The organism is Facklamia hominis CCUG 36813, from assembly GCF_000301035.1.
GTDB lineage: Bacteria > Bacillota > Bacilli > Lactobacillales > Aerococcaceae > Facklamia > Facklamia hominis.
Genome location: NZ_JH932292.1, coordinates 586,339 through 644,009, shown reverse-complemented (window position 1 = coordinate 644,009; position 57,671 = coordinate 586,339). Strand labels below are relative to the sequence as shown.

General features: G+C 40.3%; 50 protein-coding genes and 1 tRNA gene (1 of these 51 running past the window's edge). 36 read left to right on the top strand and 15 right to left on the bottom strand.

Annotation, left to right across the window (positions count from 1 at the left end; translation table 11 throughout):
• The 7 genes from HMPREF9706_RS02840 to HMPREF9706_RS02810 form a co-directional block, all read left to right on the top strand.
• A protein-coding gene (locus HMPREF9706_RS02840; protein ID WP_006907864.1) for a TVP38/TMEM64 family protein crosses the window boundary here: on the top strand, positions 1-178 show its 3' end. Its footprint begins 530 nt before the window's first position; 178 of the gene's 708 nt are visible here — the last part of the coding sequence; its start codon lies beyond the left edge, outside the window; the stop codon is at positions 176-178.
• Complete coding sequence (locus HMPREF9706_RS02835) at positions 162-1,091, top strand: nucleoside hydrolase (protein ID WP_006907863.1); 930 nt, start codon at positions 162-164, stop codon at positions 1,089-1,091. Before HMPREF9706_RS02840 ends, HMPREF9706_RS02835 begins: the two co-directional genes overlap by 17 nt.
• Entirely contained in the window at positions 1,078-1,452 is a 375-nt protein-coding gene (locus HMPREF9706_RS02830) for a hypothetical protein (RefSeq protein ID WP_006907861.1), read from the top strand. Before HMPREF9706_RS02835 ends, HMPREF9706_RS02830 begins: the two co-directional genes overlap by 14 nt.
• Positions 1,453-1,471: 19 nt before the next feature.
• Positions 1,472-2,146 (top strand): YdjY domain-containing protein, encoded by a 675-nt coding sequence (locus tag HMPREF9706_RS02825; protein WP_006907860.1) that lies wholly within the window; start codon positions 1,472-1,474, stop codon positions 2,144-2,146.
• A gap of 401 nt (positions 2,147-2,547) precedes the next feature.
• Entirely contained in the window at positions 2,548-4,404 is a 1,857-nt protein-coding gene (locus HMPREF9706_RS02820; RefSeq protein ID WP_006907858.1) for an alkaline phosphatase, read from the top strand.
• 77 nt (positions 4,405-4,481) lie between these two features.
• On the top strand, positions 4,482-5,093 hold the full coding sequence (locus HMPREF9706_RS02815) for a hypothetical protein (protein ID WP_006907857.1): 612 nt from the start codon (positions 4,482-4,484) through the stop codon (positions 5,091-5,093).
• 11 nt (positions 5,094-5,104) lie between these two features.
• The gene (locus HMPREF9706_RS02810; RefSeq protein ID WP_006907856.1) at positions 5,105-6,304 is read left to right on the top strand and encodes a hypothetical protein; all 1,200 of its coding nucleotides are present in this window, start codon (positions 5,105-5,107) and stop codon (positions 6,302-6,304) included.
• A 200-nt stretch (positions 6,305-6,504) separates the two neighbouring features.
• On the opposite strand, the gene HMPREF9706_RS02805 is transcribed toward HMPREF9706_RS02810, so the two are convergent.
• Positions 6,505-7,458 carry a radical SAM protein gene (locus HMPREF9706_RS02805; RefSeq protein WP_006907855.1) on the bottom strand — a complete coding sequence of 318 codons (954 nt, stop codon included), beginning with the start codon at positions 7,456-7,458 and terminating at the stop codon, positions 6,505-6,507.
• Positions 7,459-8,081: 623 nt separating this feature from the next.
• On the opposite strand from HMPREF9706_RS02805, the gene HMPREF9706_RS09030 reads away from it, so the two are divergent.
• From HMPREF9706_RS09030 to HMPREF9706_RS02770, 8 genes are all read left to right on the top strand, one after another.
• A tRNA-Sec gene (locus tag HMPREF9706_RS09030) sits at positions 8,082-8,178 on the top strand.
• Between the two features lie 247 nt (positions 8,179-8,425).
• Positions 8,426-8,932, top strand: a complete 507-nt coding sequence (locus tag HMPREF9706_RS02800) for a hypothetical protein (protein WP_006907854.1) — start codon at positions 8,426-8,428, stop codon at positions 8,930-8,932.
• Positions 8,933-9,194: 262 nt separating this feature from the next.
• Positions 9,195-10,172 (top strand): selenide, water dikinase SelD, encoded by a 978-nt coding sequence (gene selD, locus HMPREF9706_RS02795; RefSeq protein ID WP_269208131.1) that lies wholly within the window; start codon positions 9,195-9,197, stop codon positions 10,170-10,172.
• A gap of 15 nt (positions 10,173-10,187) precedes the next feature.
• Positions 10,188-10,529, top strand: a complete 342-nt coding sequence (gene yedF, locus HMPREF9706_RS02790; RefSeq protein ID WP_006907851.1) for a sulfurtransferase-like selenium metabolism protein YedF — start codon at positions 10,188-10,190, stop codon at positions 10,527-10,529.
• Positions 10,530-10,550: 21 nt separating this feature from the next.
• Positions 10,551-12,467, top strand: a complete 1,917-nt coding sequence (selB, locus tag HMPREF9706_RS02785; RefSeq protein WP_006907850.1) for a selenocysteine-specific translation elongation factor — start codon at positions 10,551-10,553, stop codon at positions 12,465-12,467.
• Positions 12,464-13,849: an L-seryl-tRNA(Sec) selenium transferase gene (gene selA / locus HMPREF9706_RS02780; RefSeq protein WP_006907848.1), complete on the top strand. Its 1,386-nt coding sequence runs from the start codon at positions 12,464-12,466 to the stop codon at positions 13,847-13,849. Before selB ends, selA begins: the two co-directional genes overlap by 4 nt.
• Before the next feature lie 254 nt (positions 13,850-14,103).
• Complete coding sequence (pepV, locus tag HMPREF9706_RS02775; RefSeq protein WP_006907847.1) at positions 14,104-15,522, top strand: dipeptidase PepV; 1,419 nt, start codon at positions 14,104-14,106, stop codon at positions 15,520-15,522.
• Positions 15,523-15,602: 80 nt separating this feature from the next.
• Positions 15,603-16,370, top strand: a complete 768-nt coding sequence (locus tag HMPREF9706_RS02770; RefSeq protein WP_006907846.1) for a TrmH family RNA methyltransferase — start codon at positions 15,603-15,605, stop codon at positions 16,368-16,370.
• 108 nt (positions 16,371-16,478) lie between these two features.
• Here HMPREF9706_RS02770 and HMPREF9706_RS02765 read toward each other — a convergent pair whose 3' ends face one another.
• Positions 16,479-17,051, bottom strand: coding sequence for a hypothetical protein (locus tag HMPREF9706_RS02765; protein WP_006907845.1), 573 nt, complete (start codon positions 17,049-17,051; stop codon positions 16,479-16,481).
• Between the two features lie 104 nt (positions 17,052-17,155).
• On the bottom strand, positions 17,156-17,677 hold the full coding sequence (locus HMPREF9706_RS02760; RefSeq protein ID WP_006907844.1) for a transcription repressor NadR: 522 nt from the start codon (positions 17,675-17,677) through the stop codon (positions 17,156-17,158).
• 160 nt (positions 17,678-17,837) lie between these two features.
• On the opposite strand from HMPREF9706_RS02760, the gene HMPREF9706_RS02755 reads away from it, so the two are divergent.
• From HMPREF9706_RS02755 to pheT, 3 genes are all read left to right on the top strand, one after another.
• A complete protein-coding gene (locus HMPREF9706_RS02755) occupies positions 17,838-18,341 on the top strand; it encodes an HD domain-containing protein (RefSeq protein ID WP_006907843.1) in 504 nt (167 codons plus the stop codon).
• A 337-nt stretch (positions 18,342-18,678) separates the two neighbouring features.
• Positions 18,679-19,752, top strand: coding sequence for a phenylalanine--tRNA ligase subunit alpha (gene pheS, locus HMPREF9706_RS02745; RefSeq protein WP_006907842.1), 1,074 nt, complete (start codon positions 18,679-18,681; stop codon positions 19,750-19,752).
• On the top strand, positions 19,746-22,175 hold the full coding sequence (pheT, locus tag HMPREF9706_RS02740) for a phenylalanine--tRNA ligase subunit beta (protein WP_006907840.1): 2,430 nt from the start codon (positions 19,746-19,748) through the stop codon (positions 22,173-22,175). Before pheS ends, pheT begins: the two co-directional genes overlap by 7 nt.
• A gap of 87 nt (positions 22,176-22,262) precedes the next feature.
• On the opposite strand, the gene HMPREF9706_RS02735 is transcribed toward pheT, so the two are convergent.
• The 4 genes from HMPREF9706_RS02735 to HMPREF9706_RS02720 form a co-directional block, all read right to left on the bottom strand.
• Positions 22,263-23,132, bottom strand: coding sequence for an RDD family protein (locus HMPREF9706_RS02735; RefSeq protein WP_006907839.1), 870 nt, complete (start codon positions 23,130-23,132; stop codon positions 22,263-22,265).
• Between the two features lies 1 nt (position 23,133).
• Positions 23,134-24,138: a signal peptide peptidase SppA gene (gene sppA, locus HMPREF9706_RS02730; RefSeq protein ID WP_006907838.1), complete on the bottom strand. Its 1,005-nt coding sequence runs from the start codon at positions 24,136-24,138 to the stop codon at positions 23,134-23,136.
• Positions 24,139-24,199: 61 nt separating this feature from the next.
• A complete protein-coding gene (locus HMPREF9706_RS02725) occupies positions 24,200-25,156 on the bottom strand; it encodes a tRNA dihydrouridine synthase (RefSeq protein ID WP_006907837.1) in 957 nt (318 codons plus the stop codon).
• Positions 25,157-25,346: 190 nt separating this feature from the next.
• Positions 25,347-26,018 carry a DUF3841 domain-containing protein gene (locus HMPREF9706_RS02720; protein WP_006907836.1) on the bottom strand — a complete coding sequence of 224 codons (672 nt, stop codon included), beginning with the start codon at positions 26,016-26,018 and terminating at the stop codon, positions 25,347-25,349.
• 125 nt (positions 26,019-26,143) lie between these two features.
• Here HMPREF9706_RS02720 and HMPREF9706_RS02715 point away from each other — a divergent pair, with 125 nt between their 5' ends.
• Positions 26,144-26,848 (top strand): hypothetical protein, encoded by a 705-nt coding sequence (locus HMPREF9706_RS02715; protein ID WP_006907835.1) that lies wholly within the window; start codon positions 26,144-26,146, stop codon positions 26,846-26,848.
• A 114-nt stretch (positions 26,849-26,962) separates the two neighbouring features.
• On the opposite strand, the gene HMPREF9706_RS02710 is transcribed toward HMPREF9706_RS02715, so the two are convergent.
• A complete protein-coding gene (locus tag HMPREF9706_RS02710; protein ID WP_006907834.1) occupies positions 26,963-28,261 on the bottom strand; it encodes an MATE family efflux transporter in 1,299 nt (432 codons plus the stop codon).
• Positions 28,262-28,435: 174 nt separating this feature from the next.
• Between HMPREF9706_RS02710 and HMPREF9706_RS02705 the strand changes: the two genes are divergently transcribed.
• The 5 genes from HMPREF9706_RS02705 to HMPREF9706_RS02685 all read left to right on the top strand — a co-directional run bounded on the left by HMPREF9706_RS02705 (position 28,436) and on the right by HMPREF9706_RS02685 (position 32,432).
• Positions 28,436-28,807 (top strand): GntR family transcriptional regulator, encoded by a 372-nt coding sequence (locus HMPREF9706_RS02705; RefSeq protein WP_006907833.1) that lies wholly within the window; start codon positions 28,436-28,438, stop codon positions 28,805-28,807.
• Positions 28,800-29,492, top strand: a complete 693-nt coding sequence (locus HMPREF9706_RS02700) for an ATP-binding cassette domain-containing protein (RefSeq protein WP_006907832.1) — start codon at positions 28,800-28,802, stop codon at positions 29,490-29,492. Before HMPREF9706_RS02705 ends, HMPREF9706_RS02700 begins: the two co-directional genes overlap by 8 nt.
• Positions 29,485-30,282, top strand: a complete 798-nt coding sequence (locus HMPREF9706_RS02695) for a hypothetical protein (protein ID WP_006907831.1) — start codon at positions 29,485-29,487, stop codon at positions 30,280-30,282. Before HMPREF9706_RS02700 ends, HMPREF9706_RS02695 begins: the two co-directional genes overlap by 8 nt.
• Positions 30,283-30,292: 10 nt before the next feature.
• Positions 30,293-31,330: a hypothetical protein gene (locus tag HMPREF9706_RS02690; protein WP_006907830.1), complete on the top strand. Its 1,038-nt coding sequence runs from the start codon at positions 30,293-30,295 to the stop codon at positions 31,328-31,330.
• A gap of 115 nt (positions 31,331-31,445) precedes the next feature.
• Positions 31,446-32,432 (top strand): YdcF family protein, encoded by a 987-nt coding sequence (locus tag HMPREF9706_RS02685; RefSeq protein WP_006907829.1) that lies wholly within the window; start codon positions 31,446-31,448, stop codon positions 32,430-32,432.
• A gap of 694 nt (positions 32,433-33,126) precedes the next feature.
• On the opposite strand, the gene HMPREF9706_RS02680 is transcribed toward HMPREF9706_RS02685, so the two are convergent.
• Positions 33,127-33,798 (bottom strand): potassium channel family protein, encoded by a 672-nt coding sequence (locus HMPREF9706_RS02680; protein WP_006907828.1) that lies wholly within the window; start codon positions 33,796-33,798, stop codon positions 33,127-33,129.
• 10 nt (positions 33,799-33,808) lie between these two features.
• Entirely contained in the window at positions 33,809-35,188 is a 1,380-nt protein-coding gene (locus tag HMPREF9706_RS02675) for a TrkH family potassium uptake protein (protein ID WP_006907827.1), read from the bottom strand.
• Positions 35,189-35,427: 239 nt separating this feature from the next.
• Here HMPREF9706_RS02675 and HMPREF9706_RS02670 point away from each other — a divergent pair, with 239 nt between their 5' ends.
• From HMPREF9706_RS02670 to HMPREF9706_RS02660, 3 genes are all read left to right on the top strand, one after another.
• Positions 35,428-36,498: a uroporphyrinogen decarboxylase family protein gene (locus HMPREF9706_RS02670; RefSeq protein WP_006907826.1), complete on the top strand. Its 1,071-nt coding sequence runs from the start codon at positions 35,428-35,430 to the stop codon at positions 36,496-36,498.
• A gap of 122 nt (positions 36,499-36,620) precedes the next feature.
• The gene (locus HMPREF9706_RS02665; protein WP_006907825.1) at positions 36,621-37,877 is read left to right on the top strand and encodes an MFS transporter; all 1,257 of its coding nucleotides are present in this window, start codon (positions 36,621-36,623) and stop codon (positions 37,875-37,877) included.
• Positions 37,878-38,891, top strand: coding sequence for a helix-turn-helix domain-containing protein (locus HMPREF9706_RS02660; RefSeq protein WP_006907824.1), 1,014 nt, complete (start codon positions 37,878-37,880; stop codon positions 38,889-38,891).
• Positions 38,892-38,940: 49 nt separating this feature from the next.
• Here HMPREF9706_RS02660 and HMPREF9706_RS02655 read toward each other — a convergent pair whose 3' ends face one another.
• Genes HMPREF9706_RS02655 through HMPREF9706_RS02640 form a run of 4 tightly spaced genes read right to left on the bottom strand, consistent with a single transcriptional unit; the run spans position 38,941 to position 41,765 of the window.
• Positions 38,941-39,654, bottom strand: coding sequence for a transaldolase (locus HMPREF9706_RS02655; RefSeq protein WP_006907823.1), 714 nt, complete (start codon positions 39,652-39,654; stop codon positions 38,941-38,943).
• Positions 39,651-41,027 carry a PTS ascorbate transporter subunit IIC gene (locus HMPREF9706_RS02650; RefSeq protein ID WP_006907822.1) on the bottom strand — a complete coding sequence of 459 codons (1,377 nt, stop codon included), beginning with the start codon at positions 41,025-41,027 and terminating at the stop codon, positions 39,651-39,653. Before HMPREF9706_RS02650 ends, HMPREF9706_RS02655 begins: the two co-directional genes overlap by 4 nt.
• Entirely contained in the window at positions 41,024-41,320 is a 297-nt protein-coding gene (locus HMPREF9706_RS02645; protein ID WP_006907821.1) for a PTS sugar transporter subunit IIB, read from the bottom strand. Before HMPREF9706_RS02645 ends, HMPREF9706_RS02650 begins: the two co-directional genes overlap by 4 nt.
• Before the next feature lies 1 nt (position 41,321).
• The gene (locus HMPREF9706_RS02640) at positions 41,322-41,765 is read right to left on the bottom strand and encodes a PTS sugar transporter subunit IIA (protein WP_006907820.1); all 444 of its coding nucleotides are present in this window, start codon (positions 41,763-41,765) and stop codon (positions 41,322-41,324) included.
• 377 nt (positions 41,766-42,142) lie between these two features.
• Between HMPREF9706_RS02640 and HMPREF9706_RS02635 the strand changes: the two genes are divergently transcribed.
• From HMPREF9706_RS02635 to HMPREF9706_RS02615, 5 genes are all read left to right on the top strand, one after another.
• The gene (locus HMPREF9706_RS02635) at positions 42,143-43,666 is read left to right on the top strand and encodes an ABC transporter substrate-binding protein (RefSeq protein ID WP_006907819.1); all 1,524 of its coding nucleotides are present in this window, start codon (positions 42,143-42,145) and stop codon (positions 43,664-43,666) included.
• A gap of 90 nt (positions 43,667-43,756) precedes the next feature.
• Positions 43,757-44,686, top strand: a complete 930-nt coding sequence (locus HMPREF9706_RS02630; protein WP_006907818.1) for an ABC transporter permease — start codon at positions 43,757-43,759, stop codon at positions 44,684-44,686.
• Between the two features lie 11 nt (positions 44,687-44,697).
• Positions 44,698-45,585, top strand: a complete 888-nt coding sequence (gene nikC, locus HMPREF9706_RS02625; RefSeq protein WP_006907817.1) for a nickel transporter permease — start codon at positions 44,698-44,700, stop codon at positions 45,583-45,585.
• A gap of 9 nt (positions 45,586-45,594) precedes the next feature.
• Entirely contained in the window at positions 45,595-46,524 is a 930-nt protein-coding gene (locus tag HMPREF9706_RS02620; RefSeq protein ID WP_006907816.1) for an ABC transporter ATP-binding protein, read from the top strand.
• Positions 46,511-47,491, top strand: a complete 981-nt coding sequence (locus HMPREF9706_RS02615; protein ID WP_006907815.1) for an ABC transporter ATP-binding protein — start codon at positions 46,511-46,513, stop codon at positions 47,489-47,491. The genes HMPREF9706_RS02620 and HMPREF9706_RS02615 overlap by 14 nt, the downstream gene beginning before the upstream one ends.
• A gap of 174 nt (positions 47,492-47,665) precedes the next feature.
• Here HMPREF9706_RS02615 and HMPREF9706_RS02610 read toward each other — a convergent pair whose 3' ends face one another.
• Positions 47,666-50,773 (bottom strand): transglycosylase domain-containing protein, encoded by a 3,108-nt coding sequence (locus HMPREF9706_RS02610; RefSeq protein WP_006907814.1) that lies wholly within the window; start codon positions 50,771-50,773, stop codon positions 47,666-47,668.
• Between the two features lie 231 nt (positions 50,774-51,004).
• Between HMPREF9706_RS02610 and HMPREF9706_RS02605 the strand changes: the two genes are divergently transcribed.
• From HMPREF9706_RS02605 to HMPREF9706_RS02590, 4 genes are all read left to right on the top strand, one after another.
• Complete coding sequence (locus HMPREF9706_RS02605; RefSeq protein ID WP_006907813.1) at positions 51,005-51,922, top strand: diacylglycerol/lipid kinase family protein; 918 nt, start codon at positions 51,005-51,007, stop codon at positions 51,920-51,922.
• 78 nt (positions 51,923-52,000) lie between these two features.
• Positions 52,001-52,420 carry a DUF2187 family protein gene (locus tag HMPREF9706_RS02600; RefSeq protein ID WP_006907812.1) on the top strand — a complete coding sequence of 140 codons (420 nt, stop codon included), beginning with the start codon at positions 52,001-52,003 and terminating at the stop codon, positions 52,418-52,420.
• Positions 52,421-52,551: 131 nt separating this feature from the next.
• Entirely contained in the window at positions 52,552-52,854 is a 303-nt protein-coding gene (locus HMPREF9706_RS02595; RefSeq protein ID WP_006907811.1) for a cupin domain-containing protein, read from the top strand.
• 462 nt (positions 52,855-53,316) lie between these two features.
• Positions 53,317-57,671: Cna B-type domain-containing protein (locus HMPREF9706_RS02590; RefSeq protein ID WP_006907810.1), on the top strand; the 4,355-nt coding region annotated here is incomplete at its 3' end.

The window sequence follows — 57,671 nt, the reverse complement described above, 5'->3', positions numbered from 1 at the left end:
GACTTTCATCTATGTCAATGTAGGGGATAAGGCACTGGAGCCGGGAGATTCGTCATTCGTTATTTCATTGGTCTTATTGGCGGTCTTAGTGGTGGGAACGACTTTTCTTGGAAAATACTTAAAACAGCCTAAAAAAGACTCGGTTAAAAAGGAGGAAAATCATGAAGGTCGCGATTGATTTTGATAATACCTTTTATACACCCAATCGAGACGTGGATGATGGTTTGGCCTTGATGTATCTTTTAGGCTCTTCTCAGGTAGAACTAGTAGGGATTACCTCTTGTTTTGGAAATGCCCCGATTGAAGAAGTCGACCAGTCCACTCAGCGCTTAATTGAAGAGTTAGACCTTGAATCGATTCCTTATGCCAAGGGGGCAGTAGAAGTAGGGGATTATTTAACCCCGGCTAGCCAGCTATTAGTGGATCTGGCAGATCGCTATGCGGGAGACCTTTGTTTGTTAGCGACGGGATCGTTGGCTAACCTCCAAGGGGCTTATTTAAGAGATCCGCTGTTTTTTGATAAAGTTAAGCAAATTGTCTTAATGGGAGGCACTGTGGCGCCTTTGATCTTTGCTAAGTCAGAGATGTTGGAGTTGAATTTTTCTTGTGATCCACAAGCCACACTAACGGTTCTTTCCAAAGGAAAGAATGTCTCGGTCTTGACGGGGAATGCCTGTTTAGATGTTTTGTTTACTCGTGAGGATTATAATCAGGCATTTGCAGGACAAGAGGGTTGTGTGACTCGCTTGATTAAGACTTATTCGGATCCTTGGTTTGTTGATAATGATTTGGAATATGGAATCAAAGGCTTTTATAATTGGGATAGTTTGGCGGCTGCCTATTTGGTAGATCCTCAACTCTTCCAAGATAATTTAGCCAGCTACCGAGTATCAATTCAGAGTTTATCGAAGGGATCGCTCTTGGCTGATCAGGAAGATCCCACTTCCTATGCCGTCACTAAGCCAATTCGTCAAGTATCATTGAATTTGCCACGGGTAAAATCGGCGCAGGCGGTCAAGCAAGCACTCTTTGACCGCTGGTTGGCGGTAGATTATCAACTTGAAAGGAGGCGAATTGATGGCAAGTGTTAAGCAGATCCTAAGTGGGTTATCAACGGGATTTATGGCAGCTTTATTAGCCGGTGCCTTGATGTCTTACTGGGTTTGGCTGGAGATGCGTATCCATACTTGGGTCTTGTGTTGGCTCATATTGGCTTTATTCATCATGATCAGTGTCTTTTTTAAGATCAAGCCGTTACTTTTCTTTATATTAGAAGCGGTTATAGTCGTTTTAGTCTTTGTGAAATCTCCCAATATATTTATATATAATGTGCGAGATATGTTCTTCTTGAATATGCCATTTGATCAGATCAAATGGTTGACTTTAGCGATTGTTGCGATCTTAAATATAATAATGTTGTATTTACTTTCCGATCAAAGAAAAAAAGGATAAAAGAAAAGGAGTTTATCTAATGAAAAAAATTATGAAAAAAATTGCAGCCTTTGCGGCTGTCTTTACCTTAGCCGTATCTTCAATGACACCCGTTTTTGCGGATGAAGCACTTCCTACTAAGGAAAATCCAATGGTAGTGGATAAAGAAGCAGGAACGATCAAGATCTTGGCTCATGTTAATGGAAAATATTTAGAAACATCTACTCGTCATGCGGTTGTATTTGACGATGGTAACTTCGGTGGAAAATCGATCTATGGAACGACTGCTAATCAAAATGACTTTTACGAAGCTTTGTTAGAGATCGGTGCAGAACCTGGTAACAATATGACGGGTGAAAATGCCACAGAAACCCACGTTGAAGGAGATATCATTGATATCAAAGTAACTTGGGAAGGTGCCGATAAGGAATACGACATTGCGGATACAATTGTCGATTCGAATGGTAATGATATTGAGTTCCATTTTGGAGGCAACAAAGATAATGCTAAAGAAAAACATACGGGTTGTATCACTTGCTTAGATTCTTGTCCAGTTGGCTTGATTTCTAATACAACCTATACTTATGGTGCTGTAGAAAAACGAGGCGAAGTGAAATTTACTGGGAACCCAGATGTATTACCTGAAGATGGAACGGAAGTTATCTTGACTTATTCCATTCGTAAAGCACCTGTAGCAAGTAGTTGCTGCGGATAAAAAAGGTTTACATATAGAGAACCCCAAGAGTTTGATTTTTAATCTAACTCTTGGGGTCTTTTTTGCTATTTATTATTGAATTTGTAGGCTTCAATTGATCACTGATGATGAGAGGGTAAAGGTGTTTATAGAATGTTAGTGAAGAATAGGACATCTAGAAGAGGATGATCTCTACCGAGAGTATCACCCGATTATGAACTAATTGTCATAAAAGAGCGATATAAAGTCCTAAAACTGATAAGGAGCAGGTTTTACTAGAGTTTTTGAATTTTGAAAATGTGTGAAAGAAACAATTTACATGATCTTTACAGTAGTTTTACTTAAAAAATATATTGGATTGATAAGATAGGTGTGAAATTCAGAAGGATTTCAAAAAATAAGAAAAGAGGAGTATTGAGAGCATGAAAAAATCAATCTTGATGACCTTGTCAACGGCCTTAGTCTTATCAGCATTGAGTCCTGTTGCGGCCTTAGCCAAGCAAGAAGAAGGGCAATTTTCAGAATTGCCAGTTGTGGCATTAGAAGAAGGTAGAGCACTCACAGAAGACCTAAGTTTAATTAGCGAAAACCAAGCGAAATATGTCTTCTTATTTATTGGGGATGGAATGGGAAATATTCCAGTATCTGCGGCTGAATACTTTTTAGGACCTGATAATGGGGATGAAGGCAAAGGGCAAGCCCAAGCTCAACCTTTAAATTTCTCTCAATTTCCAGTGATTGGTTTACAAAATCCAACGGATGCTGATCACTATGTTCCCGATTCTGCAGCAACTGCTACTGCTTTTGGAAATGGTGTTAAGATTGATTCAAATGTCATTGGTTTAACACCAGGTTATACAGAACAAACAGAATCTGTTGCTGAAAAAGCAAAAAATGATGGTAAGGCAGTAGGGATTTTATCTACCGTTACTTTAAATCATGCAACGCCAGCAGCCTTTTATGCCAATGTAGAACACCGTAATAACTACTACGAAATTGGCGAACAAATGGCTTTATCAAACTTTGACTATTTTGCGGGTGGTTCTTTAGGACGTCGTACTGGCGATAATGAAGATCAAAAAGACCTCTACGAAGTATTGAAAGAAAATGGCTATACTGTGGTAGAAAGCAAAGAAGAGTTCGAGGCCATTACTGCTGAAACAGGTAAAGTATATGCCCCTTCTGAAGTAATGTCAGATGCGGATGGCTCTTCTATGAAATATGCTATTGACCAAGAAGAAGGCGAACAAACCTTAGCAGATATGGTAGCAAAAGGTATTGAAGTATTATCTACTAATGAAAATGGCTTCTTCATGATGACTGAATCTGGTAAGATTGACTGGGCAGAACATGCTAACGATGCAGCAACAACTGTGAAGGAAGTGATCGACTTCCAAAATGCTATCCAAAAAGCGGTTGATTTCTACTATGAACACCCAGAAGAAACTTTGATCGTCGTAACTGCTGACCACCCAACCGGTGGATTTACTATTGGTAACTCTGAAACAGGTTATAATTCCTATTTCCACTTATTAAATAACCAAAAAGTTTCTCAAGAAAAATTTGATACTATTTTTGCTGAAGCTTTAGAAGCTAACCCAGAAATGACCTTTGAAGATTTTCTACCAACGCTTGAAGAGAACTTCGGTTTTGTTTTTGACCTTGAAGCAAGTGAAGATGTAAAGACTTTTGGTGAAGTCGAAGCGGCTGAAGAAGCGGGCGAAGTGGAAGAAAAAGACTTAATGTTAGTTACTCCTTATGAATTAGAAGAATTAAAATATGCCTTCGAACAATCTAAATTACCATTCGAAGAACGTAATGCTGGTCAAACAGACATCATTAAGGGCTATCACTCATACCTACCAATCTCTATTGCTTCCACACGTTTACTGGCTCGTAAGGCTGGCCTAGCCTTTACAACTGTTGACCACTCTCCAGAGCGTGTACCTGTGTATGCAATTGGGGCCGGTGCTGCCATGTTTGAAGGGAATTACGAAAATATCGACATTGCTTACAAGTTACTCGCAGCCATGGGTCTTTATGAAGGCGGGGACACAAAGGTCGACAAGATTTCTGTAACGATTAAGGCTGGTGCAGGTCAAGAAACGGTTTCTAAAGAGACTAGCCAAGAATCTGTTTCTTCCGAGAATACCCAAGAAAATTCAGAATCGAGTGAAGCATCCGAAGAATCAAGTGCAGACAGTTCCGAAGCGGAAAGCTCTGAAGTAGAAACCGCACAAGAAAGCTCAGAGGAATCTTCTGAAGAAGCAGCTGAATAACTAAGCCTTCTGACAAAGTGATGACTTTAAGCGCGGGGGGTTAGACCCCTGTGCTTTTTTAGTTTAAAGGAGTAATTATGTACAAAAGATTTATCAAGAGTTTGATATGCCTTCTCGTTCTATCGATGACGGGCTTAACTCATAAAATTCAGGCCACGGAGTTAAAGGATTTGCCCTTTGAAGGTTATTATCTCAATCAAGAAGATAACGCCATTGAGGGATTGGTATTTAAAGGGAATGAATTGTATGTTTATGTCAAGGTCCTCGAAGCAATAGACGAAGACCTAGCAGGTTACGAGGATTTAGCCCAGCTAACGGAATTTCATTCCTTTCCTTATCCAGACTTAAATGCTTATAGTCAGTCGGTGAAGCAGGTCTATCTGGAAGAATTTAATTTACCTTTTGATCTGCAGAAAACTTACCAAAATCTTCTAGATCAAATTGAGCCTAAGATGTCCCAAGAAGATGTACTCCACTTACTTAACCAGAGAATCCCAGGTATTTATTATGACCAAAAAGCTGGATATCATTATTTTATCATTGCAAGCCCGCTTGTCACTGAAGTGGATGATGGCTGGCGTGTATTTCTATTCGGTCAAGAGCTTTTCACTTTTAAACAAGTAGGCCAAAAGCTACTTGATCAAGCTGGTCGAGAGTTCGAGTACGTGGATGGCATTATGCCCCATTAGAAGGAGGAATCATGAAGCATAAAATAGTCATTTATCCACTGCTTCTTAGTTTATTGGCGGGAGCTTTTCAAAGTTTAACGCCGATTCAAGCGAGTGAGTCTTCAACGGCGGATTCAACAGAAGAGGTCGTCCAACATTCCAAAGCGGGGACAAAATCAAAGGACGAACATGCCAATAATGGCCATCATCACGATCATGATCATGATGAAGAGAATGAATACTTGCCTGATCATATTCAATCCATCAAGTCTTCCTTTGTCGATAACCATCATCACGGGCATCGTTTTAAACGGGCTAATTTTATCCCAGAGGAGATTTTGAACCCCGATGATTCGACCTACCAAGCTCCTAAAGAAGTAGCAGATTATCAAGGATTTTATCAAGGAGCTCTCCCTATAGAGGATCTCGATGTTGATTTAAAGATTATCTTATCCATCGAAGAGGATGGTCTTTTTAACCTGGCTTATTACTTTGTCCAGGATGAAGCCAACCAGGGCCAACGCTTTTATGAAGATGGTCAAGGAAAGGTGCAGTCACGTCCAGCAATCTATCAAGACCTGGTCATTATGACTGGTGGTTTGAAGAAAGGAGAAGGTGGATTCTACGGCGGCCTGATCCGTAAGACCCTTTCGCCGGTTGTCTTATTAGGTCAAAGAGGCCAGCCAGTTGCTCTTTATCCTTATACGAATATGGCTTATGACTTAAGAGAGACTTATAGCAAGTATCGTATCTACCAAAATATGGGTCTTTACTTGGCTGAGGGCAATGTTTATGTCGATGTGAATCATCTGATTGGCTTGGATTCGAAGAACTCCTATCAGCTGGAATTAGCAGCAACCAAGGAGAAGAGTGAGGATCATTTCTTAGTTGAAAAACATAGCTATGAAATCTTGCAAGAATCCTTTGATCGCTATTTAGTCGATCATAATGATTTTGCCTTTGATTTTGAAACAGCTAATGACTTTCTTCAAGAAATTCTAGCGATGCATTTACAAACTAATCGCTCTTTTCCATTAGATACAAAGGTTGAGATGGTGGATCCAAGTCACGTCGAAGTTGACTTGGGAGAAGGTCGATCCATTAAATGGGCAGTTATGATTGACCAAACAGAATTGTATGTCTATGATGGTAAGTCGCTTTATTTAGCGGAAGACCTGCATGATGAAGGCGGAATATACCACGCTGACCAATGGATAAAGTCTAAAAATTAAAATGAATGAATTTGTGCCTCCTAAAGTAGAAAATCAAGATGGCAACTATTTTAGGAGGCATTTTTTATTTTGCTAGATAGCTACACCTGGTTCGGGTTAATGAATCTATTATTGCGCTACCAGTAAGCGACAAAAATATAAGGGTGGGTTAAAGAAAAAAGTCCTCACTCCATTATAAAGAGTGAGGGATTCTTGTCGTCTTATTGACCTTTTAGGGTTTGGTCTAGACCATTTTCCTTGGATAGTTGATGCCATTTTCCCCCTTGATAGTAATCTGTCTTTCTCGTTGCTTTTAGACTTGTTAAATAGCCTTCATTGAGCTTATGAATTAAGGATTTTTTTTGTTGGGGGATCATCCCCTTAACAGGTATTAGATTTGTGGGATGACTTGCATTGAAAAGTGTCTTCAGCTCTAATTTTTCTAGGAGTTGGATTTCTTCAAGGACAGTTTGGCTAGGTTTTAGGCGTTTGAAGCGTCCTGAGATGACATCCTTTACCAGATCGGCCCCCTTGAAGAGGACCATGGTGACAACAGTGAGTTCATCGGGTTGAACTTGATTTAAGAACTCAGCGGTTTTTTCAGCGTGTTCTTGGCTCAATTCTTGCCCACCTAGGCCGACCATAATATAGCAAGTATAACGGATGCCTAATTCTTCTAATTTTTTTAAGGCCTGCAATTGGTGGTTGGCAGTGACTCCCTTACGTTGGAAATGCAAGACTTGGTCCGAGCCGGATTCGATTCCAATAGAGATCCGATCTAAACCAGCTTTCTTAAGTAGAGCTAGGTCTTTAAGGGGCTTATCTAGAATGTCTTTAGACCGTGCAAAAGTAGAAATATAATCCACTTGGGGAAAGGAGTCATGGATGCAATGCATAATTTCTAGTAGGCGCTGAGTGGGTACACAAAGGGCATTGCCTTCAAGTAGGGTGAACTTTTTAGGGACATATCTTTTCCCTTCATAAAATTTAGCGCGTTCTTTAATATAGTGTTTAATATCTGCTAGTTCGAACTCTTGATATTTGAGCAATCCGTTCAAATCACAAAACTTACAAAAATTATAGTTACAACCTGCTGTTACGGGAATACTTTCATTATGCATTTCTGGCATGGGAGTGTAGTATTCCTTGGGGTAAAAATCATAGATTGAAGTCAAAGGATCCCTTCTTTCTTACTTAAATCGAAAATAATTAATTGTAAGAGTCGATAGAATGGGTATAATTCAGGATCGTTACTCGAACTACTACTTACTTGTTTTATAATCCCAAGAAAATTTCTAACAAGGTTATAGTCTAGGTCGACAGTTTTTATTAAAATGATCGGATTATTTATTGTTAACTATATAGTCGTTTCGAGATCATTTAACTCAGTATTCAGCTATCATTATATCATAACTAGCTATATTTCGATAACGTAAGCAGCCTTGTTCTTTTGGATCGGAATATTTTTTAAGCTAAATTTTGATAATTATGAATCCATCCTTATAAGATTAATTTCTGGACATTTTATTTTTTCGCTAATAGGTTATTTCCCTTTTAACTATCTTATCATCAATGATCATTTGAAGCATGAAATCTAAATGGTAGTTAGCCAGAAAAGACTCAAAATTTTGGTTTTCAATCTAATTTTTGAGGGTGACGCAGTACTATCGAGGAGGATTTATAGGGTCACTATAAAATGAGACTGTTCTTTTTGGAAAGAGGTTAATTTTCAACTTAATACTTGATTTTATCCGTTAAAATTGCTAACATGTTAAGCGTGCTTGAGAAAGCCATTAAAGGGAGCGGATGGGTTCTGGTGTTCCCTCTGGTCTTCAAAACCAGTATGAGGCGTTAAGAGCGTCTTGGGTGAGTTCGATTCTCACACGTTCCCGCCAGGAATATTAGCTAGCCAGTTGTTTAACAGCTGGCTATTTTTTATGATTATATAGATCGGATGGGGTAATTACTTGGGCTAGATAATAATATCAATGATAGAATCGGATAGCGATCGTCAGGAAAGATACAGAGAGACTCACTGGACCTGGTCTACTTTCCATAGATTTTGCGATAGCCTTTCATTTTGATGGAAATTGTGCTATTGTATAGATAGTAAGAAATGAAATGTTATGGAGGTTTTAATTAATGGATGCTGTATTACAAAAGTTTGTAGATCAAGGTCTTTTTAATGAACAAGTTGCTCAATATATCGAAGAAGCTTTCGATAACAAGGAATCAGTGATTATTGCTGGACACCGTTCAACTGGATCGCGTCCTTTGATGGCTAACATCATGCAATTAGCTAAGAAAAAACATGATTCTGTTCAAGTGCGTAAAGCAGAAGACTTAGAAAAAGATGGCGAATACTATCTTATCTTTGGCGCACCAGCTGAAGAAGTTGAAACATTAGTAGGTGAAGCCTTGAAGAAGGGTAAAGCTTTCGTAACACTTAAAGAACCTGAAACTCCAGTTTCAATCCTTAAAGTCATGAAGGGTGTACTTAAAGAAGTTGAAGGCTTTGACCACAAAGTCTTACAAGTATCTTTACGTAAAGATGGTACCGGAGCTTCTGCTGTACCTTTCACTGATCGTGTTGACCGCTACTTCATCAATGAAAAAGGTCGCGTTAAATCAGAAAAATTAGACTTCTAATTCGTTGAATCTTAAGCTAAGCCTTACGGGCTTAGCTTTTTTGTTAGGGTTAGACATTTGAGCTAGCTTGCATAGGACTTTACCTACTATGATAATTCGACACTCGATTATATAAAAGAGTAGACTTTATGAGCCCAAGCGCTGAAATTATTTGTTATTCGTTGTATAATGGAAGCATAAAGTTAAAGAAAAGAGGGATAAAATGGTAGATAAACATAAAGAGGTTACCGAACTAGAAATCTGTGGTGGGTGAAACGCCAAGATAGGACCAGGCAGTTTGTCTGAAATTTTAGGCGGTTTACCTAAACAATTTGATCCCAATCTTTTAGTGGGTTATGACTCCAGCGATGACGCAGCGGTTTATCAAGTGTCTCCGGATGTAGCCGTGATTCAAACAACCGATTTCTTCCCTTCAATGGTGAAAGATCCTTATGATTTTGGTCGGATCGCAGCAACTAATGCCCTTTCGGATGTTTATTCGATGGGTGGGAAAGTGATTACCGCTTTAAATCTTGTAGGCTACCCAGATAACACTCAGCCTTTAGATAATCTAGCTCAGATTCTAAAGGGAGGCGCTGAGAAGGTGCTTGAAGCAGGTGGGGTACTTGCCGGAGGACATACCATTCGTCAAAGCAAGCCACTTTATGGCTTGGCGGTAGCAGGTGTCGTTCATCCTGATAAGATTGTGACCAATAACGGTTGTAAACCAGGGGATGCCCTGATTGCAACCAAGAAATTAGGTGTCGGGATTGTTACCACGGCCCATAATAAGAACTTGATTTCTCAAGCAGCATTTGATGAGGCGATTCAATTTATGACCACCTTGAATAAATATGCAGCCGAGATTATGTTGGATTATCAAGTGACCGCTTGTACGGATATTACCGGATTTGGTATTTTAGGTCATATGATTGAAATGGTTGAAGATCACGCTTCGGCTGTAGTGGAAGCCGCTAAGATTCCTTATATTGAAGGAGCTTATGAAGCAGCCAAAGCTAATTTGACAACGGGTGGTGCTAAGCGTAACCGCCAATACTATGAAGACCAGATTGACTTCCAAATAGCTGATCCAGCTATGGAAGAAATCCTCTTTGATCCTCAGACTTCGGGAGGCTTATTAATTACTGTTCCCGAAGATCAATTGGCCAGTATTATGCAAGCCTATCAAGAAGCTAATATTCAAGCTGCCCACATTGGTTATATTACACAACAACAGGAAAAGGCAATTATTGTAAAATAAGAAAGGAAATGTACAATGGCAGAATATATCGTAGTCATCAATAGTGATAAATTAGGTAGTGGAAATGATGATCTAGGACATACCTTAATGAAGTCTTTTGTCAGTGTTTTAGCACAAGCAGAAGACCTTCCTAAGGAAGTCATCTTATATAATGGGGGAGTCTTATTGGCTAAAGAAGGCGCAGATACCGTTGAAGATCTACAAAGCTTGGCTGATAAAGGAGTATCGGTGAAAGCTTGTGGAACCTGTACTTCTTTCTATGAAATGAAAGATCACTTAGCTGTGGGCGAAGAAACCAATATGCGTTATATCTTGGATGCCCAACGCACAGCAGCTAAAGTTGTTTACCCTGCATAGAGCGTCGACGAGGAATCGTGCATGAAAAATGTCGTAATAGGAACGGCAGGTCATATTGATCATGGAAAGACCACGCTGATTAAAGCTCTCACCGGTATCGAAACGGATACGACTAGGGAGGAAAAGCAGCGTGGCCTTTCTATCAATTTGGGATTTGCCTATATTGATTTAGAAAATGGTGAGCGGGTCGGGATTGTGGACGTTCCTGGCCATGAAAAGTTTATCAAAAATATGTTAGCTGGGGCGGCTGGAATTGATTTGGCCCTACTAGTGATTGATGTCAATGAAGGAATTATGCCTCAAACCAAGGAACACGTAGCTGTCTTAAGCCTTTTAGGGGTTGATGATTTTATTATTGTTCTGACCAAGGTAGCTAGTGTGGATGCCGACCTCAAAGAATTAGTCTATGAGGATATTCGTGAGCAGTTCAAAGGAAGTAAACTTGAAAATAGTCCGATTGTTGAGACGGATGCAGTAGCTGGGATTGGCATTGACGAGCTGAAGGCATTGATCCAAGACCGAGTGGATCATATTCAGCGGAAAGCTGAAGATTTGCCGGGGCGCTTGAATGTTGACCGTGCTTTTTCCGTCAAGGGCTTTGGAACGGTAGTTACTGGAACCTTGATTGATGGTGCAATTGAAGTGGGAGATGAAATGACTATATATCCGGCGGGGATTCCTACCCGGATCCGGACAATCCAGATTCATGAACAGGATCAAAAAATTGCTCATGCTGGGAATCGTACAGCCCTCAATTTGACCAAGGTTGATTTGGACCAAGTTGGGCGGGGAGATGTTCTATCGGCAGCCCCACTAGAAGCATCTTATATGATCGATGCCAAGGTTCGATGTCTTAAAGAGGCCAGCCAACCCATGGAATTATGGGACCGCGTCCATGTACATATTGGAACGCGCGAAGTGATTGGTCGGTTAGTACCGATTGGGGTTGAACGGATTATGCCGGGTGAAGAGGCATTTATTCAACTTCGGCTTGAAGAACAAATTGCTGTTAAGAAGGGTGACCGCTTTATCTTGCGTAACTTTTCGCCAGTCGTTACCATTGGCGGGGGCGAAGTGTTAGATGCAACGCCTAAAAAGCATAAACGATTCAACCAGGAAGTCATTGAGTCCCTAGAAGTCATGGAAACCGGTTCGACGGTCGATGTTCTTCTTGATTTCTTGGCTAATCGCTCTGCCGGATTTACTTCTGTCAAAGAGATGTCTGATTATTTAGGTGAAGAAATGAAGGCCGTTGAGGCTTATGTTGCTGAGTTAGTGGAGGGTGGTCATTTGCTGAAGTTTGGCCAATTTTATATGGCCAAATCTACTTATGATCAATTAGCTGAAAAGATGATCCAGCTTTTGGAGACCTATCATAAAGAACGTAATATGGATGCGGGGATGGCTCTGGAAGAATTCCGATCTAACTTTTCTAAGTTGCCAGCCAAGGAGTTAAATGCGATTATTCAGAGCTTGGTTGATGCAGAAAAGCTTGAAATTGATGGAGACCTTATTAAGTTGGCAGGTTATCAAATAGCTATTTCACCGCAACAAGCCAAGGCTTATGAAGCGATCACTCAACAATTAGCCGAGAATCCATTTGCACCATTGACTTTTGAAGAAGTGGTAGGCAAAGATAAGGTTAAGCGAGAAGTCTATTTACAAATGCGTAAGAATAATGAATTTTATCGTTTAGATAAGCAAACGGAAATTCGAACGGTCTATTATAATGAAGCTCTTGATCGACTAGCGGAATTTTGTCAAGATCATGGGGTCATTGAACTGGCTGACTTCCGTAATCTATTGGGAACCAGCCGTAAATATGCCTTGTTGATCTTGGATAATTTTGACAAGCGGGGGATTACTAAACGGGTAGAAGATCATCGTGTTTTGAACCCTAAGTATGCTGAGAGCATTGAGGAGGCCAAGTTATCATGAAACATTTATTAGCAAACTTACCCAAAGTGGATAAGGTCTTGGCTGATGACCGGATTAGCCAGTGGCAGGACCAGTTGGCGGGGACTTATATCAAAGAGACGATTCAAGTCGAGATTGATCGATTAAGGCAAGCAATTCTTCAAGGAGAATTGAAGGATGAAGGTCAAGTCGCCTTTGATCAAGTAGTATCTCAAATTGATCACGCCTTGCAGGAGCGGATTCAGCCTTCATTGAAGCCAGTTATCAATGCTACAGGTACTGTGCTACATACTAATTTAGGTCGAGCACCTTTGTCTCAGGAGGCAGTAGAGGCTATCCACGCGATTTCCTATTCTTATTCGAATTTAGAGTATGATCTGGAAGCTGGTAGTCGGGGATCTCGTTATAGTCATCTTAAGGATGTCTTGAAGCAGATCACTGGTGCGGAAGATGCATTAGTGGTTAATAATAATGCGGCGGCTGTTTTATTGATGCTATCGGCTTTAACCGCGAATCAAGAAGTCTTAATTTCACGCGGTGAATTAGTTGAGATTGGGGGATCCTTTAGAATCCCTGATGTGATCACTCAAGGTGGAGCCATCCTACATGAGGTTGGTGCTACTAATAAGGAACACTTAAGTGATTATGAAGCGGCCATCAATGAGAATACTGGGGCTATTTTGCGGGTGCATACCTCTAACTTTGCACTGGTAGGGTTCACTGAAAAGGTTGATTCCGCTGATCTGGTACAATTAGCTCATGATCGTGGACTTCTAGCTCTTAATGACTTAGGGTCCGGACTCTTTATGGATATGCGGCAATTTGGTTTGCCCTATGAACCAACGGTTCAAGAGTCGATTGCAGCTGGTTATGATATTGTGACATTTTCAGGAGATAAGTTATTAGGAGGGCCTCAAGCGGGTATTATTGTGGGTAAGAAGGTCTTGCTGGATAAATTACGCGCACATCCTTTGACGCGGGCTTTGCGGACCGATAAGGTAACCTTGACTGCCCTGGAAGTGACCATGCGACAATATCTTAAGGATGAGATCGCTTTAGAGAAGATTCCGGTTTTGCAAAAGATCAGTCAATCTTTAGAGGACTTAGAAGTCAAAGCAGCGTCCTTGAAGCATCAAATTCAAAGCCTCTTACCAGATTGGCAAGTTGACTGCCTAGCTGGGCAATCTCAAATTGGAGGAGGATCCTATCCAGGAACTACTTTGCCGACCGTTTTAGTACAGGTGCAGCACCCAACTTGGTCGGCTGCCCAATTAGAAAGTTACTTACGAGGCCAAGCCAAACCGATTATTGCGCGCATTCATCAAGATGCAGTACAGTTCGATGTTCGAACCTTGCTTGAAGAAGAAATGAGCGAAATTGCACAGGTCTTAAACCAAGCTTAGTTAATGAATGACCGGCTTTTGATGCGGTGATTTTGTGATCGCCTCAAAAGTCGGTTTTTTATGTGCATGGCAAGCCTTTAGTCTTGAATCAAGGTCACAGATTTTGTCCTTGTATTATTCAAGAGTTTGATAAATACACTCTTTTTATATTTGATCAGTGGTTTAGGAGAATCAACATTGAAGAGCTTCCAGTAACTATGATATAATGGTACCGTATTCAAGTTTTATTTATTCGAATGATAAGGAGGGATTATATGACCAATCTTGATCATATTAATTGGTTAGAAGAAGTGGAAAAACGACAAGAAGGTCTCTTGGCTGATCTATTCCGCTTATTGAAGATTCGCTCTGTCCGTGAAGACGATAAAGCGAGCGAGGAAGCTCCAGTAGGGCCTGGACCTTTGAAGGCCTTAGAAGAATTTCTAGCAATGGCTAGGGAGGATGGTTTTGAAACAAAGCAATTTGGTCCACTCGTTGGACGGTTAGAAGCCGGCCAAGGGGAAGAAGTCCTGGGTATTTTAGGCCATATGGACGTTGTGCCTGAAGGAACGGGTTGGGACACGGATCCTTATGAACCTGTGATTAAGGACGGTCGGATCTATGCTCGGGGTTCCTCCGATGATAAGGGACCAACGGTAGCAGCTTATTTCGCCCTTAAATTATTGCGTGAATTGGGGGCAGAATTTAAGCAGAGTATTCATTTAATTGTTGGAACCGACGAAGAGTCTGGCTGGCAATGTATGGATCATTATGCTAAAGTGGAAAAAATGCCGGATTATGGATTTTCACCAGACGCTCAATTCCCTATTATTAACGGTGAAAAGGGGAATGTCTCTGCCTTAATTAGCCTAGCTAAAGGTGAATCAAAAGAAGGTCAAGCCCACTTAATTAAGTTAGAAGCTGGGATTCGAGCCAACATGGTGCCACAAGATGCGAGCGCTGTGGTTGATTTTTCGAATAATGACCAAGCTAAGACGGCATTCGAGGCTTATCTTAAAGATCTGCCAGTGAGTGGTAAAGCTCAGGTTGAAGCGGATGGCTTGCACATAGAGCTAGTGGGTAAGGCCGGACACGGTTCAACGCCAGAAGTTGGAGAGAATGCGGGAACTTATTTGGCTAATTTCTTAAAAAATTATGCCTTTGATAATCAAGCGGCCCAAGATTTCTTACAATTAGTTGGAGAAATTTTGCATATTGACTTTGAAGGACGTCGTTTAGGTGTGGCGATTACTGATGAAACGATGGGCGCTCTCTCAATGAATGTGGGTATCATTCGTTATGATGAAGAAGAGGGTGGCTTTGTTGATTGCAACTTCCGCTATCCAAAAGGAACGGACTCTGATAAGATTAATGGACATATTGAGAAATCCCTAGCTAATATGAATCTAGAAATCACGATGTCGCATGCTAAAGAGCCGCATTATGTGCCAGCTGATGACCATCTGGTGAAAACACTGCTCGATGTATACCATCACCAAACAGGTCTTGAAGCGCATGAAAAATGTATTGGTGGCGGAACATATGGTCGTTTAATGAAACGTGGGGTAGCCTATGGAGCCTTGTTCCCTGATTCGATTGATACCATGCACCAAGCCAATGAATTCTTAGCATTAGAAGACTTGCTTCGCGCAACTGCGATTTATGCTGAAGCTATTTACCGCTTGGCTTGTTAAGATTTAGCAATTCAAAATACAGCGCTTCAAGTTGAAAGCTTGAGGCGCTGTTCAATTTATGATGGATAAGGAGGAAGGTCATGGAATGGATTCAATCAAAAAATAATGACCGAGTAAAGGGCTGGCGTAAACTCCAAACTGCTAAAGGTCGTAAGCAAGCAGGAGCCTATCTTATTGAAGGGCCTCATTTGATTCAAGAGGCTTTAAAAACCAGCCAAGTCATGGAGTGGCTCCTCATTCGTGAGGATTGGGTGGATAAATTAGGGCTTATTGAGGGCATCGATGAAGATCGAGTGATTCAATTGGCCAAAGAGGCCTTTGATAGCTTAGCCATGACTCAGCAATCCCAAGGGATTATGGCAGTCCTCCAAATACCAGCGACATGTCATTTTAGCCTGAAGGGAGACCGCTATCTCTTGTGTGATGGCGTTCAAGACCCTGGGAATCTAGGCACCCTTATTCGCACGGCTGATGCTGCTGGCTTATCGGGTGTAGTATTAAATCAAGGGTGTGTCGATTTATATAACGATAAAGTTATTCGGTCAAGCCAAGGTTCATTATGGCATTTGCCGATCCTACAGGGTTGGAGGAATGATCAAATTTTAGAGGTTATTCGAGAAAGTCAGCTGCCGATCTATGCCTCAGCCTTACATCGGCAAGCCCAGTCTTATCAATATCTCACTGGAAAAAAAGGGGTCCTGGTCGTAGGGAATGAAGGCCAAGGGGTTAGTGAGACCTTTTTACAAAGAGCGACCGAAAAGGTCTATATTCCCATGCCAGGTCAGGCGGAATCCTTGAATGTGGCAGTGGCTAGTGGAATACTAATGTTTGAATGGGTGAAAGCTTAATCGTTGGATTTAAGGGAAAGAAGAAAAGGCTACAGATGATTCTGTGGCCTTTTTGTATGAAAAGATTTAATCTAGGATTTGACGGGAAATCCGATGGCTTGATCTTATTTATAGGTCTAGAGGCGTGATGGGAATCTTTGCCCGTTCTTTTAAAAAGCGGGCTAGGTAATAGGCTAATTCTAGGTCCATCAGTCCATGAATGAAGCTGGAGCAACCGATAAAGACAAAGAGGGTTAATAGATAATGCGCACCTAAATCAGCTAGTCCGATACTGGTTAGTAAATAAACCACTAGGACTTCACCTAAACCATGAATGAAGTTGATGACTAAAGAAAACATAAAACGTCGTCGTCTTTGACTTAATAGCCTTGGGTGCTTCATCAAGTAATAGCTGCCTAGGCTAGCAAAGATTAAATGACTGAGGGCGCGTAAGACGATGACTAGCGGCATGCCAGATAATAGGAAACCAAGCGCAGCTCCGATGGCTACCATGATTGCGCAAGTGGGTGAACGAAACATGGCTAGTTTGATAGGAACATGGCTAGCCAACGTAAAAGAAGCGGGACCTAGTACAAAACGGATGGGCATGGTGGCAGGAATTAAGATACCAAATGCTGTTAATATGGCCATATAAGTTAGGTTTTTAGTTTTTGATGGATGATAGTTAAAATGGGTTGCCATGAGATCCTCCTTTAGAATGATCTCAGTGTAAAGCAAAGTTTGTCAGGTGTCAAGACAGGTGATGGATCTCCTCCTGCTGTTTCGCTTCACTATGAGCTAGTGCTTTAGTCATGATAGAGAATTCCCAACTCCTTGAGTCGGTCTTGTACTTGGTGGAAATGATCAAGGTCTCGGCATTGGATGGTGTGACTATGAAGGCCTTCTGTGAGTGATGATAATAGTTTGGATGGATCGTGCTTGATACTTTGCATGAAGTAATCAATGTCTGCCTGCTTTTCAATGGGTAAAGGGGCTAAGAGGAGTCCGTAGATGGGATGGTCGACTTCTACATCGATGAGTCGGGCTCCCAAGTCAACAATAGCCTGAAGTTCGGTGGCTGTTTGGTCTAGTCCGTGCTGACAGACGATCTTGCCGGTGTAACAACGTGTGTTTTTTAAGTGAGACGTTAGGAAATAGCCTTGATTGCTGGCGGTAATTGCAATATCGGAGGCTCGAAGGAGCGCAATGTCTCCAACAATGACTTGACGACTGACCTGGTAGCGTTGAGCAAGTTGTGAAGCAGTGATAGGATGGGATTGTTTTTTTAAATCAGCTAAGATAGCTTGGCGCCGTTCTTTTGCTTTCATGCTTAGACCTCCTTTTTCTCTAAGTATAAGAAAGATTTCCTTCTTTGGCGAGGGGAAAGAATAGTTATTGGTGGATTCACCTCAAAAAATAATCGAATCTTTACATAAAAGTCATCTTTTTAGGGTATAGTAGAATGGTAGCAATGAGAGGGGCGGTTATATGACTAGCAAATGGAAAGATGATCGTGAGTATTTAGAAGATGTAGCGGATTTGATGGGCAATCAACAGGTTCAGTCACTAAAAAATTATGTCCATCATCATTATACTAACCGTTTAGACCACTCGATTGGTGTGTCTTATCGGTCCTATCGCTTGGCCAAGTGGTTGGGTTTGGACGCTAAGGCAACGGCACGAGCGGGACTCTTGCATGATTTATTCTTTTATGATTCTAAAGATAAGAAGACTGTTGGGGGACGGGGGCATAATTATGAACATCCAAGAATTGCCTTGAAGAATGCCTTAGCAATTACCCAGTTATCCCCTAAAGAGCAAGATATTATTGTAAAACATATGTTTGGAGCGACCTTGGCTTTACCGGCTTATCCAGAGTCTTATATAGTGACCCTAATGGATAAATATTCCTCGATCCGTGAATTATTGACGGGTATGAAAGAGAAAGTCAAACATAGGGCGCCTTTTAAATATTTTGTTTCAGTGCGTTAATTGAATGAAAAGCCAATTTTTGGGTTCTTGACTCTATTTCTATTTCAAGTTATACTTGAACCAATATTAAAGGCTAAGATGAAGTCCAAGGTATTTGTGAATCCTTTCAGGGAGGCTGGGGTGAGTGAAAACCAGCTAGGAGTAGCAGACCTTTCGTTCAACTTCGGAGTCGATCTGTTAATAGTGGTTCACTAGAAAAGGATACCTTCATTGGGGTTAACAATGTCAAGTGCCTGAATGGTCGGCCATTTAGGAACTAGGGTGGTACCACGTTTGCGCGTCCCTTTTGGGAGGTGCTTTTTTTTATTGACGTTAGCTTAAATGAAGGAGGAATAATATGGTAGATCAAATGCAAGAACTTCAAGATCAAATCACGAAATTATTGGAGTCCGCATTAAATCAAATTCAAGCGGCGGAGTCAACTCAGATTCTACAACAAATTCGAGTAGATTATACGGGTAAAAAGGGTCAATTGACTCAGGTTTCCAAAGCTATGAAAAATCTGTCGAATGAGGAAAAACCACAGTTAGGACAAATGATTAATTATTTTCATCGGGAATTCAATCAAGTGATGGCTTCCAAGGAAGAAGCTTTAAAGGCTAAAGAATTACAAGCTCAGTTGGCAAGTGAACGGATTGATATTACCCTTCCAGGACGTCGAAACTTTCAAGGTAGTCGTCACATTATTACGCAAACACGGGAAGAGTTGGAAAATCTTTTCTTGGGGATGGGCTATCAAATTGTAGAGGGACCCGAGGTTGAATTGGATTCTTATAACTTTGAGAAGATGAATTTGCCGAAGAATCACCCTGCTCGTGACATGCAGGATACCTTTTATATTAGCTCAGAAGTTTTAATGCGGACCCATACCTCACCTGTTCAAGCACGAACTATGGAAAAGCATGACTTTGAAAAGGATGGACCGCTCAAGATGGTCTCACCGGGTAAGGTCTTTCGGAGAGATAATGATGACGCAACGCACTCCCATCAATTCCATCAAATGGAGGGCTTGGTAGTCGCTGAGAAAATTACATTAGCCGATCTTAAAGGGACCTTGACGCAATTTGCTAAAGCCTTCTTCGGTCAAGAACGTGAAATTCGACTTCGCCCGTCCTTTTTCTCTTTTACAGAGCCTTCAGTTGAAGTCGACGTGTCTTGTTTCAAATGTGGCGGCAAGGGCTGCAATATTTGTAAAGACACTGGCTGGATTGAAGTGTTGGGAGCAGGGATGGTTCATCCAAATGTGCTTGCCATGTCGGGGATTGATCCAGAAAAATATTCTGGCTTTGCTTTTGGTGTCGGAATTGATCGTGTGGCTATGTTGAAGTATTCAATCGATGATATTCGTCATTTCTATCAGAACGATTTACGTTTCTTAAGTCAATTTAAAGGGGGTCAAAATCGATGCTAGTATCTTATCGTTGGTTAAGTGAATTATTGGATCTTTCTGGCCATCAAGCTGAGGAGATTGCTGAGAAAATGTCCCGAACGGGGATTGAGATTGAAGGAGTAACCAATCTAGCGGATGATTTGAAGGGACCTTTGCTAGTTGGGCAAGTAGTAGAACAGCATGCTCATCCGGATTCGGATCATTTACAAATAACTCAAGTGGATGTGGGTCAAAGCGAACCTTTACAAATTGTCTGTGGAGCGCCTAATGTTCATCAAGGAGCCAAAGTTATTGTAGCTTTAGTAGGAGCAGAGTTACCAGGTGGCTTTAAAATCAAGTCCTCGAAGCTTAGAGGAGAAGTATCCAATGGAATGCTATGTTCCTTGCAGGAGATTGGGTTTTCTGATTCGGTGGTCGCTAAGGAATTCGCAGATGGCATTATGCTTTTACCGGAAGATGCGCCTATTGGGACCTCTGTTATTGAATATCTAGCTTTAGATGATCCTATTTTAGAATTATCCATCACTCCCAATCGGGCAGATGCTTTATCCATGTATGGAACGGCTTATGAAGTTGGTGCTATTGTTAATCAAGAGCCCCACTTTGACCATTTAAGTCTTCAAGCGGATCAGGTTGCAGCGATTGATTATTTGGATCAAGTTCAAGTCAAGGTATTAGATCCTAAGATGAGTGCCCATTATCAGTTGCGGCTGGTAAATGGCGTGACGGTTAAGCCGAGTCCGATCGCTTTGCAAATAAAATTAATGAAAGCGAATATTCGTCCAATTAACAATATTGTGGATGCGACGAATTATAGTTTAATTATGTATGGTCAACCTTTACATGCTTTTGACTTTGATGCATTGAAGTCCAAGTCAATCTCTGTACGTAAGGCTTATCCTGATGAGACCCTAGTAACCTTGGATGAAGTAGATCGTCAGTTGGAAAGCTCAGACCTAGTGATTGCTGCAGGTGATCAAGCGGTAGCCCTAGCTGGGTTGATGGGTGGCTTATCGACGCATGTGACCGACCAGACCAAGACGGTATTAATTGAATCTGCTGTCTTTGAGGGTCAGACTATCCGACGCAGTTCTAGGCGACTGGGCTTACGTTCAGAATCCTCAAGTCGCTTTGAGAAAGGGATTAACCGAGATCTAACGAGCTTTGCAGGAGAACAGGCTTCAATTATGATGGCTCAATTGGGACATGGACAAGTCGAAGAAGGAGTAGTTGAAGTGGTTAACCAGCCTGCTCAATCTGTCCAAGTGACGGTTGAAAAATCGCAAATTTCCGATAAGTTAGGTATTGAATTGACGGATAACGAGCTACAGGCTATTTTTGACCGATTAGGATTTGGACTGACTTTTACCGATGAGGACTTTACTGTGACGGTTCCTGCAAGACGGTGGGATATTGCGATTCCAGCGGATATTCTTGAAGAAATTGCTCGAATTTATGGTTATGATAATATCCCAGACACCCTGCCTCAAGCAACTGGTAAGCCTGCTCAATTGACGCGTCGTCAAAAATTGATTCGGGCCAGTCGGTCTATTTTGGAATCTGTGGGCTTGACCGAGTGCGTATCCTATGTCTTGGTCTCCGATAAAGAAGCAGCCTTAACAGAACATGCCGGGATACCTGTCAAATTGCAATATCCGATGTCCGAAGACCATGCTGTTTTAAGGCAGTCTTTGTTGGCTTCTTTATTAGATATTGCACAATATAATCGGGCACGTCATAATGGGCCTCTTGCTTTTTATGAGATTGGTAAGGTATTCTACGGTCAAGAAGTAGAAAATACACAGCCTACAGAGATTGAAAAATTATCGATCCTTTTATCCGGTCAGTCGCAAGCTTCTAATTGGTATCAAAAACAAACAAACTATGATTTTTATGATATTAAGGGAATGCTAGAAAGTTATTTTGATGATTTAGGCATATTTGATCGAATTCAATTCCAAGTGGAAGAAGAAATTTCCTTTATGCACCCAGGTCAAACTGCTCGGGTCTTCTTCGATGGTCAATCCATTGGTTATTTGGGACAAGTCCATCCTCATTTAGCGAAAGAGTTTGACTTAGAGGCTGCGACTTATTTTGCTGAATTAAATATGGAACCGATCTTTAACGAGGAAGTCGCTGACCTTACTCAAATCCCACTAGCTAAATACCCAGAAACTAGCCGTGACTTGGCTCTCTTGGTTGATCAAGCAACAGCTCATCAAGACCTTGTGGATATCATTAGCCAAGCGGCAGGGGAACATCTGATTGAGTTAGAACTATTTGATCTCTATGAAGGAGATCGGATTGAGGCTGGTAAGAAGTCATTAGCTTATCGCCTAACTTTCCAAGATCCAACTAAGACTTTGACGGATGAGGAAGTTAAGGCAAGTATGGACCGGGTTGAAGAAGCTTTGAGGCAAGTTCAAGGTTTAGAAATTCGTTAGTCAAGTCTACTTATTATAAGAATTTAGTTTCAACTAAAAAAACCGCCATTCATTCCGATAAGAGAGGATGAATGGCGGTTTGTATTTTTAATGAGCAGTTTGCATTTTACTAAAGGCTGTGAGGTAGTTCTCATTGATTACGGCTGTATCTGTTAGCATATCCACAGGGTGTTGGTGGTAGGGGGTAACAGCGAGGATTAAGCCTAACCAGGGTGCATAGTAATAAATGATGCGACCGAACACTTCACGGACCAAGAGACTCGACCAAGAAAGGGTTTGACGATCTTTATCAAGTGGCACCACGCGCAAATTAAATAAGATTTTACCGGGTGTACGTCCTCTAAGAATACAAGTAAATAAGAAGAAGTAGCCAATGTAGATGAGGATCGTTATGATATGTGTGAATGAATCTTGGTCGGATAGTGACCAAAGATTGAGAATTAATCGGCTGAGCCATTGAACGATAAGCCAATCTACTAGGTAGGCGCTAATTCGAAGGCCAAAACCAGCAAAAACTTCCTGAGGAAGTGACTGATAATTAGATAAATTCGAGTCTTTTAATGAGCTAGGCTTTAGTGGGGAAGTGCTTTGATCGTTACTTTTAGCTTGACCTTGAGACTGAACTGGATCCTTTTCTTTGAAATCGGGCTTTAAGCCTGCTTGAATGGCCGTTTTTCCTGGACTTTTTAGATTTTCGTTGGCCGGAGCCATCATGCTCTGCTTAGAATTAGGAGCCGTATCGATTTGAGCTTTAGCCACAGGATCAACCAAACTTTTATCGGTTTGATCAAATGTTGGTTTTTTTTCATGCTCTTGCGTCTTTTTGAGTCGTTTTTGCAAGTCATCATTGGAAATAACGCGGATATCGGAGGACTTAAGGCGTTTAATCGATTCTTTAATCGAAGTTCCTTTGAATATTTGTTCGATCTGATCTTGTTTAAGCCGGTCTGTGGTCATATTAATAACCACCTTCCCAGCGATACTCTACTTTCGGTAATTCTAACCGTTCAGCGCGGTCGATGATCTCATTAAATTGGTCGAGATAAGATTTTTGCCCCTTCATGAAGCTAGAGAAGATCCCAGAGAACGTTTCATTATCTGATACTTTCTCAAAGACTTGGGCATCTTGAAGGTCGTTGTCCGTTCGCACTTGATCGATGACTTGACGATAGTACTTAATGCCATCAATCAGATCATTGTCGACTGCTTGTTGAGCGGTATAGACTTGTCCGGTAGCGAGTTTGCGTACTTTGTCTTCCTTCATATGACGTCCTTCCATGACCACTTTGACAAAAGTTTCAAAACTTTCATCAATCATATTTTGGAAGATATCTTTTTCTTCTTGGGTCATTTCGCGGGTGCTGGATCCCATATCCTTTAAGTCGGCTGATTTGAAGACATAAGATTCGATACCAATTTTGTTAAGTAATTTGCTGACATTTTGACCACTGATGATAACCCCGATGGAACCCGTTAGGGTCTCAGGAGTAGCATAAACCTTATCGGCCAACATGGCATAGTAGTAGCCGGCTGAGGCAGCGACAGACTTCATGCTAGCATAGACCGGAATATGACGTTCTTTTTGGATTTCTTTAAAGAGGTCATAGGCTTCCCGTGTCTCATAGACGGATCCCCCTGGGGTGTCGATTTCTAGGACGACTGCTGCAATACTTTCGTCATTTCGAATCTGTTCAATGGTATCAAGGATGAGTTCTTGATTATAAGCAGAATTGTTGCCACCAATGACACCTTCGATGGGGATAACTAGGATTCGTTGGGAGGGGTCGCCTTCTTCGCGTATTTTTTCGACGTAGTTCTTGTCTGAGAGGAGACTTGTCATCTGTTGATTGAACCAGTCCGTTTTGTCTTCGCTGGAATCTTCTTGCCTAAATGAGTTTGACAGACTTGCGGCCACCAATAAGATGACGGCAAATGCAATAACAATCCATTTTTTCTTGTTCATAATTGATCCACCTTTCTAGGTTTATTTTAACATCTTTTGTTGTAAGGGTATACCTATTTGATTATAAATGCTGGCGTTCAAAATCATCCAGCATCTGGCGAGCTTGATCGGAAGTCTCTGCTTCCATGAGTTGAATCCTTAGGTCATTGGCTCCCTTAAACTCACGGATATAAATTTTGAAGGACCGTCTCAGAGCTGGGAAGGGCTTAAAGGGGTAGCGATCAAACTCATCAAGATGATAACGGAAAAGATCGATCAGTTCTTTAGCAGAATGGTCTTTAGCTGGATCCTCAAAAGCAAAGGGATTCTTGAAGATGCCTCGACCAATCATAATTCCATCGATTCCATTTGCTTGTGCAAGTTCTAATCCCTTCTGTCGGTCTGATATATCCCCATTAATGGTCAAAAGGGTGTTTGGGGCGATTTGATCGCGCAGTCTTTTTATTTCTGGAATTAATTCCCAATGAGCGGGGACTTTGGACATTTCTGTTTTGGTTCGTAAATGAACGGATAGGTTAGCAATATCTTGCTTTAGCAAATGAACTAACCATTCTTTATATTCCTCGGGATCTTGATGACCTAGCCTTGTTTTAACGGAAACGGGCAGCCCACCTTCTTTACTGGCTTGAATTAACTGTGCGGCTACTTCTGGTCGATGGATTAAGCCAGCTCCTCGACCGTGTTTATAGACATTAGGTGCGGGGCAGCCCATATTAATATCGACTCCTGCAAAACCCATTTCTTTCATTCCTTTTGCCATTTTAGCGAAATACTCTGGTCGATCTCCCCATATGTGGGCAACAATCGGTTGTTCATCGTCTGTTTTGACTAAGCGTTTGCGTAGGGAGTCTACGGCTACTGGATGACAATAGGATTCGGAGTTCGTGAATTCTGTGAAGAAGACATCTGGCCGTCCTGCTTTAGCAACGACATGTCGAAAAGCGACATCGGTCACATCTTCCATCGGTGCTAGGATGAAGAAGGGGCGTTTAAGTTTTTGCCAAAAATTAACCTGCATTAAAAAACCTCCAATTTGCGATTCATATAAAAAATCCGGTTACAGGCTGCAAACCGGATCTTGTTCGATAAATAGTGCTTTAATTTTAGCATAAACCATTCTTTCTGCAAAGAAAGCTGAATGAATAAGATGCTATGAAGAAGCCTTGATAAATTGTAGCTAGTCAAGAAGGATAGCATAGTTATTTTATTTAGTAATGATTGTCACTTAGGCTGCTTTGGCGAGCTTTGACACGATCAAGACTTGCTTGAAGATTTAGAGGGCGTACTTCAGCTTCTTGGAGGCTTTCACCATAATGGCGGATAGACTGAACCCATTCAGGTTTGATCTGCCAGATGTTCCCTTGAGTATTAAATAATTCAATGTGGTCAACATCAAAGATGCGCCACCAGGATTGTCGTACTTCCTTCTTGAGATCTTCATACATCCCTTGGAATTTTGCTTGGAAGAGATAATGACCCGATTGGATCCCTAGAGCTTTCAGCTTGGCTGTATGTTGGGCTTGGTCTGCTTCATCAATTGGAACGTAAAGATAGTTGAGCACATAGTCCCACTTAAGGCCGTCAAAATAAATCACTTCGTTCTTTGGCAGTCTGAGATGATAGACTAAAGAATTTTCCTCTGGCATGAGGCTATATTCTTTGCAGGGAGACCCCCAGATCGGAAAAAGGCTAGAATTGGGTCGAGCTACAATTGTTTGAGCCATTTCGACAAAGGTTTGATAACGCTCGATAAAGTAATTCGCATCTAGTCCCATATGGAGACGGACATAAAGTTCTTTGTTTGTAATAAGCCCTTTATTCACTAATTCATAGATAGAATTCTCATGTTGGCGAGTATAGAGTTCGACATATTCGGTCATTCCTTGATTGCCCCTTCATTTTGATGATAAGTCTATTTTATCAAAATATTTTTTAAATAAAAATAACTTGAGAATTTGGGAAAAGTTACCTACAATCATAGATAATTGACAAAGGAGGCATTGCCATGAATAAAGTTTCCCGTTATTTTAGCTGGGTCATCATCTTAGCTTTGTTAAGCAAATTGACCCTCAATCCGCCGATCGTTCAAGCGCAATCACTTCCGGACTGGCTAAATTCAGCTGTTTCTACGAATGCTAGTCTTGAAGAAGCCTATGCTGACTACCAAAGTGTCATGGAGGATTTAGTATTATCAGATCTAGCAAAGATGGAAGAAGGTACGAATCGTGAGACCTTCGATCTTAAGGTTAAGGATCGACTGGATGATTCTAAACGACGGGTTGAAGAATTAGGAGAAGGGCTCGTTCGTGTGGTCTACCCTTACCAAGATCAAGCAGAGTTGGACTTTTACTTCTATTATGATCACTTGACTTATACGGCTTGTGTTAGTCTAGAAAACCCTCTTCAGTCGCCTCATCAGGGAGTGAGTGATGCCGCTTTTCAGGCATGGTCTAAAGGGAGTCCGGTGGAAGATTTGATTCAAGATTCAACTTTTCAGCTTCAAGCTTTTGGTCAAATGTTAGCAGATAAGCCCTTTTCGATCATTGCTTGTTTAAAATCACCTTCTTCGCAAGGGCAAGATTTGGAAACAGGTTTTCTTATAATTCAAGATGGGCAAGTGGTAAAAGCCGCTAAGGTGGACCCGAGTTCCTTAGATCATTTTGACTATGCGGATTTACAAGAGACGATTTTGAGGCAAGTGATTCAATAGCCTTGAATCGAATTAAGGTTTATTGATTAGAGGCAAGCGTTTCTTATTATTAGGGTTAGTTAAAAAGCCGCTACTTTTCATTGCGAAGAGTAGCGGCTTTTTGGATTCGGTGATTTATAGTCGGGGTGAACTTCGCCAATAGTAGAGGCCAAGAGCCATGACGATGCCTTCACTAAGGGTCATGGATACCCATAGACCAGAAAGACCTGCAATATGGGATAAGACTAGCGCTAGTGGGAGTACTAAAGCAAAGCCTTTGAGAATTGCTAGAACTTGAGCGAGGCGGGCGCGATTGCTGGAAATGAAGTACATAATTAATACAGTATTGATTCCAAGAAAGAGGCATTGACTGAAATAAGGACCAAACGCCTGGTAGGCAACTTGTGCCATCGCTAAGTCTTCATGATAGTTAAAGAGGGCAATCAATTCATGAGGGATTAGTAAAGCCACACTATAGAAGATTAAGCTAACAAGGATGACAGTTATGAGTGAATAATGAAGAATGCGTTGTAGGCCTTTAAAGTCGCGAAGAGCATAAAAACGGCCTAATAAGGGTTGAGTTCCCATAGCAATTCCATTGTAGATCGCAATAATGACGAATAGTAAATTGACTAGGATACCATAAGCTGCCACTCCTGTATTGCCAGCTAGATCCAAAATCAAAAAGTTAAAGACCAGCATCACGAGTCCCACGGATAATTCAGAAATGAAGGAGGGGAGCCCAGCGGATAGAGCAGCTTTTAATCTTTGGAATTGAAAGGCTTGGACTTGGAAACTAAAATTGGGTTTTCCTTTAATGAGGTGCCAACTATTTACTAGGATGCCAAGAATCGGGGAGAAGGCCGTCGCTAAGACAGCTCCTTTCATCCCCATATCAAAGATAAAAATAAAGACATAGTCAAAAATTGTATTAAAGAGACTACCTGTCAACATGGCATACATGGCCAGCTGTGGATAGCCATCATTTTTAACGAAGAGGGAAAAGAATTGATTCAGAATAAAAAAAGGAGCAAATAGTAGAACATAACGTAGATAGACATGGGTACTCTCATAGACATGCGTATCGGCACCTAGCCACTGGGTTAGTTGGCTAGAAGCACTGAGCCCAATCAATAAAAAGAGGCCCCCGATGATTAGGCAAGCGATGAGGCCAGTTGAATAAGCTTGGTTTCTAGCCGGCTGATTATTTTGTGCTTTGGCTTGGATAAAATAGATCGCAGATCCTACAGCTAACATGAGCCCGCAGGCATTGACGAGATTATAAACGGGTAGGGCCAAATTTAAGGCGGCAATGCCTTCGGGACCAACTCCTTTAGCAATAAAGTAAACATCTGCCATGATATATATAGAGATACCGATCATACTGAGGGTATTGCTGAGGGTGTAGTGGATAAATTCTTTGAGATCTTGCATGGGGTCACTCTTTTCTAAGGTCTTTAGCGATCATCATAGCATGAAGGTTAAAATAATGTCAAAGAGGTAAAAAGTTCTAAAAGTGCTTGACAGAAAAAGTGTACCAAGTATATAATACACTTAAGCTGTATGAATCATTTAATACACTTAGTTAAAAGATACAGGGGGGGTAAAATGGAGTGGAATGATAAGCTGCCCGTCTACCAACAGATGAAGGATTATTTTATTGATGCGATCCTGGCGGGAACTTATCCCTTAGGGAGTGAGTTACCGTCACGACGGGCAATTGCCTCAGAATTTAAAGTTAATCCCAACACAGTTCAACGGGCTTTTAAAGCCATGGAGGAAGAAGGGGTGATTGTAACCTTGGCGAATGTACCAAGTCAAGTGACTCAAGATCAAGTTTTATTGAATCGATTGAGGAGACAGCGTCTAAAGCAGGCCATTGAGCAATTTTATCGCCAAGTGCAGGCCTTGAATGTTGATGAAAAAGTTATGTTCCAAGCATTAGAAGACTATGTAGAGGAGGAGGCATCCCATGATTGAATTGAAAGGCATATCAAAATCTTACGGAAAGAAAGTGGTATTAGACCAAGTGGATTTGCAGATTCCAAAAGGTCAAGTTACGTTCTTGGTTGGTGAGAATGGTTCAGGAAAATCTACCTTGATGAACCTGATCATGCGCTTGATCCCCAAAGGAAAAGGGGAAATATTGCTTGATGGTCAATCGATGACCGAAGCAGATTATAATCGAGTGGCCTATGTCCCAGACCAGATTATTGTTTTAAAAAATCAGACCATTCAGCAAGCGCTAGATTTTATGCAAGATTATTATGAGACCTTTAATCGGTCCAGAGCTTTGGAGATGCTCGATTTTTTTCATCTTAATGCTGAAGATCGAATTGATGAACTCTCTAAAGGAAATGTGGCCAAGGTAAATCTCCTATTGGGTCTGGCTTTGGATTCTGAATATATCTTGATGGATGAGCCATTTGCAGGGATTGATTTATTTACACGTGAGGAGATTAGTCAGGTTTTTTGTTCCAAATTAATTGAGGGTCAAGGAGTCTTGATCTCTAGCCATGATGTGCAGGAGGTCGAATTTATGATTGATCAGGCTGTCTTTTTACAAGATGGGCGAATTGTCGACCAGCTACAGTTAGAAGACTATCGGGAAGCGACTGGTAAGGGGCTGATTGATCGGATGCGGGAGGTGTATCGAGGTGAATAAGTTTTTAATGTTATTGAGTGATGAGTTAAGACGAGCCAAAGGCTTTTATCTGGTCTTATTAGCTTTTGCGGTGGTCGGTGAATTAGCCGCTTTGATTTTGGCTTTAGTCAAACAGTTTCAGATCGATCCCATGGGCTTGAATAATAAAATAGACATAGTAACAGTTCTTGATCAGTCAATGCTAACGGTCCTAGTGATTGGCGGTGTGGTATTAGCCATGATTGTTTATAGTATATATACTTGGCTTAGGGAGTGGCGTTTAGAAGGAGCTTATATCTACCGATTGTTAAGCTTACCGGGATCACGGATGGCTGTTTATATGGCTAAGTTATTTTCCATCTTATTGATGATAGCTGGCTTGTTATTGGTTCAGATTCTGATGCTTCCTTTGATTAATCTAATTGGTTCCTTCTTTCCACGATTCTTTCAAGTGATCTCCTGGCCTCAAGCCTGGGTTCATAGCTTGCGTCTGGTGTATCTCCTGGTACCAGTGGGAATCACAATGGGAATTTACTATTATAGTGCGGGAATTAATTTTTTAGTGAGTCTTTTTAATCTTTGTATTATTATTTGCTCCAAGAAATCGCATAGTTGGCGCAAGACCTTGTTGATCGGGGGACTATATTTTACGGTCTTTGTATTGTTGCAGCTAGTGATCGTGATGACGGTTGTGCAGATGCCTCTTTTGCAATCTGAGAGTTCTTGTTTCTTTATCGTTGCCCAGGCTCTGATGATTGCTCTGAATCTAGCAGGGGCTAAGTACTTAATGAATAACTATATTTCAATTTAGGAGGGGTCATATGCAACGAAAAAAATTAGCGATGGGAGCTATTGGAGTGGTTCTGGCATTTGTCCTCATTGTTTGGAGCATGCCTTTATGGGCCTTGAATCAAGTTCAATTAAAAGAGATTAAGGGACAAGCCGAATTATTAAAGGATCGCCAACTTAGTTTCTTCTTAGAGTCACAGCCTAATGGTCCAATGGAGCGGATAGATGTTTATCAAGGTAAGTCCAACCCCTTAGAGTTAGATTCATTTATGAATGTCGTGGATCAAGAATCGATTAACAAAGAAGCGATCTATCGTCAATTTCCATTACCAAATCGGCCAAATTTAGAGGGATTTACTCCTTATTTTAATAATCAACTTTGGATTAGAAATACGAGCCCAAGACAGATGGCAATTGTCAGATTAAATCTTACTGAAAAGACTTATTATGAGATAAGCTATACCTTAAAAAATACGCAATTTCCTTATATTAGTCAAGTTGTACATACCGATCGGGCAGATTATTTGATCTATTCGACGGATGGGGGATTATGTGTGTTAACGCTAGATGCTAAAAGTGGCGCTATTCTAGATGAACGGCTTGTTGAAGGGATTGATCCATCTTATTATGCCATGAGTACAATTCGCTCAACGTCAGATTTTATTCTTGAACAAGACCTAGACCAAGCCACTTCATCGATGATTGATCCGGAAGGAGCTGTTAACTTTCAAGTCTATCGTCTAAATCCTGAAACACTTAAAATTAAAAAAACATCTTTAAAAATCACTGATCGTCAGAGTCAATATTATTTTTATAAAGATCAAGTTTTTAAGGTCTTATATTCGGAAGATCAAGTTAAAATTTCACAATTAAGTCTTAATACGACTAAGGAAAAAACGCTTTTTGAAGAGCTGACGATCTTAGACCTTCAATTTGTAGATGATCGTCTTTACCTGATTACTAAGGATCAAAAAATAAAGGTTTATGATCTAGCAAGTATGAAAGAATTAGCTTCGGCAGAATTATCGACCGGCAAGGATTACCGAATTGTTAGTTTATCAGTGAGCTAATTCCGCTTTAAAGAGATGGGAGAGTCTTCTTCCATCTCTTTTTCTATCTGTTTAGCTGTTACTTTTTTTATTGACATGTTAGAATAGAGCTAATGTCAAAAAAGTAGGTGAGGGCTTGGTTTTATTATACTTATTATTAGCAATGAGTCTTTTGGTGCTGTTATACTATTATTTTAAGCGACCGCATACGATCTTGTTAGGCTTATTGGCTTTTTTGAGTTTGTCCTTAGTGCTGCTTATTGGCTATTTTACCTACTTGGAGACAAGTTCTTGGTTCAAAAAGATTTTTGCGAGTTTACTGATGCTAGGGGCTGGGATTGGGGTCTTTTCTGGACCGCTTTTGGTCTTGTTGAATAGCCTAATGGTTTTTAAACCAGAAGGTAGGCGACTATTTTCACTGGGATGCTTATTGTTAACTCTCTTTATTGCCAGTTTTTTATGGGCGAATCCTTCCTTGCGTCATCTTCAATCCGTCCACTGGGCGTTCAAATTATGTTATTGGTTTCTGGCAGTAGGTTTTATCTATGCACTGATTCTATTGAGTATTTATAATTTAGCAAGTTTGTTAAATTTAGGACGATCGAAAAGTCAGAATTTTGATTATATTATTGTTCTGGGAGCAGGACTTCAGCACGATCAGGTAAGCCCCACGTTGGCACGTCGTTTGGATAAGGCGATTGAACTATTTCATTTGAATCCTAAGAGTCGCTTGATTATGTCGGGAGGACAGGGGGAGGATGAGTTGGTATCGGAAGCCCAAGCTATGACAAACTATATTAAGGAACGTGGAGTAGATCCAGAACAGATTCTTCAAGAAGATCGATCGACCACTACTTATGAAAACCTCCTCTTTTGTAAGCAATTGATTAACTTTCCGGCACACATTGCCTTGGTAACTAATTATTATCATCTCCTGAGAGCTTTATTGATTGCGGATGAATTGGATATTCCCTTAATTGGGATTGCTGCGTCAGCCGATTGGCTTTTTTCCTTAAATGCATATATTCGTGAATATGTTGGTTTCTTGTATTTAAAGAAGAAAGAGCATATTTTAGCCTTCATTGCTATTTGTTTAGTGGTTTTTGCTTGGTTGGAAGGATAAAAATAAAAGACTGGATCCATTGAGTAAGTTTTTCAATGGATCCAGTCTTTTAACTAATTTATCAGTAAGTTTATCAAGGGTCATTGACTGATGAGAGGGTAGATGTATTTGTTGGAACTCTGTTAAAACGTGCTCCAAAAGTCAGAGCCTAGACTCTAAGCTAAAACCCTCAACATTTTCTTTGAAAATGCTCGTGTTTTTGCTTAGCTCAACGGCTCCTAACGACTTTTGTCGCACTCTGTCAAAACGTGCTCACAATTGCAGCGCCTGGACGTTAAGCGATCTTTCTCGAACACTCTTTGAGTGTTTCGAAAGCTCACTTACCGCTGCGGCGCATGCTGAGACTGTTGTAGCTTTAGCGACTTACAGTCTCACATCCGTTAGGTAATCGCAATTGTTCGCACTCTATTTAAAACGTGCTTCAACTTGCATCCCCTGAGTTCTAAGCAAATCACGTCCTGTGCGATTTCCAATCGCCCTGTCCATGCTTTGCTTAGCCTACAGGGGATGCTGAGACTGTTGTTGCTTTAGCAACTTACAGTCTTACATCCGTTAGGTAAACGCAAGTTGTCGCACTCTCATAAAACGTGCTCACAAAAGCTTGGCCTTGTCAATAAGCGATTCCCCTCGAACGCTTTTCAAGCACTTCGGGTGCTCACTTATTGCAGCGCCCCAAAGCGCTATTGCTCGCACTCTATATTCTTTCTAGGTAGTCTACTTGGTCAAAGATTTGAATATTAGCGACTGCTACGATGATGTCACCAGCCTTGAAAGTATAGTTGGCAGGGAATTTAGTGTTTAAGATTTCACCAGGTTTTTGGCGTAAGCCGATAATATTTAAATCAAATTTTTGGCGGAGCTTGAGGTGGTTCATTTCCTTATTCCACCATTGTTCAGGAGCATAGAATTCGACAATGGCTGTCTGGTCATCTAGGTTGACAATATCTTCCACTGACTGACGAGCCAGTAGGTCACCCAGGTGGTAGCCTGTTTCGGTTTCAGGCAGAATAACTTGATAGGCTCCGATTGCTTTAAGTGCCTTGGCTGAGCGTTGGTCCTTGGCTTTGCAATATATTCTATGTACGCCTAATTCTTGAGCATTTAAAACACCGAGAATAGAGGCTTCAAGATTGGCTCCTGTTCCGATAACGATAATATCACAGTTACCAAAGCCTGTTTCTCGCATAAAATCAAGATCTGTAAAATTACCAATGGCTCCGATTGTTAACTCTTCATCAATTTCATTGACGTGGTCGGGGACGATGTCACAAGCAATTACTTCAATTCCGTGACTAGCTAAGCGCCGTGCTAAGGCTGAACCGAAAAGTCCTAAACCTAAAATTCCAATAATGCGATTTTTTTTCATTTTATTCTTCCTATCCTATAATAATTTCTGTGCGTGAATATTCAACATCGTATTTATTTCGTTGGCGACCATGTAAACTTAATAAGAGTGTCATGGGACCGATCCGACCTGCATACATGAGGACGATTAAAACTAAATGACTTGCGGTCGACAGACCGGGTGTTAAGCTAGCAGATACTCCAACAGTGGCAAGGGCTGACATGGATTCAAACAGGAGATACAGGTAATTAATGTCTGGCTCAAAGGCGAGTAGTAGAGCAGATCCACTTAGCAAGAGACTGATATAGATCAAAAAGAGAACGAAGGCAGACCGCACAGTCGAAGTAGGAATGGTATGGTAGTCATAAGAAACATAACGAGACTGGCGGATTTCCTGCATGGCCAGCATTAAGGTTAAAACAAAAGTGGTTACCTTTAAACCACCGGCTGTCCCTCCTGATCCACCACCGATAAACATATTGGCAATAAAATATAACAAGGTTACAGGATGTGCCTTGGTGTAATCGATACTTGAAAAGCCGGCCGTGCGCATTGTGATGCTTTCGAAGAAAGCCACTAGCAACTTATGACCACTTGAGAGGGGACCGAGCGTATCAGGGTTGTGCCATTCAAGCAGGGAGATGAACAAGGTTCCTAAAAGAATTAGAGCCAGGGTGGCACGAATCATGAGCTTGGTATGGGTTTTAAGATGGCGTAGATAGTAACCTATTTTTTTGCCGCGTTTAGCTTGACGATAGGCTTGAAATTGATCGGCGACATCGAACCAAACAGCAAAGCCAATTCCTCCAAGAACGATTAGGACCATGATGGTTATTAACAATAGAGGATTGTCATTGTAGTAAGTGAGGGAATCGTTGCTCATTAAGTCAAAGCCCGCATTACAAAAGGCGGAAATGGCTGTGAAAATAGCGTTAAATAATCCGCGACCCCAACCTAAATGTGGGACAAAGAATCCCGCTAAAAGGAGGGCGCCTGTTCCTTCAATGACTGCCGTGTAGCGAATAATTCGTCCAAGGAATTCACCTAAGTTTTGTTGTGAGCTACGGTTAAGGGCCTGGCTAGTTGTGATCTGATCTTTTAGTTCAATTCGCTGTCCCAGTCCGTGATAGATTGATCCAATGATCGTCATTAAGCCTAGGCCACCGATTTGGATCAAGATCATCATTATAACTTGCCCTAGTATGTTATACGAGTCATGAATCGATTGCGTCCAAAGTCCAGTTACACAAACAGCAGAAACGGCAATAAATAAATGATCCAAGTAGTTTGCTTGGGAACTAGCAAGCTGACTAATGGGTAGTGACAAGAGTAATGATCCACTAAGAATCACTAACAGAAAGCTTAAAGCAATCTTCTGGGGTGGGGTCAATTTAATCAATGCATGTTTCAATAGGGATACTCCTTTATATATGTTCGAATGCAAGCATTATAGCCTCTTTCTTGAAAAAAAACCAGTCTTGGGAGAATGGACTTATAAAATATTCTAATAAATAATCTAGATAAATCTCTAAAGTGGCATTACTAGCGGGTTCGATGGATTGATAATTATAAATATCGATGTGAGGAATTTAACAAAGAATGTGCTATGCTTAGAAAGTGAGCTGTACTATTTTAAGGAGGAGATTACTAATGATAGAAGCCATGACTCCTAAGGAAAGACGACAAGCGTTATTATCGGGTCAAGAATTGGATCGGCTACCGATCGAATTCACCCATAATAGTATTGTATCCAAGTTAAATGGCCAAAATTACCTACAAGGGCAGGCGTCAGCCGATTCGATTGCTGATCAGGAAATTGCTCTCTATCAGCGATATTGTTATGATCATCTGAATGTGGATTACGGTTTGAACGGATTGGGACGAGCTTTGGGAAGCCGACTTTTAGATTTTCCAGATTCGGCACCAGCTGTGGATCATTATGCTTGTGCAAGCATTGATGAGGTATTGGGGTTAACTTTTTCTAAAGCAGAAATAGCTAAGGACCCTAATTTATTTAAGTTGTATCAAGCCTGTCAAAAAATGGTTAAGGTTCTCGGTCCAGGAGCCATTATCCAATTCGAAATTCCAGGACCTTTAACCGCCTTGACTTCATTAATGGAGGCGGAATATGTACTACGGGCCTTGCGACGGCAACCCGATCAGATACACCAAGCCTTGCGAATCATTACCAATCTTTTCAAAAAGATGATTGAGCCCTTTGCGGAATTAGGTGTCTTTTTCTGGATTTCGGATCCAGTCGCCTCGACATCACTAATTTCTCCAAAGCAATTTAAGCTATTTTGTCAACCTTACTTAACAGATTTGGTGGCACACATGCATGCTTGTCAGTCTTCGGTCATTCTACATATTTGTGGAAATACTGTTAAAATTTTGGATGATATCATCTCAATTGGTGTGGATATTTTTTCTTTAGATGAGATCGTCGATCTATCACTCGCTAAAGATCATCTAGGGCATTCAGTGTGTCTTCTAGGCAACGTAGCTCCCGTTAAGACGATCTATCAAGGGACCTCCTCTGATATTCGTGAAGAAGTTGATGATTGTTTTACTAAAGCTTGGGATAGTTCGAAGGGATTTATAATCGGGCCGGGTTGTGGAATACCTTACGCGACGAGCGAAAAAAATATTGAAGCTTATTTATCGGCGTGTTTAGCAGGAGCGACAACTTATGCAAAAAAGCGAAATCGTATTTTGAACTAAGTTAAATATATGTTGAATAAAATGGCGATTTTACTTTTAAAATTAAACGTTGACTTAATCAAAATAATCCTTTAAACTAAAGTTAAACAATTGTTTAACTTTTTATTAAAGGAGTCTTTATTATGAAACAGATTTTGTCGAATAAGCTATTTATGTCCTTAACTTTGTCTGATTTAATCTCAAATTTTGGGGATTCATTATATTACTTAGTGATGATGCGATATGTCTTAGATATTCCGCAAACTACTTTAGCCATGTCTATTATCTATTTATCGGAGATGATTCCCTTAATGACAGCTATTTTTACGGGAGATTTAGCTGATCGGACGTCTAATAAGATCAGTGCCATATTAAAGACACAACTATTACGAGTAGGCCTTTATTTGGGAGTTGCCTATCTGATGTCCTTTGAAGCAGCCTTGTATTTAGTGCTAGGCTTCAGCTTGATTAATTTAATCTCTGATTTGGCAGGACAATATGAGTCATCGCTTTTTATCCCAGTTTCTCTGCGGGTTTTAAATAATGAAGAACGTGAGTCGGCCATGGGTTTTAAGCAAGCCCTCTTGCAAGCGGGTCAAGTAATTTTTCTCTCATCGGGATCCATTTTCTTATTATATTTTTCGTATCGTCAGATTGCCTTGATTAATTCCATGACTTTTTTACTGTCTTTTTTAATAGTGTGGCGTATAACCCCACAAATCAAGCGTTTGTTTATCGACCGGCCATTAGAAACGGATCAAAAAGAATCAGATCAGGATTCGCTCAACTTTATAAAAAGGTTAAAATTAGCTTATTTACAGTTTAGAGATTTACCTCATATGATGAATATCTTGATTATTGTAGCTTTATTAAATGGGGTTTTGGCGGCATTGAATAATCTATTGGTTTTGTCGATTGACCAAGTACCAGGTTTTGTTATAGGGTCTGCAACACAAACAATCGCTTTATTTCCCATTATCCTATTAATTGGGCAATTAATTGGGTCTTTATTGGCCATGTCCATATTCAAACATTTGGGTCTTTACCAGGAGCTATTTTTAGGTGCTCTAGCAGGTGTGTTTATCTATCTAAGTTTATGGTTGGGAAATGTCTACGCCTTTTTTGCAACGATTTTCTTTTTGGCTTTGGTATCGGGAGCAATTGGACCTAAATTTAATGCCTATCTTATGAATCATTTGCCGGAAGAACGTATTTCTTTAACCATGTCCTCAATTGGAACCCTAATTACTTCCGGAGTGGTGATTATTGGCGGAGTGACAGTTATCTTAATGAACTTTCTTTCTTTGAAATTATTAGTGGTCAGCCTCTTTGTAAGTATGTTAAGTTTAACCCTATATGTTATTTATCAAATGATTCAACGCAGAAAGGATTTGATCTAATTGAAAACACGGATCAATGAATCGTCGGCTTATTGCTACGAACTACTCATGCTGCCTTCCATTGGCCAATTTGATGACCAATATAGCAATCTTATTGGTCAGTGGCGACATATATTAGCTGCCGATGAGTCAGTATTCGATCAAGTTCAAGAAGAGTTAGCACGATTGAGTTCTTCGATTAACAGCTTTTATTTACAAGCTAATGGTCAGTTTTTTGTGACGGAGTTAATCGACTGTTTTCCAAAATTCCCTGACGATATTGAGTCTTTGATTGAATTATTAGGTCAAATGGATGAAGCAACAATTCTAAAAATGTTGGCTCAATTGCTTCAAGCTGATCAACCAGAAGCACTCAGCGCAGCAGAAATCTTTGATTTACTACTAGAAGAGTCTTTTACAACTGAGCAATATTGGGCGTGGGCTAAGGCGATTCATGATCCATTGGCCTTTATCGATGGCTTTTGTCAATTGGTCTTTGACTTAGATCGATTTTATCAACCAATTTATCGGCAGTATGAAAAAGAGCGGTCTGATTATGCTCAGCGACTAGATGTTGAGGATCTTTTGAGGCGTTTACCAATGATCTCAACAGATTTTATTGAAGGCTTGCAGCTTGATGAGATTTGGGTGACGATATTGTCACCTATTTTTCCTCAATTGATTATTATGAAACACCAAAATCAAGGAATACTATTACTATCGACCCGTCACGAAAAGTTATGGACGGGTCATGAATTGAGTCAGGAGGACTTTTTTGATTTATTGAAGCTCTTGTCGGACCCTACGCGTTACCAAGTATTGGTGCGAGCGAGTCAGGCAGAGTGGAAAGCAAAAGATATTGCTGAGGAATTGGGAATTACACCGGCAGCTGTGTCCTATCATGTATCCCGTTTGGCAGATGCTTTATTATTGATTTATCAAAACCCCAACGATAAAGCTTCGATAAAGATTAACCAAGAATTAATTCGATCCTTGATTCAACGACTCAGTGAGGATTTAGGTTTAGATGAATAGCTTATATTAAAAATGCCCTCTCATTTGTGAGAGGGCATTTTAGCTTTAATTAATCTTCAAGAATTGAGAATCCAAGGGATTGAATATCTTTATTAAATCCAATCACCGTATCAGTTGAAACTTGGGTCAGGTCTTTAAAGAGATTGTCTAACTTATTTAAAATCGAAGGTGGAACCGTGATAATATCGCAACCACAGTCAATCGCCTGAATAATATTGTAGACTTCACGCGTAGAGGCCCACAATAATTGGCTGCCTGGTTTAGATTGGCAAATAGTAGCAGCAGTATCCATAATCGGCATTGGATCAACTCCCGTATCGGCAATTCGACCTGCAAAGACTGAGATAATATTTTCTGTACCATCGGCTAATGCATTGATGGTTTCTTGCACTTGGTGCGGTGTGAATAGGGCCGTCACATTTAACTTGATTCCTTCGTGGGAAAGGCGATGGATAAGTTCATAGGATCCTTCACCTTTTGTATTTAGGCAAGGAATTTTAACATAGACGTTGTCACCTAATTGAGTAAGAATTTTTGCTTCTTTCTCCATGGTTTGAGCATCATCACCAAAGACTTCAAAGGAGATGGATTGACCTTCAACTAGGTCAATTGCTTCCTTAGCAAATTCTAAATAATTGGTGATGCCTGCTTTTTTCATCAAGGAAGGGTTAGTGGTAAAACCATTCACTAGACCTTTTTCTTTCATGGCCTTCATGTCTGCCAATACAGCGCCATCTGAGTAAATGTTAATCGGTAAAATCATTCATCATTCTCCTTAAATTCATTGTTCATGGCTATTTCTTTTGAGTGGCCCCACCAATTGGGTAAGAAGATAGCCATTAGCGTCAAGACAACTAAAGCATAAATGCCTAGATGACCCAGTTGATTGCCGATTTGACCCAATAATATACCTATTAAACCAAAATCCAAATCACCAAAGGTCGTATTGGCAAAGCCTAAATCACCCAAAACAGGTAAAGCTAGGGCTGGAATAAAGGCTAGGAGTAAACCGTTAATGAAGGCTCCCACTAAGGCTCCTCGTCGCCCACCAGTCGCATTCCCATAGATTCCTGCGGTGGCTCCACAGAAGAAGTGAGGAACCAGTCCGGGAACAATCAGGATGCCACCTAAGGATCCTAACACCAACATCCCAATGATACCACCGATAAAGCTAGAAATAAAGCCTAGAATAACAGCGGTTTGAGCGTAAGGGAATAAGACCGCACAATCAACAGCTGGGACAGCGTTTGGAATAATTGAGTCAGCAATCCCTTGAAAAGCTGGAAGTAGGTCTGCAAGGATCATGCGAACTCCGTTATAGACAATGGTGACGCCCACCGCAAACTCTAGGCCAGACAAAAAAGCAAAGAGTAGGGGAGATTTACCACCAGAGAGGCTAGCTACAAATGAGGGACCCGCTGCTAATGCAGAGATTAAATAAAAAACAACCATGATAATTGCTGTTGAAATGGTGGTGTTTCTTAAGAATCCCCATTGTTCAGGTATCTGAATGCTTTCGGTTGATCGCTCCTTATGACCAACAAGGCCACCGATCCAAGCTGCAAAATAATAACCTAAAGATCCAAAGTGACCTAGAGCAATTTCATCCCCCCCTGTAACTTGAAGGGTGTAGCGTTGGCCGATAGCGGGTGAGATAGCTGACCAAGCCCCCATAAAACAACCTCCAATAAGAACCAGTTCAATGCCTTTGAAGCCAAGTGTTCCCAAGACAGCTGATAAGAGGCAGGCTAAAAAGAAAGAATGGTGTCCGGTTAAAAAAATATATTTATAACGTGAAAAACGGGCAAATAAAATATTAAAGGCTAAGCCGATCACCATGATTAGCATGGTCTCTGTTCCTAATACTTCTTGGGCGACCGCAGTCACTGCCTCATTATTGGGAACGACCCCTTTGAGATGAAAGCCTTTCTCAATCATTTGAGCTAGGGGTTCAAGATTATTAGTGATCACACCCGCTCCGGCAGCTAGCATCAGGTAACCAAGGATAGGGCCAAGAGTGCCGGTCAGCACTTGATGCCAAGGTTTGCGCATTGCTATTAACCCAACCAAGGCCACCAACCCCATTAATATTGCTGGTTCGGCTAAAAAGTCTTGAAGAAATTTTAAGAGAGTCACTCAACTTGTCCTCCTTTTTGAATGAGGGCTTGAAGATGAGGAAAGACATCTTCTTCAATTTGTTTTTTATTGACATAGGATCTAACAGCAACAACTGGGCTTCCTTTAGGAAATTGATCAGCGAATTCTTTGACGGTTACGATCAAGTCAGCTTTTTGACCACGTGCCGAATTAAAATCCATTGATTTTGCTTCTAGCGCAATACCTTTGGCTTTGGCGAGTTGGTTAATCTTCATGGCTAGAAGATTACTGGATCCAATTCCGTTACCACAGACGGTTAGAATTTGTAACATATTATTCCTCCTCTTGCAGAAATAGTTGACATAAGCTAAGAAAATCTTTGGGGGTCTTACTTGCGATTAATTGATCGATTTTCTCCGATGAATCAATTAATTGAGCTACTTTTGCTAACAATTCTAGATGGTCTTCACTATTCTTGGTAGCTAGGACAATAAATAAAGAGACAAGCCTGCCAGAATCAAATGGGACCGCTTGCTTTAATTTTAAAAAAGAGATAGCGGTTGTATTTGATCCGTCTTCAGGCCTTGCGTGGGGCATAGCAATTTTCGGAGCAAGTAGGATGTATTCGCCCAGATCCTTTACATTTTGAATCATTTTATCGACATAGTTTTCTGTAATCAGATTTTCATCTAATAAGGATTGACTAGCAGTTCGAATGGCTGTTTGCCAATTAGTCGAGGAATCTTCGAAGCGAATCTTAATTGGAAAAGAGGACATGGTTCACCTCCTAGGAAAGAATTAAAGGAATGGCATTGTAAACGTTTGTTTTCTTATTCATTGTAGAGTTTAAGGCTCTTTTAGTCAAGATGAATAAGTGGAATGACCCTAGTCACAAAGAAATAAGCCTAGATGATAGGTTAGATTTTAAATTGATACGGTTGGGTTTTTATTCGTTATAAAAACTATATTAAAAATGTATGAGCTTACAATTAAATTTTAAAACATTGCTAAAAAACGATTGACAAACGTTTAATAGTCGAGTAGCCTATGTTTGTAAACGGTTTATAGAAACGGTTTCATTATTTGTAAGGAGGTGTACTGGTATTAAAACTATTCGTTGTGTCGCAAAGTCAAATAAATGGAGGAGTCTACTTATGAAGAAAAAGTTGTTGTTTATATTAATAATTGTAAGCGCTCTTGTTTTGTCGGGTTGTTCAGGGAGCGGTGGAGATGCCAGCACCTTAACAGTGGGATTATCCGGTGATGCTATTTCATTGGATCCGGTGGCTACTAATGATAACCAATCTAGTAATGTGATGTTGCAAATTTATGAAGGTTTGGTCAAGGTTGACAAAGACGGTAAAATCCAACCGAGCCTAGCTGAAAGTTATGAACAAATTGATGATGTTACTTATCAATTCAAGTTAAAGAAAGGTGTTAAATTCCACAATGGTGAGGAATTGAAAGCATCAGACGTTGTCTTTAGCTTAAAACGGGCGATTGAAGCTCCGAATGTAACTCACTTATTCCAAACGATTGATATTGATAGTGTTAAAGCCCTTGATGACTACACGGTGGAATTTAAACAAACCGAGCCATTTGCTGGTATTCTTTCAGCACTTTGCCATCCGGGCGGTTTTATTGTTAACGAAAAAGCAGTCAATGAAGCTGGTGATTCTTATTCTCAACATCCAGTTGGAACCAACGCCCTTAAATTTGTTAAATGGACGCGGGCAGATTCAATCGAATTGGAGAAATTTGCCGACTATCATGGAACAGCACCTGCTTATGAAAAGTTGACTTTCCGTGTGATTCCAGAACCAAGTAACCGTGTCATTGAATTAGAATCAGGCGGTGTTGATATCGCTTATGATATTATTGCTACCGATATTGAAAAAGTTGAAAAGAACGACAAGCTCAAATTATTAAAATCTTTAGACTATGGTGAAACTTACCTTGGATTTAATTTCTCTAAAGAAGTGTTCAAGGATCCTAAAGTTAGAGAAGCAATTACTTTGGCTTTAGATAAAGATGCAATTGTGAAGGCTGTTTTCCATGATTTAGGTAAAACAGCAACGGGTGTTCTTCCTCCAACGCTTAAATACTCGATCTCCGATCAAATGCAAGTGAAAGAACAAAATATTGAAAAAGCCAAAGAATTATTAAAAGAAGCTGGTTATGAAGATGGACTATCGATTTCAATAACGACTAATGATAACAAGGATCGGTCTGATATGGCGACAGCGATGAAAGAACAGTTAGCTAAAGTTGGTATTGATGCAACGATTAATGTGCTTGAATGGTCTGCCTTTAATGAAATTATTAAGAATGGTGATCAAGACCTCTTTATGATTGCTTGGACCGCTGATTCTCCTGATGCGGATACTTTCTTATATCCTTGTTTCCACTCTTCTGCAAAGGGAGAAGGAGGTAACTACATCTTCTTAGAAGACAAGAAAGTAGATGAATTACTTGAAAAAGCACGTTACGAACAGGATGATGCTAAGCGGGCTGAATACTATGCTGAAGTTCAGGATTACCTCATGGAAATTAATGCATGGATTCCACTCCATAATAAAGAAATGACGATGGGTACTCGTAAAGAAATCGATAATCTATTCCTATCGCCTCTTGGCTTCCATACTTTAACGGAAGTAACTATGGGAGCTGACAAATAAGCCCCTATCAAATTAGAAAGACAGCGAGACTAGGAAAAGTGAGAGTGTTCCTTAATTATTTTTAGTGAAGGTCATATAAGAGGTGACATAATGGTTAAATATATTTTAAAACGACTCTTATATTTAATTCCCGTTTTATTGGGTGTGTGCTTTATCGTGTTTACCTTGTTATATCTAACACCAGGAGATATGGCACGTAATGCCTTGGGCCCTTCTGCTTCTGAAGCAGCGGTTCAGGCTTTAAGAGAAGAGATGGGATTAAATGATCCCTTTTTAGTCCAATTTGGACGGTATTTAAAGAATTTAGTGTTTCATTTTGATTTAGGTTATTCGTATATTACCCGAAGTAATGTTACTGATGAAATTATGGCTCGAGCTGGCTCAACTTTGATTTTGGCGACCACAGCAATTCTTTTTGCGGTAGTTATCGGAATTCCAGTTGGGATTATCTCGGCGATTAAGCAATATTCCATCTTTGATAATGTCACGATGATTTTTGCCTTAATTGGGATTTCTATGCCGGTATTCTGGTTAGGTTTATTATTGATCTTGTTATTCTCAGTCAAATTAAACCTATTCCCATCATCTGGGTATTCCACCCCGCTTCATCTATTCTTACCGATGATTGCCTTGGGGGCTCAATCGGTCTCAGTTATTGCCCGAATGACTCGGTCATCGATGCTTGAAGTTATTCGTAAAGACTATATCTTAACGGCTAAAGCCAAAGGCCAACGTCGAGGAAAAATTATTACCGAACATGCTTTGAAAAATGCCTTAATTCCGATCATTACAATTACAGGGACTCAGTTTGGTCAGTTAATGGGTGGAGCCCTAATGACAGAGGTTATTTTTTCTATTCCTGGAATTGGTCGTTTGATGGTTGATTCGATCATGAAGCGGGATATGCCTATGGTTTTAGGGTGTGTCTTATTTGTGGCCGTGACCTTTAGTTTGGTGAATTTGATCGTAGATATTCTTTATACCTACGTCGACCCTCGCCTAAAGACACAGTATGAATAGGAGGGGTCCAAATGAATAAAGTTGAAACAAAGAATCAAGAGCCTCAAAAACGTGGTAAATTTAGAGGATTAAAAGATATTTGGATTCGAATGAAGCGTAATAAGTTAGCTATGATGGGACTTGTTATAATTATTGTGCTCGTTCTGGTGGCTATTTTTGCAGATGTAATTGCGCCTTATGGTTTTGCCGATCAAAACTTAGCTAACCAATATCAAACGCCTAACGCCCAACATTGGTTTGGAACGGACGAGTTAGGGCGGGATATTTTTAGTCGGGTGGTCTACGGTTCCAGAGTGTCATTGCGGGTTGGCTTTATCTCAGTGAGTATCTCTATGATTATTGGGGTGGCTATTGGAGCAGTGACCGGTTACTATGGTGGTCGGGTGGATAATAGCTTAATGCGACTCATCGATGTGGTTCAAGCCTTGCCAGATACGCTTTTAGCGATTGCAATTATGGCGGCATTAGGTCCTGGTTTGACTAACTTAATGATTGCAGTTGGGATTGCTGCAATCCCTGGTTATGCACGGTTAGTTCGATCTTCCGTTTTGTCTCTTAAGGATCAGGAGTTTGTTGAGGCTGCTCGTGCCAACGGATCGAGTGATTACCGCATTATATTGAAACATATTATTCCAAACTGTATGGCGCCGATTATTGTTCAAGCGACATTAGGGGTTGCCTATGCGATTATTAATGCTGCAGGATTAAGCTTTATAGGTTTAGGATTGGAACCACCAACGCCGGAATGGGGAGCTATGTTATCTGGAGGACGCGCTTATATCAGGGACTTTCCTCATATGACACTGTTTCCAGGGCTAGCTATTGTTATTACCATTTTAGCACTTAACCTCCTTGGAGACGGATTAAGAGACGCTTTGGATCCTAAGCTGAAAAGATAGGAGGTCGCTATGAGTAAGTTGTTAGAAATTAAAAATTTAAGTGTTGAATACGATACAGATACGGAAGTGGTTCATGCAGTTAATAACTTGAACTTTTCCATTGATAAAAAAGAAACTCATGGTCTAGTTGGAGAAACGGGTGCCGGAAAGACAACCACGGCTAAGGCTATTATGCAGCTCATTCAGAACCCTCCTGGAAAGATCACTTCAGGTGAAATTTTTATGGAAGGTCAAGACCTATTAAAAATGCCTGAAAAGGAAATGTATAAGATTCGCGGAAATAAAATTTCTATGATTTTCCAAGATCCTATGACATCATTAAATCCTGTTATGACTGTGGGCCAACAAATTGAAGAAGTTTTGGCTCTTCACCAGGATTTGGCTAAAGGGGAACTTCGGGCTAAAGCAGAAGAAATGTTAAAAGTGGTTGGTATACGTAAAGAACGGATTGATGACTATCCCCACCAGTTTTCTGGGGGGATGAAGCAGCGGGTTGTGATTGCTATGGCCTTAGCCTGTAATCCTAGTTTGATTATTGCTGATGAACCAACAACGGCTTTAGATGTAACGATTCAAGCACAAGTGCTGGAACTCATTAAGAATTTAAAAGAAGAATTTGAGACATCAATGATCTTAATTACTCACGACTTAGGGGTTGTTGCAGAGACCTGTGATTATGTTTCTGTTATGTATGGCGGAGCTATTTTGGAGCATGCCAGTGCAAAGGAACTATTTGAGAATCCTTATCACCCTTACACTAAGGGGTTATTTAAGGCGATCCCAAGTATCGATGAAGATGTTGATCATTTAGAAACTATGGATTTACAATTGCCAGATTTTTCGAAAGTAAAACCAATATATCGAGAAGTCGCACCTGGGCATTTTGTAGCATTTCCTCTGGTTGCTGATGAGGAGGTTGGATTAAATGGGACAAACTAATCATGAAAGCTTACTTCAGGTTAAAGATCTTAAGAAATATTTTCCGACAAAAGCCGGTGAATTAAAAGCGGTCGACGGGGTTAGTTTCGATATTAATCGTGGGGAAACCCTAGGCTTAGTTGGTGAATCTGGCTGCGGTAAGTCAACAGTAGGTCGAGCAATCATTCGCTTGCATGAGCCCACTGCAGGAGAGGTCCTTTTTGAAGGGCGAGACGTCGCTAAGCTCAAAGGGCGTCAAGCTCTTAAGCAAATTCGATTAGATATGCAAATTGTCTTCCAAGATCCATATTCTTCTTTAAATCCGCGGATGAGTACCTTTGATTTGATCGCCGATCCAGCACGGGTTAATCATCTATATAAGACGGAAGCAGAATTAGAAGCGGCTGTCTATCATATGATGGAAACGGTCGGATTAAAAGCTAAAGTGGCCGATTCTTTTCCTCATGAGTTAGATGGAGGAAGTCGACAACGGATTGGGATTGCGCGAGCCTTGATCTTAAAACCAAAATTTATTGTATTAGATGAACCGGTATCTGCTTTGGACGTATCGGTCCAAGCTCAGGTATTGAACTTATTGGATCAATTACAAAAAGATTTTGATTTAACCTATCTCTTTATATCTCATGATCTATCAGTGGTGCGTCATATTTCGGATCGAGTAGCAGTGATGTATTTGGGTCAGATTGTTGAACTAGCTCCTTATGATGTGCTTTTTGAGAATCCACTTCACCCCTATACTAAGGCATTATTATCTGCTATTCCTATTCCTAAGTATGGACTCCATAGGGAACGCATTATTCTGGAAGGTGACGTTCCTAGCCCGGTTAATCCACCAGAAGGTTGTCGCTTTGCTAAGCGGGTACCAAACATTCCAGAATCTTACCATGAAGCGCATCCTCAACTGCGAGAAGTTGAGCCAGGTCACTGGGTAAGATGCACTTGCTATCAGTATGATGGTAAGTTATAACTTAGTAATCACCTTTGGTTAGTGAGATAAATTGTTACTGATAAATAAGTCTTGCTAATCTGGAATCACCCCTTTAGTAAAGGTGATTTATTTTCCTCTCTATGCAGCATTGACTGCAAAAACATCCCCCTCACTAACGGTATGGTGAGGGGGATGTTTTATATTTAGCTAGGATTAATAGCTGGCAGAAGTTTCAGCTGGAGCTTGAGTGTTATCTGGTATTTCTTGTTCTGGATTTTCACTACTACTAGTTTCTCCAGTCTCATCTTCTGCTTCTCCTTCTTTTTTACTTTCATTGTCATCTGATTCTTTTTCTGTTTGAATTTGACGCATAAAGTTGCCCCAGAATAATTGATAGTCGGATGGAGAAGCATTAATCATAAAGTGTTCAGTTAAGATGGGTGCGGGATAAGAAGCTTTGAAGAGTTCTTCTTTAAGGCCACTAGCTACTTGTAAGACTTGTCCGCCCATTTGTATGTTACCTGGTTGGGTACCTGTCTTTTCCATCACAGTCATGCGGATGACAGAATTAGGCTGTTGGAAGCTTTGGTCTGCTCCGATAATATCGGGACGGATAGCAAATAAGTCATTGACAATTTGTGCCCAGAAGGATTGACTTCGTTGAGCTTCAGAACCAAAACCGTCATTTAAGTTAAAAACGAATTCTTGATATTGGTTATCATAACCCATCCAGGCTCCAATCGTGATTTTAGGCGTGGCACCAATATACCAGAGGTCCTTGCCGTTTTCGGAAGTACCGGTCTTGGCGATCCAGTCTCCTCCAGTAGTGAGTTTAGATTTAGCAATTTGCCCGGTTCCGAGATTGTTGACATCACGCAACATGTCGACCATTAGATAGTTGCTATCTTCGCTGAAGACTCGAACAGGTTCATCATCTGCCTTAAAGAGGGTCTTGCCCGTTGCATCTTTTATTTCATCAATGATATGACCTTTAGCATAAGTGCCTCCATTGGCAAAGGTTGAGAAGGCGGAAGTCTGTTCAAAGACGGTTGGCCCTTTATTAACCCCACCGATTGAGAAGGCTAGATTTTGAACATCGGTTTCGGTGTAAGAGTGCTGGGTATCAAAGCCCATTCGTTGGAGGTAGTCAAAAACGGGTACACCTTGATTGCGCATCTCTTGATAGATTCGAATGGTTGGTATGTTATAGGACCAAGCCAAGGACTGACGAGCCGGATAAAATTGGTTGGATATTTGATTGCCATAGTTGGTCGGCGACCATTGGCTACCATCATTATAGGTCTCTGTAAAAGCGGTATCTGGAATGATTGAAGCCGGAGTGATGATATTGTTTTCGATCGCAGGTCCGTAAACAGCAAGTGGTTTAATGGTAGATCCTGGAGACCGGTGCATGCCGAAGGCATGGTCAATTTGATTGTTCTCATAATCAGTCCCCGCTACAAAACCAAGAACACGGCCAGTGGCATTATCAATAGCCACGACACCGGTTTGGACTTTTTCTACAAAATAGGTCTCTTCGCCGGTCGTAGGGTCGGTATAGACACCGTCAAAGCTGGCTCCTAACTGATCTTTGTAGGCTGCAGCAGTTTGTTGCATCTGGTCGTAAATATCTTTTTCGATAGTAGTATAAACCTGATAGCCAGAGGTGCGTAGCTCTTGTTCAGCTTCCTGATAATAGCTTTGGTACCATTCAGCATCTTCATGAACTTTTTCGAGTTGGTTGCCATCTTTTTTAACGTTGAGGGCAATAATTTGTTCAATGGCTTGGTTCATGACAGTCTGGTAAAGATAGGATTGTCGTTCAGGAATTCGCGCTTTAGTCGCAATAAAGTCCTTGGTAATATCATATTTAAGAGCTTCTTCGTAGCTGGCTTTGTCAATGACTTGGTTTCGGTACATTGCGAAAAGAACATCTTTCATTCGCTGAATTCCCGCTGAATGATCCTTTCGCATATGACCATACTGGTCATATGGAGTATAGGAATAGGGACTTTGAGGTAGGCCTACTAGGAAGGCAGCTTGGTTTAAGTTAACTTCACTTGGTTTTTTACCGAAGATACCTTCGGCAGCTTCTTGAATGCCAGCGATATTTTCTCCCTTATTATTTCGACCAAAAGGAGAGACATTAAGATAGGATGCTAGAATTTCATCCTTAGAAAAATACTTTTCTACTCGTAAAGCTAAGAGAATCTCATTGGCCTTTCGGAAGAAGGTAACATCATTGGTTAAGAGTTGTTGTTTAACTAATTGTTGAGTGAGGGTGGATCCACCGGTACCAGTTCCTGATAAAAGCGTTTGAAGAATCGCTCTTAAAGTCGACTTAGGATTGACGCCTGGGTGATCATAAAAGTTTTGATCTTCGATGGAGATGAGCCCCTCTTTAATATAGGGGGATATGTCGTCTAATTTGGCGACAGATCGAACGACATCGGATCGGACATCAGCGATTGGTTCTTTGGAAGCGTAATAGAGCGTCGATTGTTGTTCAATTCGATTTAAGGCACTGGCTATTTCATCACGGGATGGTGGCTGGGTATCCTTTACTAGGGAGGCAAAGTAACCCAAACCAACTCCTCCACCCAAGCCGGCTACTAAGATTCCTGCCACAAGAATAAAAACAAAAAAACGCTTGATAAGATTGGTGGCAACCGAAAAAGTAAAGGCAACTTTTTCTTCAGTACTGAGATCTTTTAATGAGTATCGTTCATCTTTAGCGGTTTTTTTGTCGGAATGTGTATGTTTATTAGAATGACGCGTATGTTTTTTCGTCGAAGGATTCTTAGATGGTTCCGTAGAATTAAGAATCGCGTCTTCACTTTGATAAGAAGCCTGACTTTTTGGATCCTTATCTGAATTTTGAGCTTTTTGGATGGTTATTTTGGGCATTCGCTGATTAGCTTGTGCTTTTTGGAATAGTCGCTCATCTGATTCTATTTCTGCTTTTGATTGTGCGTTTCGATGGCTTTGCGTGATCTTCTTTTGAATGGCTGCTTGTCGATTTAGTTTGTCCTGTTCGGCAAGATCTGGCTTGCTAGAGCGATTTTTCATTGTATGGGTATTCAAAGAAGACTGGGTTCTTTGAGTAGATTTTTGTGGCTGACGGTGGTGGAAGGATTTTTCGACTTGGTCGGTTGAATCCATCTTTTCCAACTGTTTAATTCGTTCTAAACGTCGCTGAATAGCCGCTACTGCTTGTGGATCTTGAATTCGATTCTGTTGGCGAATAGCTTGACGGCGATTATTTCGATCGTTTATGTGTGTGGATTGCTTTTTATCTTGGTGTTTGGACGAATCAGTCATGTCCTAACCCCCTTAATTCTCTTATTTAATAAGACTGTATCAGTCAAATTACGCACGGCTTTTTTCATTTTAGTAAAAAAGCATACATAGTACCATTTTATACATATTATTCAGATAAGTCTTCAGTTTTAACGAACTGTCACCATTTTGTAATCTTATAGAGCTTCAGCTCAGAGCTTTAGTGATAGTATGGTATAATGTATTTATTCGAAAGTTGAAGAGGTGTCCGATATGAAAAAAATACTTATCATTGCTAACCCCGGTTCAGGCAAAGGCGATGCTCCAGAATATGCTAAGACTTTGGAGGAAGTCTTATTAACCAATTATGAAGTAGAGTTAGAAATTCGTTTAACTGAAAAAGAAGGAGATGCCAATCATTGGGCAAAAGCAGCCAAACAAGAAGGCTATGATACGGTTATTTGCCTGGGTGGTGATGGAACAGTTAATGAGGTTGTTTCTGGTATTGCTGAATTGGATGATAAACCCCTCTTTTCTTTTGTTCCATTAGGAACGGTGAATGATCTCGGTCGAGTGGTAGGGTTTTCGATGGATCCAGATGAAGCGATCCAACAATTTGCTCATTTAGATGAAACAAAGGTTGATATTGCGCGTGTTAATAATCAGTACTTTATTAATGTTTTAGCATTAGGAGATATTCCAACGGCGGTTCTAGAGACAGATTCCGATCAAAAGAATAAACTGGGTTTTTTTGCCTATTTGATTGATGGTGTTAAGGCCTTTTTCGGTGGAAAGAATAAGAACTTGCGCATTTATGATAGTCAGGGTAGGCACTATGATTTAGCTTCAAATTTAATCTTGGTGGCCTTAACTTCTTCGGTTGGAGGCATGGAAGGTCTCATTCAGGGAGCTACTTATAATGATGGGATGGCGCATCTTTACGCAATTAAAGATTCTATGACACTATCTAGTATCCAAACATTCCTACAAGAAAAGGGGCTACCTGACGAAATAGTGGATAATGATCATCTATTATCCCTAAGGGATTCCGCATTTCGGATTGAATCCGTAGATGGTCATTCGACCAAAGAGTTGAAATCTAATGTAGACGGTGATGAGGGCCCAGCACTTCCATTAGAAATTGAGATTCTTAAAGAATGTATTCCAATGTTGATCCCTCGTAAAGCTTAATTTAACCAATATGTAAGGGTTTTGTGTTATAATAGAAAATAAGTGAAGTGGGGATTAGTTAGATGAAGGAGGGGTCTTGTGGCTAAAAAAATAACTAAGCAACAAAGAGAATTGATTGAATACGAATTGAGACGTGGAACCAGTAAATCAAGAATTGCCGCTTTGTTGGAAGTTGATTATGACACGGGAATTAAGATGATTGATCGGGTCAAGGCGGATATCCGTCCTAATATAGGAGATAAGATTTCTTTTGAGTTTCGTGGTAGTGATATGGCGGGGATTATTACTAAGTTATTATCTAATAGTGCTGTAGTAGATATTTATTGGGAAGAGTCAGATCGGATGATGCAGGATATCATGGAAGATAAGACAATTGTCAATTTTAAGGATATTATATCTTTTATATCTTTGCCTCCACAAGAAGAAGATAAGGATATTGTTCTTAATCCTCAACCAAAGATTCATCAATCTGATTCCTTCGCAGAAGAGAAAGAATAATGAGAGAAGTTAAATAGTCTTTGATAAGCTATTAAGATATTCAAACTTCTCTTTAGGACCATTGTGATAAGATAATATGATACATATCTAATCAAATATTAGTCGCATGTTTATCAGAAAGGAGCCGTTGTATGAATTTTTACCAAACTGAAAAATCAGGGCCATTGGCAAAAAATATTGTTCAAAAAGTGGGGCAAACAGTGACCTATTTGAACTTGAAGGCTGGGTCTGAAACAGGCTGGCATGATGTCCCCTATTCAGTGATTGTAGTTCCTTTTGAAGGAGAACTGATCTTTCAAGCTGAGGATGAAAGCCAGGTCATTCATCCGGGTCACTTTGTTGAAATGGAGCCTGGCGAGCGGCATAATGTAATCGCTAAGAGGGATTCAGGTGTGATTGTGGTGAAGTCTAAGCTTGATAAAAAAGTTAATTAGCAAAGGTTAATGCAGTCCGAGAGGGCTGCTTTTTTTGTAGTATTGCCTATGAAATTAATCAAAAAGGCGATCATTATTTTGTATACTATTCAATAAATTGTACGATCATTACCGAGTTGCAGGTTGGGTAAATAGGGTATCTATATTGAAGAATGCAGTGCGTTTTATGCGATCAATTTCTGAAAGCCCAGTTCCTTCTATTAAAGTTAAATTAATGAATTTAACAGGTTAATATCATTTAATGGATATCTTCAAAAGTTAGCTATTTTTTGAGTTTTAAAATTACTTATTTAATGGGCATTAGTAGAGGTAGCAAAGATTGACAGAAAACACTATTTTTATATTTTTATAAGTCTACATTTTGAAAACGTTATAAATTATAGAAATACTATTAAATAAGGGTTATACTAGTAGTGTAAAGGAACTATATGTTTGAAATATCGAAGAAAGGAGGAAATTCTAATGAAAAAAATATTTAAAATATTACCTTTACTCGTAGGTTCATTTCTTTTGACACCGACGGTCGGTCGAGCGGCGGAATTAACTGATAATCCTTCGTTAGTAAACGAAACTGGTATTGAAAACAATCTTCAATCATCAGCAAATCATCAAACACTTCCTTTACCTGATTCTGTATCAGAATTAGCTGATCATAACTATGAAGAACTTGTTGGCATACCGGATAAAAATCAGTCGAAATCGGGAGAAATTTTGCTTAAGCAAGCAGAGCCTGCAGCATTACCCACACCCAATGACGATCATTTGGGAGACCATGAATCCAGCGAAGGGGGTGCATCACCTTCAAAGAGAGAGGGCAGTCAGTCTGTTGTTAAGGATCAGCTTGAACGCCATCATTCAGGAGAGGCAGAAGCTAAATCCTCTGAATTTGGAGAATTGCCTAATCGCTCCGAGTTAGTCGATAATAAAGATAGCGAGTTTGTCAGGGCGGAATCCAAAGCTGATGATCAAAATGAAAACCAATTCCAAGAACTGAAAGCAGTGTTACAATCGGATGAGGAGCCGATTACAAATGGACAATCTGAAGAAGTTGTTGAAGTGACGGTTGAAACGTTTGAAGAATTGCTTCGAGCAATTGAAGAAGCTAAAGAGGGTGTTTTGACACGGATTCGTATTACTTCTAATCTGGAAATTACGAAGAAGGTCATGATCCCGGCTGGCAAGCGGATTATTCTGACGTCCAATCATCAACAAGAAGCTGATAAGGCTTGGGAGAAAGTGAAGCAAGCCGCTGATTATGCTGATCAAGGTGAAGCAAGGCAACGTGAAATTATCGAAGAAGCTCGAAAAAGAGCTGAAGAAGCTAAAAATCTAGCTGATTTAGCTCAAAACCCCTTGCCAGATCCGCATCGAACAGTCCAAGTTAAGCGTGCATCAAGTTTTATTGATGATAGCTTATTCCAGATTGCTGGGAAATTGCAACTGGGTGATGCTAAGACGGCGCTTCATGTTGATGGAAATAATGAAGTGACGACTCAACTCTCAAAGGGAGTCCTCTTTAATGTAGAATCTGGCGGACACTTCATTCTTAAGAATGGGACTTTAATGCAGGTTAATAATCATTCTGGTTATTCTGCACCGATTGCCATTGAAAATGGTGGGCGGTTAGATATGGTTGGAGGACGTATTGCTTCCAATGAAAGTTACCAAGTTAAAGAACCATCGGGAAGACCAACTTCCGCAGGTGCTGTTTATGTCAACCCAGGAGGCCAATTTAATCTATCTAATGGGCTTATTGATAATAATAAAAGTTCAACGGGTGGAGTCTTCGTTGGTAGCTTATTTGGAGGTTCATCCGATGCAGTCATGCATATGACGGGTGGAATGATTGCTAATAATAGAGCGGTTGGTCCATATGCTTTGGGTGGTGCTATAAATGGCTTTCCCAGAGCAGATATCCAAATTGATGATGGGATACTTGCTCATAATCAATCAGGACAAAGTAAAAGTTCTGGTTGGGGTGGCGGAATTGTTATGACTAATCAGAGGATTAGTCCATGGAGTAATACCATTGATAATGAGTATGCATCGGTTCCTACGCCAAATTCTAAACGTTTGAGAGAAATTAGAGCTCAATTAACACTTAATGGCGGATTGATTGCTAATAACCGTGCCAATAAAGGTGGTGGCTTATATATTGATAGTGACGATGTTTACTTCAATAAAACAATGTTACTGGATAATATAGCTTATCAATTTGGTGGAGGATTTTATGTTTCCTTCCCTCCACATGCCCAAGAATTGAATCAAATGCTGATTACTGAAAATAAAGCAAATCAAGGAATGTTAACAGCAGGAATTGATCAAGTGAATACGGGTGGAGGTATCTGGAATTGCCCAACGGGTTATGTTCATATTGGCGACGGACATACTGTCTATGCTTTTAATAATCAGGCTAAAAATCTTGGAGATGATTTGCGCTTTTCTAAGAAGACGGGTTATTTCAAATTGACAGTCGGAGGAAAAGATTATTATATTCAAAATAAATTTTATTCGCATGTTTCGCCAATTACCAAAGGCTATAAGGAACATACGACCTTAGAATTAATTAAATTCCTTAATGATACAAATCATGGAGATTCTATTCCAGACCGATTGAGTTATAATGCTTCATGGATGGCATTAAAAGCCATTTATTCCAAAGCGCTTCAAGCTGAAGCATGGAGCAATGCAAAAACCTTCATTGTCGGAAATCAAGCCTCTAATGGTGGAGGTATTGGATCGAATGCCAATATGGAAACACCAAATGATGAGGGCAACTATGATCTTGAGTTAACCAAAAAATGGGAATCCCAGATTTCAACTTCTGATCGCAAATCGATAACAGCAGATATTTTTATTGTTCCTGTTGGTACCACTGCGGAAGATGTTCGGAATAATTATGGCTCTAATCCGCATTACTTTAAATATGGGGAAGTAGAACTTAATGAGAAGAATGATTGGACCCAACGTTTTAGTCAATCCCAATATGGACGACTTGACCAACTATTAGAAGCGATGAAGGACTATGGTCTGCCTTATAATAAAAATGCTGTTAATGATAAAGGTCTACCCTTTACGGCGGCTGAATTAAAGGCTAAAGGGTTTAAATATCTTGTTGTTGAACGCGACAGTCACGGTTTTATTTCGACTGTAAAGGAAGTTGAACCTAAAGGAGCTTTACCGCTTGGTAGTAAGGTTGGACAATTAACCATCGGTAGACCTGACACAGGGGTACACTCTAATTATCAAAATTACTGGTTTAATAATACAGATGTTCATCTCTATTATATTAATCAAAAAGAGCAAGCTGAACGATTAGGCATGACGAATCTGAGTGAAGCTAATAGTTTCAAAGGTCAGATTAGCCACCCTTATTTAAGTCAAGTAACTGAAACTCAATTCTATGGAAGAGATTACAAGTTTCAAGCTTGGGGTGAATCTTGGACTAAAGCCGGTTATACTGGATTTTCGATTTCTGAAAATGGTTATAGCTTATTCTTGGTTAAAAATAAAACTGGATATACCTTGTATATCCCTTATTTGATGATTCAAGATATGGATTCAGATGATCAGTATACTGGATGGGATATTCATCTTGGCGAAGGTCAGGTCTCTGAACAAAGCCCTAAAGTTGAAGAGCGACATCAATTTGTTATCACGAATAGTAAGTCTGGAGACTTGCCTGTTCAAAAGACATGGCATAAGGACATTCCAGAAGATAAGCGTCCTAAATCGGTGACAGTTTATTTACTATATAAAGGACATAGAGTTAAAATTGGGATTGATGAAAATGGTCATCCAATTTATCGCAGTTTGACACTAACTGCTGAGAATAATTGGAAAGGAAGTTTTGATCAAATTAACCCGAATGAGTTAGCTCAAGGCAATTATTCAATTGAAGAATCAGCTCCTGAATCTTATGATGCTAGAATTAAGTCGCACTTTGAACAGGAATTTGAATTTAGAGTGCACTACGCAGATTCTTATCGTGAGGGTGAATATGATATTGCTGTTACTCGGCATTTTTACCCATTTTCAGGAGATATCAAGCTTAATCTTTATCATGAAGATCAATTGGTAGATTCTAAGCTATATACCTGGAAGAGCCAGACTGATGAACATGGAAAGTTTTATTGGTTGGAAAAAGAAGTTACTTTTGGTCAAGGAAATAAAGAACTTCTGCTTAATAATTATGGACGAGATGTTCGAGTTAAGTACTATGACAAAGTGGGCAACACACCAGGACGGTCATCTTACGATTTTTATTTAAAGCGAGATGCAGATGGTTTTTATAGCCTTTATGTTCCACGTCTCTTTGTTAACGGTTTGCCTCAGGCAATGTTTGAAGTGCGGGGAACAAGCAAAGAAAATATTCACGGATTGGATACTTATCCTTTAATTTCCAGTTTAACAGGAAAATCAACAGGAGCTGATATTGGTATCGAATTGAAGAATTACCCAACTATCGATATTCAAGCAAAGAAAATTTGGGAAAATGGTCAAGCACTTAAAAAGCCTCAGGTTAAGATGGTTTTGAAGCAAAATGGAACAGTGATTGATAGCCAGCTACTTGACCTTAAAAATAATCAAATCATCTGGAAAAATTTAAAAAAATATGATGAACAAGGTAATTTATATGCTTATACCGTGGAGGAAAGCTTCCAATCGGATCATTTCAAACAATCTAATGTGACTCAATCAGGAAATATTTTCACTTTCACGAACACCTATGTGGTACCTAAGACACACTTAGAAGTCAAAAAAGTGTGGTCTGGTGGACCAACGGTTAAACCAACGATTCAGCTTCAATTGTTACG

Coding starts and splice junctions, on each gene's coding strand:
- HMPREF9706_RS02835 (WP_006907863.1), top strand. CDS start 162: ATGAAGGTCGCGATTGATTTTGATAATACCTTTTATACACCCAATCGA.
- HMPREF9706_RS02830 (WP_006907861.1), top strand. CDS start 1,078: ATGGCAAGTGTTAAGCAGATCCTAAGTGGGTTATCAACGGGATTTATG.
- HMPREF9706_RS02825 (WP_006907860.1), top strand. CDS start 1,472: ATGAAAAAAATTATGAAAAAAATTGCAGCCTTTGCGGCTGTCTTTACC.
- HMPREF9706_RS02820 (WP_006907858.1), top strand. CDS start 2,548: ATGAAAAAATCAATCTTGATGACCTTGTCAACGGCCTTAGTCTTATCA.
- HMPREF9706_RS02815 (WP_006907857.1), top strand. CDS start 4,482: ATGTACAAAAGATTTATCAAGAGTTTGATATGCCTTCTCGTTCTATCG.
- HMPREF9706_RS02810 (WP_006907856.1), top strand. CDS start 5,105: ATGAAGCATAAAATAGTCATTTATCCACTGCTTCTTAGTTTATTGGCG.
- HMPREF9706_RS02800 (WP_006907854.1), top strand. CDS start 8,426: ATGGATGCTGTATTACAAAAGTTTGTAGATCAAGGTCTTTTTAATGAA.
- yedF (WP_006907851.1), top strand. CDS start 10,188: ATGGCAGAATATATCGTAGTCATCAATAGTGATAAATTAGGTAGTGGA.
- selB (WP_006907850.1), top strand. CDS start 10,551: ATGAAAAATGTCGTAATAGGAACGGCAGGTCATATTGATCATGGAAAG.
- selA (WP_006907848.1), top strand. CDS start 12,464: ATGAAACATTTATTAGCAAACTTACCCAAAGTGGATAAGGTCTTGGCT.
- pepV (WP_006907847.1), top strand. CDS start 14,104: ATGACCAATCTTGATCATATTAATTGGTTAGAAGAAGTGGAAAAACGA.
- HMPREF9706_RS02770 (WP_006907846.1), top strand. CDS start 15,603: ATGGAATGGATTCAATCAAAAAATAATGACCGAGTAAAGGGCTGGCGT.
- HMPREF9706_RS02765 (WP_006907845.1), bottom strand. CDS start 17,051: ATGGCAACCCATTTTAACTATCATCCATCAAAAACTAAAAACCTAACT.
- HMPREF9706_RS02760 (WP_006907844.1), bottom strand. CDS start 17,677: ATGAAAGCAAAAGAACGGCGCCAAGCTATCTTAGCTGATTTAAAAAAA.
- HMPREF9706_RS02755 (WP_006907843.1), top strand. CDS start 17,838: ATGACTAGCAAATGGAAAGATGATCGTGAGTATTTAGAAGATGTAGCG.
- pheS (WP_006907842.1), top strand. CDS start 18,679: ATGGTAGATCAAATGCAAGAACTTCAAGATCAAATCACGAAATTATTG.
- pheT (WP_006907840.1), top strand. CDS start 19,746: ATGCTAGTATCTTATCGTTGGTTAAGTGAATTATTGGATCTTTCTGGC.
- HMPREF9706_RS02735 (WP_006907839.1), bottom strand. CDS start 23,132: ATGACCACAGACCGGCTTAAACAAGATCAGATCGAACAAATATTCAAA.
- sppA (WP_006907838.1), bottom strand. CDS start 24,138: ATGAACAAGAAAAAATGGATTGTTATTGCATTTGCCGTCATCTTATTG.
- HMPREF9706_RS02725 (WP_006907837.1), bottom strand. CDS start 25,156: ATGCAGGTTAATTTTTGGCAAAAACTTAAACGCCCCTTCTTCATCCTA.
- HMPREF9706_RS02720 (WP_006907836.1), bottom strand. CDS start 26,018: ATGACCGAATATGTCGAACTCTATACTCGCCAACATGAGAATTCTATC.
- HMPREF9706_RS02715 (WP_006907835.1), top strand. CDS start 26,144: ATGAATAAAGTTTCCCGTTATTTTAGCTGGGTCATCATCTTAGCTTTG.
- HMPREF9706_RS02710 (WP_006907834.1), bottom strand. CDS start 28,261: ATGCAAGATCTCAAAGAATTTATCCACTACACCCTCAGCAATACCCTC.
- HMPREF9706_RS02705 (WP_006907833.1), top strand. CDS start 28,436: ATGGAGTGGAATGATAAGCTGCCCGTCTACCAACAGATGAAGGATTAT.
- HMPREF9706_RS02700 (WP_006907832.1), top strand. CDS start 28,800: ATGATTGAATTGAAAGGCATATCAAAATCTTACGGAAAGAAAGTGGTA.
- HMPREF9706_RS02690 (WP_006907830.1), top strand. CDS start 30,293: ATGCAACGAAAAAAATTAGCGATGGGAGCTATTGGAGTGGTTCTGGCA.
- HMPREF9706_RS02680 (WP_006907828.1), bottom strand. CDS start 33,798: ATGAAAAAAAATCGCATTATTGGAATTTTAGGTTTAGGACTTTTCGGT.
- HMPREF9706_RS02670 (WP_006907826.1), top strand. CDS start 35,428: ATGATAGAAGCCATGACTCCTAAGGAAAGACGACAAGCGTTATTATCG.
- HMPREF9706_RS02665 (WP_006907825.1), top strand. CDS start 36,621: ATGAAACAGATTTTGTCGAATAAGCTATTTATGTCCTTAACTTTGTCT.
- HMPREF9706_RS02655 (WP_006907823.1), bottom strand. CDS start 39,654: ATGATTTTACCGATTAACATTTACTCAGATGGCGCTGTATTGGCAGAC.
- HMPREF9706_RS02645 (WP_006907821.1), bottom strand. CDS start 41,320: ATGTTACAAATTCTAACCGTCTGTGGTAACGGAATTGGATCCAGTAAT.
- HMPREF9706_RS02640 (WP_006907820.1), bottom strand. CDS start 41,765: ATGTCCTCTTTTCCAATTAAGATTCGCTTCGAAGATTCCTCGACTAAT.
- HMPREF9706_RS02635 (WP_006907819.1), top strand. CDS start 42,143: ATGAAGAAAAAGTTGTTGTTTATATTAATAATTGTAAGCGCTCTTGTT.
- HMPREF9706_RS02630 (WP_006907818.1), top strand. CDS start 43,757: ATGGTTAAATATATTTTAAAACGACTCTTATATTTAATTCCCGTTTTA.
- nikC (WP_006907817.1), top strand. CDS start 44,698: ATGAATAAAGTTGAAACAAAGAATCAAGAGCCTCAAAAACGTGGTAAA.
- HMPREF9706_RS02620 (WP_006907816.1), top strand. CDS start 45,595: ATGAGTAAGTTGTTAGAAATTAAAAATTTAAGTGTTGAATACGATACA.
- HMPREF9706_RS02615 (WP_006907815.1), top strand. CDS start 46,511: ATGGGACAAACTAATCATGAAAGCTTACTTCAGGTTAAAGATCTTAAG.
- HMPREF9706_RS02610 (WP_006907814.1), bottom strand. CDS start 50,773: ATGACTGATTCGTCCAAACACCAAGATAAAAAGCAATCCACACACATA.
- HMPREF9706_RS02605 (WP_006907813.1), top strand. CDS start 51,005: ATGAAAAAAATACTTATCATTGCTAACCCCGGTTCAGGCAAAGGCGAT.
- HMPREF9706_RS02595 (WP_006907811.1), top strand. CDS start 52,552: ATGAATTTTTACCAAACTGAAAAATCAGGGCCATTGGCAAAAAATATT.